Source organism: Thermus caliditerrae (genome assembly GCF_021462525.1).
Lineage (GTDB): Bacteria > Deinococcota > Deinococci > Deinococcales > Thermaceae > Thermus > Thermus caliditerrae.
Map to the genome: position 1 here is coordinate 1 of NZ_JAKEDT010000013.1, position 55,315 is coordinate 55,315.

The following is a 55,315-nucleotide window of genomic DNA, read 5'->3' on the forward strand; positions in this document are numbered from 1 at the left end:
TCCTTCCATCCCCTCTCCGCCCTCAGGTTCCTGGGGCTCTATGCGGTATAACGGTCAAGTCTGGCCCTGGTCTACACGAGCCTCTTCCTCTCCCCAGAGAGCCTCTGGGTCGTTTCTCCCGCAGGCGCTTTTGTTTACGCCCTGCGCCTGCCCGATCTGCCGCTAATGGCTTCCAGCGAACAAGTCCCGGCGGTGGAGCGGGTGGAGAACCCCCGTTTTGCGCAAAAGTTCGGCGCCTATGCCTCCGTGGTCTCGGGAAAGATCAGCTACTTGGCCACCCGGGACGGGCTGAAGGTCATGGACCTTACCGATCCCAAGAATCCCAAGCTGGTGGCTCACGTCAAGGGCTTTGTGGCCTATGCCCTCCAGCTGGTGGGGGATTTGCTCTACGTGGGCTGTGCCGATGGGGTAAGGGTATTCCGGGTGAAGGGGCCAGGGAGCCTGGAGCAGAGGGTTTATTTGCGGGATAAGGCGGTTTACAGCCTTTTGTTTGTACGAGACGTTCTTTACTTGGGTACCGCAGAGGGTGTGGTCGCGGTGGTGTGGAAGGGGCCGGCTTTGTCTGTCCTCTGGCGCCGGGAAGCGGGTCCCATCTACTCCATAGGGGAGCGGCAGGGGTACCTGTACTTTGGAGGCGCTTCTGGGCTTTGGGCTCTGGCGATCGGGCAGGGCGCCCAGGGGATCCGCTTGGTCCTCAAAGAGCCTGTCTTCTCCCTGGTTTGGCACCAGGACTTCCTCTACCTCGGGGGTGGGAGCGGCCTGCGGGTGTACCGCTACAAGGCGCCCGCCGAGCTCGTCTACGTGACAGGGCTTCCGGGCTTTTCCGCCTGGTACCTGAACCGGGTGGGCAACCGCTTGTACGTCCTTGCCGAGGCGGGGCTTTACCTCCTGGATATAGCGGAACCCGCCTCGCCGGTGGTGATCGTCCACCGCCCAGGCGTGCTTTGGACGGACTTTTTCCTATTGGGGACCTACCTTTATGGCCTGGGGCCTGACGGCGTGTATCTCGTTCAGGTGGAGGATGAGGCCAGCTGGGTGGTGACGGGTCTGGTGCTTAACTACTTGGCCCAGGTTACGGCTCCTGCCACACCGCCCCCTCCGCCCCCGCCACCTCCGTCCCCGGCCAAGGGCTGGTATGGGACGTACTGGGTCAAGACCTGGGGAGCCACGCCCGTTTTCTTCTTCGTCCCAGAAACCAATGCGACATCGGTAGCCGTGGACCCCAAGGGCTACGTGTACGTGGGGGGGGTACACCTCCGGAACTCTGCCCGGTCAGGTGCACCAGGGCGGGGAGGACGCCTTCTTGGCTCGTTTCGATCCTTCGGGGAAACTCCTCTGGCTTAAGCAATTCGGCACTTCTCAGGCGGACGGTATATTCGCCGTAACGGTGGATAAGGTTGGGAACGTCTACGCCGCGGGGCACACCTTGGGCTCCTTGGGCGGAGCCAGCCGAGGGGACTGGGACTTCTTCGTGGTCAAGTTCACGCCCGAGGGTAAGCGCATCTTTGCGAAGCAGTACGGCACCCCCTTTTGGGACAAGGTGACGGGACTGGGTGTGGACAGGCAGGGCAACTTGTACGTGGGGGGCTTCACCTATGGTGCCTTCCCCGGCCAGAGAAACGCCGGGGACCGGGACTACTTCTTGGCCAAGCTGGATGGCGATGGCAACCTCCTCTGGACCCGCCAGGGAGGTTCCCCGGGTGGGGATGTGACCCTCGGGTTGGCGGTGGGGAGCGACGGCTTTGTCTACCTGGTGGGCACCACCGACTCGGTCTTTCCTGGCCAGCGCGGTTACGGGGGCGAAGACGTTTTCTTGGTGAAGTTTGACCTTCGGGGGAATAGGGTTTGGGCGCGGCAGTACGGAACGGAGAGGGACGACCGCGGTCAGTCCGTGGCGGTGGATGCCACGGGGATTTACGTGGGCGGCACCACCAAAGGGAGCTTTTTGAATAAGGGTCTAGGCACCAAAGCCTTCCTCCTGAAGCTGGATGGCAGAGGGGAGAGACTCTGGGTGCAAGAGTTTGGTGTAGGTGTCGTGGAGGGCGAAGGGGTTATCACGGGCTCGGCCTATGTGGCTGTAGCCCCAGGGGGCCAGGTGTACCTGGCGGATTCGGCGACGGGGAACCTTCCGGGCTACATAGGCGCGGGCGGGGCGGATGTGTTTGTTCTGGAATATTCCTCCAAGGGCGAGCTTCGTTCCGTGCTCCAGTCCGGTACGGACGACGACAACCTGACGTACGCCTTGGCTCTGGGTCCTAAAGGTGAGGTCTACGTGGTGGGATCTACGGGGAGTGAGGCTTTTCTCATGAAGGCCAAGAACCCCTTGCCTCCTTACGTCCCTCGCTAGAGCTAGCTGGCTTCCTCCGGGGGTAGCGACCCGCCGCCCCCGGAGGCTCCCTTTAGAGCCGGAGCCGGGCCTCGAGCCACCCTCCGATGGCCAGGACCCGCCCGTCCTCGGCGTAGGGCCCCACCACCTGGAGCCCCACGGGCATCCCCTCCACCCGGGCGAAGGGCAGGGTTAGGGTGGGCACCCCCAGGAGGCTAAAGGGCAGGGTGAGGGTGATGAAGGCCTCCCGGTGGCTCTTCTTCCCCGATTCCAGCTCCACCTCCTCCGTGCCCAAGGGGGGCGCGGGGAGGGGCTGGGCGGGGAGGAGGAGGGCATCCACGCCCCTTAGGGCCTTCACCAGCTGAAGGCGCAGGGCCTCCCGTTCCGCCACCGCATCCCGGTAGTCCTTCTCCGTGAGGGCAAGCCCCGCCAAGAGGGCCTCCCGCACCTGAGGCGAGAAACCCTCGGGGTGCTCCCTTAGGGCCTTTTCGTGGATGCGGGCCGCCTCGTAGCGCACCAGGCGGGTGTAGACCTCGTAGACCCCGGGGAGGGGGAGGGAAACCTCCCTCACCTCGGCCCGAAGGCCGGGCAGGTCTTCCAGGAGGCGGGAAAAGGCCTTCCGCACCCCTACCCCAAGCCTCCCCTCCAGGAAGTCCAGGGGCACGCCGAAGGTGGGGTTTTGCGGGCCCTCGAGGGGGATGCTTTCCCCGGCCAGGATCTCCGTGAGGAAGTGGGCATCCCGCACCGTCTTGGCGATGGGCCCCGCATGGTCGGTGGAGCGGGAAAGGGGCAGGGCCCCCTCCAGGCTCACCCGGCCGAAGGAGGGCTTGAAGCCCACCACCCCGTTGAAGGCGGCAGGGATGCGGATGGACCCCCCGGTGTCCGTGCCCAAGGAGGCGAGGCCGATCCCCAAGGCCACAGCCACGGCGCTTCCGCCGCTAGAGCCCCCCGCCTGACGGGTGGGGTCGATGGCGTTTTTCACCGGGCCTGTCCAGGGGTTTTCCCCGGTGATGCCCAGGGCCACCTCGTGCATGTTGGTTTTGGCGAAGAGGAGGGCGCCCGCCTCCCTCAGGCGGTGCACCGCCGCCGCCTCCTCGGGCAAGGGGGGGAGGGGGGCTTGGGTGCCCGCGCGGGTGGGCATGCCCTTCACGGGAAAGAGGTCCTTCACCGTGAGGGGCAGGCCGTGGAGGGGTCCCCGCACCGCTCCCCGCCTAAGCTCCTCCGTAAGCCTTTGGGCTTCCCGCCTTGCCCCCTCCTCGTCCAGGTAAGCCAAGGCGTTGCGGTCCTGGAAGGCCCGGGCCCTTTCCAAGGCTTCCTCCAAAAGGGCCAAGGGAGTGGTTTCGCCCCTCTCCAGGAGGGCTTTAGCCGTGAAGAGGTCCATGCTCCATTATAGGGGCCTTCTCCTGAGCCTCTGGTAGGGGTTTTTGCCCCGGCCAGGCGTAGCGCACCACCTCCCGGTCCTTAAGGGCCAGGGCGATGAGCTCGTCGGTGGAGAGGCGGCTTTCCACCTCCAGCACCACGGGGAGCTGGGCTTGGGTCACGGGGTGCTTGGGGGCGAAAAGGGTGCAGCATTCCTCGTCGGGAAGGATGGAAAGGGGGTAGGTGCCGATGCGCAAGGCCTCGGCTTTGATCTCCTCCTTGTGGAAGCCGATGAGGGGGCGGAAGACGGGGAGGGTGGCGGCCTGGTTAACCACATGAAGATTTTCCAGGGTCTGCGAGGCCACCTGGCCCAGGCTGTCCCCGGTGACCAAGGCCAGGGCCCCCTCCTCCTTGGCAATGGCCTCGGCGATGCGGAGCATGTAGCGGCGGTAGAGGACCACCCGGTAGGCCTTGGGGGCCTCGAGGATGATCTGCCGCTGCACCTCACTGAAGGGAACCAGGTGGAGGGTGATGCGGTGCTGGAAGCGCACCAGGCGCTCGGCGATAGCCTTGGCCTTCTCCCGGCTCTGCCCGGAGAGGAGGGGGAAGGGGTGGAAGTGCACCAGGGCCACTTCCGCTCCCCGGCGCATAAGGCGGTAGGCGGCCACGGGGGAGTCGACCCCGCCGGAAAGCAAGGCCACCACCTTCCCGGAAACCCCTGGGGGAAGCCCCCCGGGTCCCGGGTGGCGCTCCAGCTCCAAGAGGGCGGCCTGGGGCAGGATGCGCACCCGGAACTCTCTCTCCGCTCCCTTGAGCCGCACCTGGGCGCCAGTCCTTTCCTTCACGAAGGCTCCTAAGACTTGCTCTACCTCCGGGGAGGGGAAGGGGAAGCCCTTGTCGGAGCGCTGGGCGGTGATGCGGAAGCTCTGGAAGCGCTCCTCGGGGAGGATCTGCGCCAGGGCGGACTTCAGGGCCTCGAGGTCCGCCGCCGTGCGCAGCACCCGGGCGAAGCTCTCCACGCCCAACGTGTCCTTAAGGCGCGCCCTGGCCTCGGGCCAGGCGGGCGCGGGCAGGCGGAAGAGGAGGGCCATGGGCCACTTGGCCTCCAACCTGGCCCCCGTGCCCTTGAGGGCCCGCTGCACGTGGTCCTTGGCTCTTTTAAAGAAGAGAGGGCGGTTTTGGCCCTTCAGGGCCAGCTCGTGGAAGAGGTTTACCAGCACCAGGGTTTCCATGATCAGGCCAGGCGGAGGGGCTCCACCTCCACCGGGGTGGAGTGGAAGGTGCTCCCGCCCCCCAGGTCGGTGAGCCTTTCCGAGGTGAGGTGGTTCACCCCCTTGCCGTCCGGGGCCCACTTCTCCCACCAGGTGCCCTCGAGGACCACCGTCCCCGGGATGGGGGCCTCCGTCACCCTGGCCTTGCGCACCACCTGGCCCTGGGGGGAGCGGAGGTAGACCAGGCTGCCGTCCGTCACCCCCCGGGCCTCCGCGTCCAGGGGGTGGATGAGGAGGACGGGCTCCCCCCCTTCCGCTTCCACCAGTTCCCGCACGTTCCCGTAGGTGGTGTTGAGGAAGCGGTGGGCGGGGGGGGTGAGGAGGATCAGGGGGTAGTCCGGCAGGGGCTCGGTGGGGATGACCTCCGGCGGGGGGCTGAAGCGCACGGGGCCTTGGGCGAAGGGCAGGAAGGGCTTGGGGAGGTGGAGCTTCACGAAGCCCTCCCGCTTGAGCCGCTCCAGGGTGATCCCCTCTAGGTAGGGGTGGTCGGTGTCCAGGAGGCTCCTGGCCACGTCTTCCGCCTCCCAGTAGAGGGTGGGCTCCTTTAGGCCAAGCCGCCGCGCCAGCTCCCGGAAGACCCAGGTGTTGGGCTTGGCTTCCCCTTCTGGGGGGACCAGGGGCTCGTTCCAGGAGAGGTAGTAGTGGCCGTAGCTGGTGTAGAGGTCCGGGTGCTCGTAGAAGAGGGTGGCGGGGAGGAGGTAGTCCGCGTAGCGGGCGGTTTCCGTCATCACCTGCTCCAGGACCACGGTGAAGAGGTCCTCCCGCAATAAGCCCTCCTTCACCCTCCCCGTGTCCGGGGCCACCACCAGAGGGTTGGAGTTGAAGACGAAGAGGGCCCTTATGGGGGGATCCAGGCGGGTGAGGGCGCTGGCCAGCTGGTTCATGTTCACCCGGCGCGCCTGGGGGTTGGGCCGGAAATAGCCCTCGTGGGGGCGCATTCCTTCCAGGAGGTGCCTTCCCCCCAGGAAACGCTTGTTTAGGGGAAAGGCCCCGCTGGTGGAGAGCATGGCCCCGCACCCCGGGTAGCGCCAGGCCCCTAGGAGGGCGGGAAGGAGGATCACCGCCCTTAGGGCGTTGCCCCCGCCGGGGTGGCGGGTCATGCCGTAGCCCACCCTTACGAAGACCCGCTTCGCCTCTCCCAGCTCCCGGGCCAGCCGTTCTATGGCCTCCTCCGGCACCCCGGTGAGGGCGCTGGCCCTCTTGGGCGTCCACCTCGCCGCCTCCTCCTGGAAGGCCTCCACCCCTGTGGCCGCTTCCTCCAGGTAGGCCCGGTCCACCCAGCCTTCCCGGAAGAGCACGTGGGCGAGGGCGTAGGCCAAGGCGGCGTCGGTGCCGGGGCGGAGCTTGAGGTGCTCATGGGCGAAGCGGCTCGTGGGGTTTTCGTAGGGGTCCACGTGGACCACCTTGGCCCCCCGGCGCCTGGCCTCCTTGAGGAAGGGGGTGAGGTGGCTGTTGGTGGAGAGGCTGTTGATGCCCCAGAGGAGGATGTGGCGGGCCTGGGGGATGTCCTCGAGGTCTGGGGCCAGGCGGGGCCCGTAGGTCATCTCCCAGGCGGCGCTCCCCGCGGTGGAGCAGATGGTTTCCTCTAGCTCGCTGGCCCCGATGGCCCGGAAGAAGGCCAAGGGGTGCTGGTTCTCCACCAGGCCCATGGTGCCCGCGTAGTGGTAGGGCAGCACCGCCTCGCCCCCGTGGGCGTCCAGGATGGCCTTGAGCTGTTCGGCGATTGCCCCTAAGGCCTCCTCCCAGGAAATCCTTTCAAAACGGCCCTCCCCCTTCCGCCCCACCCGGCGCATGGGGTAGAGGAGGCGCGCCTTCGCCCTTTCCGGGTAGCGGTAGGTCTTGGCGCAGGCGAAGCCCCGGGTGACCGGGTGGCGGGGGTCGCCCTCCACCCGGGCCAGCCTCCCCTCTTCCAGGGTGAGGAGGAGGCTGCAGGCGTCGGGGCAGTCCAGGGGGCAGGTGACGCGGGCCTTCATGGCCTTTAGCATAGGGGAGGAGGCTAGGGGTGGAGCCTTTGGAAACTCCCTTTTGGCGGAAGGGCCTCCTTGTGGCCGGGATAGACGAGGCTGGCCGGGGGGCCTGGGCGGGCCCCATCGTGGTGGGGGCGGTGATCCTGCCTCCCGGGCGCTACCCTTTTCGGGATTCCAAGCTCCTAAGCCCCAGGGAACGGGAGCGCTTGGCGGAGGAGGTGCGCCGGGTGGCCCTGGCCTCGGCCCTGGGGGTGGCGGAGGTGGCGGAGGTGGACCGCCTGGGGCCCCTGAGGGCCACCCTTTTGGCGGCCCAAAGGGCCTTGGCCCTCTTGCACCCTCCTCCTGAGGCCCTGGTCACCGACTACCTCCAGGTGGCCACCGCCTCGCCCCTTCTGGCTCCTCCCAAGGCGGACCAACATAGCCCCAGCGTGGCCGCGGCCAGCATCCTGGCCAAGGTGCACCGGGACGGGCTCATGGTGGAGCTGGATGCCCTTTACCCAGGCTACGGCTTTGCCCGGCACAAGGGCTATGGCACCCCGGAGCATCAGGAGGCCCTGGCCCGCCTGGGGCCTTCTTCCGTCCATCGCAGGCGCTACGCCCCTGTGGCCCAGGCGGCCTTAAGGTTTCCTGAAGGGCCTTAGGTAGCTTTCGGGCTAAGCTGGAAAGCGGAGGTGTCCATGCGGCTTCTTGTCGTGCTCCTGGCGGGCCTGTTTTCCGCCTGCACCGTGACCCTCGAGGGGGTTTCCCTCACCTACCGCCTGGACCTCACCCCGGCCATCCTGCGCTTTGAGCCCGACCGGGGAGTGGGGGCCACCTACTTCGTGGGGGAGGATATCCGCTTCTTCCTCACCCTGGAGAGCCCAGGCTGGGTCAGCCTGGTGGTGGTGGATCCGGACAGGCGCACCTACGAGCTGGACCGCTTCTACCTGGTCCGGGGCACGCACGTGCTTCCTCCAGGAGCTTACCGCTACACCCTTACCCCGCCCCGGGGCCTTCACCGGGTGCGGGCCATCTACACCGACACCGAGCCCGGTGCTTTGCGGTTGGAGGGTTTCTTCACCGACTGGGACGCCCGGCTCCGGGTGTACCTGGAGGCCTCGAGGGCCCTCCATCCTCATGTCGCGGAAACGTACTTTTACGTGCGCTAGGGCCTGCGGGAAGGGGGAAGGGGGCTTGCGCCCCCCATCCGGACCCGGGGTATAATCCCCCCGGACCACGAAGGAGGTCAACAATGAAGCGGAGAGACTTCTTAAGGAAGGCGGGTATTGGCGTAGCGGCCAGCGCAGCGTTCGGCCCGGTCTTTGCCCAGGCCCAGCCCACGGTGAGGTGGCGCCTTACCAGTAGCTTTCCCAAAAGCCTAGACACGCTTTTCGGCGGGGCCGAGGAGTTTGCTCAAAGGGTGGCGGAGCTCACGGGAGGCAAGTTGCAGATCCGCGTCTACCAGGCGGGGGAGATCGTGCCCGGGTTACAGGTGCTGGACGCGGTACAACAAGGTACCGTGGAGATGGGCCAGACCGCCAGCTACTACTACGTGGGCAAGAGCCAAGCCCTGGCCTTTGACGCGGGGGTGCCTTTCGGCCTCACCTACCGCCAGCAGAACGCCTGGATGTACCATGGGGGCGGCATTGGCCTCTTCCGGCCCATCTTCGCCGATTTCGGCATCATCCAGTTCCCCGCGGGCAATACGGGGGTGCAGATGGGCGGCTGGTTCCGCAAGGAGATCAAGGGCCTGGCGGACCTGAAGGGCCTCAAGATGCGCATCCCTGGCCCCGGCGGCCAGGTGATGAGCCGCCTCGGGGTGGTGCCCCAGGTGCTGGCGGGCGGCGACATCTACCCTGCCCTGGAGCGCGGCGCCATTGACGCCACCGAGTGGGTGGGCCCCTACGACGACGAGAAGCTGGGCTTCTACAAGGTGGCCAAGTACTATTACTACCCCGGCTGGCATGAGCCTGGAACCCAGCTCACCCTCTACGTGAACCTGAAGGAGTGGCAGAAGCTTCCCAAGGAGTATCAGCAGGCCATTGAGGTGGCGGCTTCGGAGGTGAACCTCACCATGCAGGCCAAGTACGACCAGCTGAACGCTGCAGCTCTCCAGCGCCTCATCAAGAACGGGGTTCGCCTCAGGAAGTGGCCCGCCGAGGTCCTTAAGGCGGCGCAGAAGGCGGCCTTCGAGTGGTTTGAGGAAGAATCCGCCAAGGACGCCACCTACAGGAAGGTCTACACCGCCTGGAAGAAGTTCCGCGAAGAGCAGTACCGCTGGTTCGGGGTGGCGGAGCTGGGCTACGAGCAGTTCGCCTTCCCTGCCCTCTAGACGTCGCTTCTTGCCCCGGGGGTGCGGTGGCCCCCGGGGTATGGCTTGCATACTTTATCTGTCTATCGGTATACTCCCTCTGAGCCTACCCTGGACGCGGGTGGTCAGGAGGTTGTTCATGAAAAGACGGGACTTTTTGAAGAAGGCGGGTATCGGCGTGGCGGCCAGCGCGGCCTTCGGCCCGGTCTTTGCCCAGGCCCAGCCCAGCGTGAGGTGGCGGCTGGCCTCTAGCTTCCCCAAGAGCCTGGACACTATCTATGGGGCGGCGGAGGTGCTGGCGGAGCGGGTTTCCGCCCTCACCGGCGGCCGCTTCCAGATCCGCCCTTACCAGGCGGGGGAGATCGTGCCCGGCTTGCAAGTGCTGGACGCGGTGCAGCAGGGCACGGTGGAGGTGGGTCATACCGCCAGCTACTACTACGTGGGCAAGAACCCCGCCTTTGCCTTCGACACCGCTCTGCCCTTTGGCCTCACTGCCCGCCAGCAAAACGCATGGTTTTACCACGGCGGGGGCCTCGAGGCCACCCGGCCCCTCTATGCGGATTACGGCTTGATCCAGTTCCCTGGGGGGAACACGGGTGCCCAGATGGGCGGCTGGTTCCGCAAGGAGATCAAGAGCGTGGAGGACCTCAAGGGCCTCAAGATGCGCATTCCCGGCCTGGGCGGCGTGGTGATGAGCCGGCTCGGGGTGGTGCCGCAAACCCTGGCGGGGGGCGATATCTACCCTGCCCTGGAGCGCGGCACCGTGGACGCTGCCGAATGGGTGGGTCCCTACGATGACCTGAAGCTGGGCTTTTACAAGGTGGCCAAGTACTACTACTACCCCGGCTGGTGGGAGCCCGGCCCTGCCCTGGTCTTCATCGTGAACCTCAAGGAGTGGCAGAAACTCCCCAAGGAGTACCAGCAGGCCTTTGAGGTGGCTGCTGCTGAGGCCAACCTCAGCATGGTAGCCCGCTACGACGCGCAAAACCCCAAGGCCCTGCAGACCTTGTTGCAGAGCGGGGTCCGCCTCAGGAAGTTCCCCGCCGACGTTCTGAAGGCAGCGCAGAAGGCGGCTTTTGAACTCTACGAGGAAGAAGCGGCCAAGAACGCCCTCTACAAGAAGGTTTACACCGCCTGGAAGAAGTTCCGCGAGGAGCAGTACCGCTGGTTCGGGGTGGCGGAGCTGGGCTACGAGCAGTTCGCCTTCCCCGCGGTGTAGGGGAAATCCAAGGGGCCCGGGGCGCAAAGCCCCGGGCCCTTAAGCTTGCCCCTTCAGCCCCCTAGGCCATTTACAAAGCGCAGGATGGGATCCCGCAGGAAGTAGACCAGGACCAGGACCAGGAGCTGGAGGCCGATGAAGGGGATGCCTCCTAGATAGATGTCCCCGGTCTTCACCTCCCGGGGGGCCACGTTCCGCAGATAGAAGAGGGCGAAGCCGAAGGGCGGGGTGAGGAAGGAGGTCTGCAGGTTCACCCCCACCAGGAGGCCGAACCACAGCTTGTCGATGTTGAGCGCCTCGGCGCCGATGGCCAGGAGGGGCAGGGCGATGAAGGCGATCTCAAAGAAGTCGATGAAAAAGCCCAGGAGGAAGACCAGAACCATCACGAAGAGGATGAAACCCACCTCACCCCCTGGAAGGCCCGTGAGGAAGCCTTCCACCCAAAGGTCCCCGTCCACGCCACGGAAGACCAGGCTGAAAAGGGTAGAGCCGATGAGAATGAAGATGACGAAGGCGGTGAGTTTGGCCGTGCCCTCCATGGCCCCGTAGAGCACGGGGAAGGAGAGCCTGCGGTTCAGGGCTGCCAGGATCAGGGCCCCCACCACCCCCATAGCCCCGGCCTCCGTGGGGGTGGCCAGGCCGATGAGCACCGTGCCCAGCACCAGGAAGATGAGGACCAGGGGAGGCACCATGGAGAGGAGCGCCCGTTGCAGGAGGCGGTTTCTGCGGATCCAGGGCAGAAGGACCAGGGTCCAAAGGGCTAGAGCCACCAGCACTTCCAGCCACTCCGCCCAGGAGGGGAGGAAGCGGCCCACGGCATAGGCCCCGGTTCCCACCAAGAGGTACGAGAGGAGGGCAAAGGCCGTCTGGGCCTCCTTGCCCGCATCGGGGCGGGCTTCCAGGGGTAGGGCTGGGGCCCACCTGGGGCGGAAGAGGGCCACGTAGATCACGTAAAGGAAGTAGAAGCCCACGGTGAGCCCGGCGGGGATCAGGGCCGCTTTATACATGTCCCCCACGCTCACCCCCAGCTGATCCGCCAAGACGATGAGCACCACGCTGGGGGGGATGATCTGGGCCAAGGTGGCGGAGCCCAGGATCACCCCGCTGGCGAAGCGGGGGTTGTAGCCGTACTTGAGCATGATGGGCAAGGAGATGAGCCCCATGGCCATGACGCTGGCGGCCACCACCCCCGTGGTGGCCGCCAGGATGGCCCCCACGAAGACCACGCTCAGGCCAAGCCCTCCCCTTAAGGGGCCGAAGAGCTTGCCCATGGTGTCCAGGAGGTCCTCAGCCAGCCCGCTTTTCTCCAGGATGATGCCCATGAAGGTGAAGAAGGGGATGGCCAGGAGGAGCTGGTTGGACATGATGCCGAAGATGCGGTCGGGCATGGCCCGTAGGAGAGGGGCGGGGAAGATGTCCAGGGCTATCCCCAAAAAACCGAACACGATGCCCACTGCTCCCAGGGAGAAGGCCACCGGGTACCCGGAGAGCAGGAAGACAATGAGGGCCAGGAACATCAGGGGGGGCATGAGGCTTTCCAGGTTCACTCCCTCACCTCCCCTTCCTCCTCCACCAGTTGCATATGCCCCGTGAGGTAGGCGATGCGCTTAATGAGCTCAGAGAGGCCCTGAAGCGCCAAAAGGGCAAAGCCCAGGGGCAGGGCCAGCTTGATGGGCCAGCGGGGAAGACCGCCTACGTCGGGAGACATCTCCTGCCCGAGGAAGGAGCCTTTCGCCCAGTCCCAGGAGAGGTAGATGACCCCTATGGCCATGGGCAGGAGGAAGAGCACCGTGCCTATGATGTCGATCCAGGCCTGGGTGCGCTTAGAGAAGCGGCCGAAGACGAGGTCGATGCGCACGTGGGCGTTGTGCTTCAGGGCGTAGGCCCCCCCCAGGAGGAAGATGAGGCTGAACATGTACCACTGGGCCTCGAGGTAGGCGTTGGAGCTGTAATTGAAGCCGTAGCGCATAACGGCGTTGCCTGCGGAAAGCAGGGCCACCAGGAGGACCAGCCACACCACCAGCCGTCCCACCCCTTCCGTGAGGGCGTCTATCCACCGGGATAAGGTTATCAGCACTCCCATGCGCGGCCTCCTTTGTCAACGCCTTAGGATGCAGCCCGCCGCATCTTAATGCGGGGTTTTGGGGGGTGTCAATGCGAGAGGCGTTGGGGAGGCCAATCTGGACAAGCATCAGGCAAGGGCCCGGCGCACCAGGGCCATGGCCGCCTCCAGCACCTCCTGCAGGTGGGCTTCTCCCTTGAAGCTTTCCGCGTAGACCTTGGCCACGTCCTCGGTGCCGCTGGGCCGGGCGGCGAACCAGGCGCTTTGGGTGACCACCTTGAGGCCTCCCAGGGGCTCCCCGTTTCCCGGGGCCCGGGTGAGGATGGCCAGGATGGGTTCCTCTGCCAGCTCCTTTGCCTCCACGTCCTCGGGGGAGAGGCGGGCCAGCTTGGCCTTGGCCTCGGGAGAGATGGGGAGGTCCTTGCGGGCGTAGTAGGGGCGGCCCAGGGTCTGGGCCAGCTCCTCGTAGAGCTCGTCCGGGGCTTGCCCCCGCTTGGCCGTCATTTCCGCCGCCAAAAGGCCCAGAAGGAGGCCGTCCTTGTCGGTGGAGAAGGGCCTGCCGTCAAAGCGGAGGAAGCTCGCTCCAGCGCTCTCTTCGCCCCCGAAGCCGAGCCAGCCTTCCAAAAGCCCCTCCACAAAGTACTTGAAGCCCACGGGGGTCTCGTACACCTCCCGGCCCAAGGCCTGGGCCACCCGGTCCAGAAGGGCGCTGGTGACGGCGGTCTTGCCCACCTTAGCCCCCGGCCAGGTGCGGGTGGTGTAGAGATGGTGGACGGCAGCGGCCAGGTAATGGTTGGGGTTCATGAGGCCCCTCTTGGTCACGATGCCGTGGCGGTCGGCATCGGGGTCGTTGCCGATGGCCAGGTCAAAGCCTTCCTTTAGCGCCAGCAGACCCGCCATGGCGTAGGGGCTGGAGCAGTCCATGCGGATCTTGCCGTCGTGGTCAGGGGGCATGAAGCGGAAGGCGGGGTCTAGGGTGGGGTTTACCACCTCCAGGTTTAACCGGTAGGCCTCGGCCAGCCGCTCCCACACCCTTAGGCTCGCTCCTCCTAAAGGGTCCACCCCAAGGCGTAGGCCAGAGGCCCGGATGGCCTCGAGGTCCACCGCCTCCCGGATTTTTCCCACATAAAGCCCCACGTAGTCAAAGGGCTTGGCCCTTTTCAGGGCCTCCCGAAGGGGGAGGTGCTTCACTCCCTTTAGCCCTTCCGCAAGGAGGGCGTTGGCCCTTTCCTCTATGGTCTTGGTGATGCGGGTGTCCGCGGGGCCGCCTGTGGGGGGGTTGTACTTGAAGCCCCCGTCCTCGGGGGGGTTGTGGCTGGGGGTGAGGAGGACCCCGTCGGCCTTGGCCGGGTGCTGGGCATTGTGTTCCAGGATGGCCAGGGAGACCAGGGGGGTGGGTGTGGGGCCCCCGTCCGCGGCGATGCGTACCTCAAGGTCATTGGCGGCGAAGACCGAAAGGGCCGTGGCCCAGGCGGGCTCGGAGAGGGCGTGGGTGTCCTTGGCCAGGAAGAGGGGTCCCGTGGCCCCCCAAGAGCCCCGCAAGTCGGCAATGGCTTGGGCTATGGCCAGGACGTGGGCCTCGGTGAAGGTGCCCTTGAGGCTTGTACCCCGGTGGCCGCTGGTGCCGAAGGCCACCCGCTGGAGGGGGTCTTCCGGGTTCGGGCGTTCCTCGTAGTAGAGGGTAAGGAGCTTGAGGAGGTCCATGGTCCCATCTTAAAAACCCCAAGGGGCCCCGGCCACCTTGGACCAGGGCCCCCGGGGTTTCCCTTGGGCTAGGGCTTGGCAGGCGCCTGCTCTTGGGGCTTGGTTTCCTGGGGCTTCTCCTCGGTCTTGGGGGTGAGCTCCGCCAGCACCTGGCTCAGGCGGTTTTCCACCTTGGCCGCCTTGCGGAGCTCCTGGATAAGGGTCTGCGCCTTGGCCTGGCGCTTCTTGTTGATGACCCCCTGCTTGGCCTCCTCCACCACCTGGGCGAAGGGCTTCAGCACCTCCGGTTGCCGGTTCTTGACGAGGAGCACGGCAAAGGTGCCGTCCTCCAGCTTTACCACCTCGCTTACCTCGCCCAAGGGGCCCTTGGGGAAGGTTTCCTTGACCTTGAAGACCAGGCGGTCCAAGACGGCGGGGAGCTGGTTGGGGTTCACGGTGCCGTACTCGGTGACCGTGCCCTCCTGGGCCTTGGCCAGGGCCTGGAGGTCCCCGCCCTTGAGGGCGGCTTCCCGGAAGGCCTTGGCCTTGGCCTCCGCCTTGAAGACCACCCCCACCACCTCGGCGCTGGCGGGCACGGTGAAGAGGGCAGGGTTTTCCGCGTAGAACTTCCGCGCCTCCTCCTCGGTGGCGCTGATGTCCCGGGTCTCGTACAGGAGGTAAGCCTGGGCCACCTCGTCCTTGCTGCCGATGAAGGGCTTGCCGCTCTTCTTGGCGGCCTCCACCAGGAGCTCGCGGTCGACTAGGCTTTCCAGGGTCTGGGGCAGGAAGAACTGCACCGCTAGCTCGCCCAGTCCCTGCTGGATGAGGGCGGCGGTCTGCTGGTTGGCAAACACCGGCTGCAGGACTTGGGCGAGAAGGATCTCCTTTTCGTTCACCTTAGCGACAGGGGGGTTCTTGTAGGTGTACGAGACGCCCTCGGCGAAGCGCACCTGGGCCTTCTTGCGGAGGTCCTCGAGGTAGGTTTCCAGGGCCCCGTTGCCCTTGGCCTCTTGGGCGTCCTTCTCCACCTGGTCCTTCACCTCCTCAAAGGAGGGGGTTTTGGCAGGCAAGTGTTCCTCCACCTGCACCAGGTAGTAGCGCCCGCCTGCTTCCACCGGCCCCACCAGGCCCGGCCCCTTCAGGGCGAAGACCGCCTCCGCCACTTTCTCGGGGAAGACCACCCTGGTGACGGGCTTGGGCGTGCTCTCGCCCGGTGCCGCCCCCAGGGCCCCTCCCTGCTCGGCGCCCACCTTGGAGTGCTGCTTGGCCAAGGCGGCGAAGTCCTCCCCGGCCCTGGCCTTGGCCAGGATCTCCTCGGCCAGCTTTTTGTCGTCCAACACGATCTGTCGGGCCTTTACCCGGGCTTCGCCCTTATAGCTGTCCTGGTGGACCTCAAAGTAAAACCGCACCTCCTCCGGGGTCGGCTTGGCCGCGGAGCGGACTTGCTCCAGGCGCTTTTGGATCTGGAGTTGGGTTTTAATCTCTGCGCGGAGCTGGGCGTCGGTGTAGCCCACCTGGTTGAGAAACTGCTCGTAGGCCTTCTTCTCCTTAAGCCCGAACTGATCCTTGATGCGGTCCAGCTCCTTGCGCACCTCGGCGCTGCCCACCCGGACCCGGGCAGCGTCCTGCTTGAGGGCCTCGGTGAGGATCACCTGCTCCAGGAAGTGGGTATCCACCAATACCTTCAGGAGCCCCTGAGGGTTGGCCGCGTATAGGGGGTCGTTCCCCTGAAGCCGGAGCAGGTCCAGCTCGTAGACCGCTTTCCCGTTCACCCACAGCACGGGTTTTCCCCGGGCTTGCTGTCCCGCCTGGGGGGTGAAGAGGAGGATGGCCCCCACGGCGAAGGCCAAGGCCAATAGACCGAAGAGGATGGTGATGGCTTTTTTGTTGATACCGAACACTTGACCGCCTCCTCCTGTGCGTGCTACCATGCTTTCCGCTGAGTGCGCCCGTAGCTCAGCTGGATAGAGCGTCGGCCTCCGGAGCCGAAGGTCAGAGGTTCGAGTCCTCTCGGGCGCGCCATTTTTCTTTTGGCCTTCCGGAAAGCCCTAAGCACGAAGGGATTTTAGCACACACCCGGTGAGAGCAGGGTTTACGATGGGAGGGTGTTGCCCCTTCTCCTGGCCTGGCTCCACGCGGTAAACGACCTCTTCTCCAACTTCCTCACCCCCCTTCTTCCCAAACTCATGGCCCACTTCGGGGTGGGCTTGGGCACGGTGGGTCTTCTGGTGTCTGTGTACTCCCTCACGGGAAGCCTCCTGCAGCCTCTGGCCGGCTTGGTGGCGGACCGAATGGACCGGAGGGTCCTCGCCGCCTTAGGACCGGTGTTGGTGGCCCTGGGGATGGGTTCTTTGGGCCTCTGGCCCCGCTTTGAGGGGCTGCTCTTGGTCCTGGGGCTCGCCGGTCTGGGATCAGCCCTTTTCCACGCTTCCGGGGCCAGCCTGGTGGGGGAGCTGGCCCCGGGGAACCGTAGAGGGTTCTGGCTCTCCTTCTTCGGCTCTGCAGGCTACTTAGGCCTTTCCCTGGGGCCGGTGGTGGCTCTCTTCACGGTAGGGGCTTGGGGCCTGAAGGGCCTCTTTTGGCTCACCCCCCTGGCGTTGCTTCCGGCTTTGGTCCTCCTGCGCCTTCCCCCCGTGCGCCGGCAGGGGCGGCCTGCCGGGTGGCGGGACTTCCTCCGGGTCTTTCGGGGAGATGTGGCCCGGCTCTGGGGCATGGCCACCCTGCGGAGCTTAGTCTTCATGAGCTTCTCCACCACCTTGCCCTACTGGTTTGCCCAGAGGGGGATCACCGATGCCTACACGGCCGTGAGCCTGTCCACCTACAGCTTTTCCGCCACCCTGGGGGCTTTCTTGGGGGGCACCCTCTCCGACCGCTGGGGACGGAAAGCGGTTTTGGTGGGCACCCTTACCTTTGGGCTTCCCCTTTACCTGGCCCTCCTCTTCTTCCCTGCGGAGAATCCCTTGTACCTCGTGTTCCTGGCCCTTACCGGGGCGCTGATGAACGCGGGCATTCCCGTGGCCGTGGCAATGGCCCAGGAACTGGAACCTGGCCAGACGGCTACGGTGTCGGGCCTGCTCATGGGCTTTACCTGGGGGTTTGCGGGGCTCTTTTATGCGCCCATTGGCCACCTGATCGAGGTCTTTGGGGTGATGCCCGTTCTGCTGGTCCTGGGAGTGTTGCTTTTTCCCGCCTGGATCTTGGCGCGTTCGGTCCGAGGAGCCGTGCCCTCCCGGGCGTAAGATAAACCCATGAGGATCCTTTTGGCCACGGATGGCTCGCCGCAGGCACGGGGGGCAGAGGTATTGGCCGAATGGTTGGCCTACAAGCTTTCCGCCAAGCTGCTGGCGCTTTACGTTCGAGATGCGCGCCTGATGCGGGTGCCGGAGCTTTTGGACCTGGGTGCCCTCACCATTCCCTTGCCCGTCTACCGTGAGGAGCTGGAGAAGGCCCTGACCGCCAAAGGGGAGGCCATCCTGGAGCGCATCGGTAAGAGCGCAGAGGAGGCAGGAATAGCCGTGGAGCTCCACATGGAAACCGGCTTGCCCCACGAGGTCATCCTGCGCCATGCCCGGTCCGCAGACCTCTTGGTCATGGGAAGAAGCGGGGAGGCCCATGGGGGGAGTTTTGCCGGGTTGGGTAGCACCGTGGACCGGGTGCTTCGCGCGTCTCCCACGCCGGTGCTGGTGGCGCCTACCGACTACGTGGAGCTCGAGGGTGCCATTCTGGGGTACAACGCTTCCGAGAGCGCGGTGCGGGCCCTGCACGCCCTGGCCTCCTTGGCGGGACCCCTTTCCCTTCCTGTGCGGGTGGTGAGCGTGCATGAGGACCCGGTGCAGGCGGGGGCGTGGGCCCTCGAGGCGGAAACCTACCTTCAGGACCAGGGGATCAGGGTGGAGGCTCTGGCCTTCACCGGGGATGCGGCGGAGCACCTGTTGGCCCTGCAAAGCCCCTCGGACCTTCTGGTCTTGGGTGCGCCTGTCCGGAGGTTGGTCCTGGGAAGCACCACGGAGTACGTGGTGCGCCATGCGGTGGGACCAGTGCTCACCGTTCGCTGAGGCCCTGGGCCTCCCCGCTCCGTTGGGGAAGGGCTTCAGTCGCGCAAAAGCCAATTGAGGACGAGGCTCACCAGGGAGAGAATCAGGGCTCCCCAAAAGGCCCCCGCGAACCCCTGGACCTGCAGGGCGGTGGCTTGCGCCACCAGGTACAGCACCACCCCGTTCACCACCAGGGTGAAAAGCCCTAGGGTCAGGAGGTTCAAGGGAAGGGTGAGAAAGAGGAATAAAGGCCGCAGGAACGCATTGGCCACTCCCCAAATGGCACCAGCCACCAGGTAGTCGGCCAGCCCTGCGCCGGGGGCGAAGGAAACCCCCCGATACAGGAGGCTTACCAACCAAAGGGCGAGGGTGTTCAGTAAAAGCCGCGCCAAGAGCTTCCTCATGCCCTCAAGTCTACCCTCAGTTCCGAGGCGGAGGCCCACCCCCTCTTGACATGGTGCGGGGTGTCTGGTAGTTTTTTCTTTGCGCTGCCTGGATGGTGGCGGGGGATCTTGAAAGCTGGGGTGGAGAAATAGGAGCCGAGGGTTGCGTGATGAGCGCGACCTTGAAGGGTCAAGATGCTAAGGGCCCACGGTGGATGCCTTGGCACCCGAGCCGATGAAGGACGTGGCTACCTGCGATAAGCCAGGGGGAGCCGGTAGCGGGCGTTGATCCCTGGATGTCCGAATGGGGGAACCCGGCCCGTGGGAACACGGGTCACCGCTCTTTGAGCGGGGGGAACCTGGGGAACTGAAACATCTCAGTACCCAGAGGAGAGGAAAGCGAAAGCGACTCCCTGAGTAGCGGCGAGCGAAAGGGGAAGAGCCCAAACCGTTCGGCTTGTCCGGGCGGGGTTGTGGGGCCCTCGGATACCGAATCCCTAGCCTAGCCGAAGCCTCTGGGAAGGGGCGCCAGAGAAGGTGAAAGCCCTGTAGGCGAAAGGTGAGGGGATAGGTGAGGGTACCCGAGTACCCTGTGGTTCGTGGAGCCATGGGGGAATCTGGGCGGACCACCGCCTAAGGCTAAGTACTCCGGGTGACCGATAGTGAACCAGTACCGTGAGGGAAAGGTGAAAAGAACCCCGGGAGGGGAGTGAAATAGAGCCTGAAACCGTGGGCTTACAAGCAGTCGCGGCCCCTTTGGGGGTTGCGGCGTGCCTATTGAAGCATGAGCCGGCGACTCACGGTCGTGGGCGAGCTTAAGCCGTTGAGGCGGAGGCGTAGGGAAACCGAGTCCGAAGAGGGCGAAGGCGGGCCGCGTGCGGCCCGCGCAGTCCGCGGCCGTGGACCCGAAACCGGGTGAGCTAGCCCTGGCCAGGGTGAAGCTGGGGTGAAACCCAGTGGAGGCCCGAACCGGTGGGGGATGCAAACCCCTCGGATGAGCTGGGGTTAGGAGTGAAAAGCTAACCGAACCCGGAGATAGCTGGTTCTCCCCGAAATGACTTTAGGGTCAGCCTCAGGTGCTGACTGGGGCCTGTAGAGCACTGATAGGGCTAGGGGGCCCACCAGCCTACCAAACCCTGTCAAACTCCGAAGGGTCCCAGGTGGAGCCTGGGAGTGAGGGCGCGAGCGATAACGTCCGTGTCCAAGCGCGGGAACAACCGAGACCGCCAGCTAAGGTCCCGAAGTCTGGGCTAAGTGGGAAAGGATGTGGCGTTGCTGAGACAGCCAGGAGGTTGGCTTAGAAGCAGCCATCCTTTAAAGAGTGCGTAATAGCTCACTGGTCGAGTGACGCTGCGCCGAAAATGATCGGGGCTTAAGCCCAGCGCCGAAGCTGCGGGTCTGGGGGTTTAACCCTCAGGCGGTAGGGGAGCGTTCCCGATGCCGACGAAGGTCGTCCGCGAGGGCGGCTGGAGGTAAGGGAAGTGCGAATGCCGGCATGAGTAACGATAAACAGGGTGAGAATCCCTGTCGCCGTAAGCCCAAGGGTTCCTACGCAATGGTCGTCAGCGTAGGGTTAGGCGGGGCCTAAGGTGAGGCCGAGAGGCGTAGCCGAAGGGCAGCCGGTTAATATTCCGGCCCTTCCCATGGGTGCGATGGGGGGACGCTCTAGGCTAGGGGGACCGGAGCCATGGCTGAGCCCGGCCAGAAGCGCAGGGTGGGAGGTAGGCAAATCCGCCTCCCGCGAGCTCTGCGTGGTGGGGAAGCCCGTGAGGGTGACAACCCTCCGAAGCCAGGGAGCCAAGAAAAGCCTCTAAGCACAACCCATGGGAACCCGTACCGCAAACCGACACAGGTGGGCGGGTGCGAGAGCACTCAGGCGCGCGGGATAACCCTCGCCAAGGAACTTTGCAAGTTAGCCCCGTAACTTCGGGAGAAGGGGTGCTCGCCTTTGGCGAGCCGCAGTGAATAGGCTCTGGCGACTGTTTACCAAAAACACAGCTCTCTGCGAACTCGTAAGAGGAGGTATAGGGAGCGACGCTTGCCCGGTGCCGGAAGGTCAAGGGGAGGGGTGCAAGCCCTGAACCGAAGCCCCGGTGAACGGCGGCCGTAACTATAACGGTCCTAAGGTAGCGAAATTCCTTGTCGGGTAAGTTCCGACCTGCACGAAAAGCGTAACGACCGGAGCGCTGTCTCGGCGAGGGACCCGGTGAAATTGAACTGGCCGTGAAGATGCGGCCTACCCGTGGCAGGACGAAAAGACCCCGTGGAGCTTTACTGCAGCCTGGTGTTGGCTCTTGGTCGCGTCTGCGTAGGATAGGTGGGAGCCTGTGAAGCCGCCCTTTCGGGGGCGGTGGAGGCGCCGGTGAAATACCACCCTGATGCGGCTGGGGGCCTAACCCAAGGGATTGGGGACAGCGCTTGGCGGGCAGTTTGACTGGGGTGGTCGCCTCCTAAAAGGTAACGGAGGCGCCCAAAGGTTCCCTCAGGCGGGACGGAAATCCGCCGGAGAGCGCAAGGGTAGAAGGGAGCCTGACTGTGAGGCCTGCAAGCCGAGCAGGGGCGAAAGCCGGGCCTAGTGAACCGGTGGTCCCGTGTGGAAGGGCCATCGATCAACGGATAAAAGTTACCCCGGGGATAACAGGCTGATCTCCCCCGAGCGTCCACAGCGGCGGGGAGGTTTGGCACCTCGATGTCGGCTCGTCGCATCCTGGGGCTGAAGAAGGTCCCAAGGGTTGGGCTGTTCGCCCATTAAAGCGGCACGCGAGCTGGGTTCAGAACGTCGTGAGACAGTTCGGTCTCTATCCGCCACGGGCGCAGGAGGCTTGAGGGGGGCTCTTCCTAGTACGAGAGGACCGGAAGGGACGCACCTCTGGTTTCCCAGCTGTCCCTCCAGGGGCATAAGCTGGGTAGCCATGTGCGGGAGGGATAACCGCTGAAAGCATCTAAGCGGGAAACCTGCCCCAAGATGAGGCCTCCCACGGCTTTAGCCGGTAAGGACCCGGGAAGACGACCCGGTGGATGGGCCGGGGGTGTAAGCGCCGTGAGGCGTTGAGCTGACCGGTCCCAATCGTCCGAGGTCTTGACCCTTTTTGCACTGATGTCCACCCCAGCTGGGATCCCCTGCCGCTTTTGGGCGGCGTGGGATTTTGAAAGGCAAAACATGAGAATCCCCCGTGCCCATAGCGGCGTGGAACCACCCGTTCCCATTCCGAACACGGAAGTGAAACGCGCCAGCGCCGATGGTACTGGGACCGCAGGGTCCTGGGAGAGTAGGTCGGTGCGGGGGATTTTTTCTACGCGCCGCGTGTGGCGCGTGCGGGAGTAGCTCAGTTGGTAGAGCACGACCTTGCCAAGGTCGGGGTCGCGGGTTCAAGTCCCGTCTCCCGCTCCACCTCCAGCCCCCAGGCATTAGCCTGGGGGCTTTGTTTTTTCCTCCCTTGCCCTTTAGCTTAGGCCGTAGTAGGGTGGCCCAAAGGGGGAAAGGGCATGAAGCTACTGGACAACTACGGGCGTATTATCAAAGACCTTCGCATCTCCGTTACCCCCCGGTGCAACCTGCACTGCCTTTACTGCCACCCCCTGGGCCTGGAGATGGCCGAGCCCCCAGGCACGCTAACGGTGCAGGAAGTGGATCACTTCCTCGAGGCCGCCTCTCTTCTGGGCCTTTCCGCGGTGCGCTTCACCGGCGGGGAACCCTTGGTGCGCAAGGAGCTACCCCAGATGATTGAACGGGCGCGGAGCAAGGAGGGCATTGAGGACGTGGCCATCACCACCAATGGCCTGCTCTTTGCCAAGCGGGCCAAGGAGCTGGTCCAGGCGGGCCTCAACCGGGTGAACATCTCCTTGGACGCCATCACCCCCGAGGTCTTCACCCGCATCACCCGGGGCGGGAAGGTGGAGCGGGTGCTGGAGGCCATAGAAACCGCCTTGGAGCTGGGCCTCCACCCGGTAAAGCTCAACGCCGTGATCATCCGGGGGATGAACGAGGAGGAGGTGGTGCCCCTGGCCCGCCTCTCCCTGGAGCGCCCTTTGCACGTGCGCTACATCGAGTACATGCACCTGGACAACTCCGACCCCGAGGAGTACCGCCGCCGTTTCGTGTCCGGGAAGGAGATCCGGGCCCGCATCGAGGCGGTCTTCGGCACCCTGGAGCCCGTCCCCCACGACCCTACCTCCCCAGCCCGGGTCTTCCGAATCCCGGGGGCGGTGGGCACCCTGGGGTTCATCAACCCCGTCACCGAGCCCTTTTGCAGCAACTGCTCCCGGCTTCGCCTCACTTCCGACAAAAAGCTCCGGCCTTGCCTGCTCACCGACCTGGAGATGGACATCTCCTGGGCCTTCGCCGCCGAAGAGCCGGTGGAGGCCCTGGTGGACGCCATCCTCATCGCCACCAACCGCAAGCCCGCCTTCGGCAACACCCTGCCCACCCTAAGGAAACGGGTCATGTTGGGGATCGGCGGATAGCCTGCAAAGTGGCCAAGACCACCAGGACGGCTCCCAAGAACCCCGTTATTCCGAGCCTTTCCCCCAGGACAAGAAAGGCAAAGAGGGTGGCCCACACAGGCTCCAGGGTGTAGAGGATGGCGGCCTGGGGGGCGGGAACGTACTTCTGCCCCCAGGTCTGGAGCCAAGTGGTGAGGGCGGTGGCCGCCACCCCCAGGTAAAGCACCGCCCCCCAGGGCACCCCTTCCAGGAAAACTCCCTCCCAAAGGGCCCAGGGAAGGGCCAGCAAAGCAGTGCCGAAGACCTGCACCGCAGTAAGGGGCAAGGAGGGAAAGACCTTGGCGTGGACCTCGAGGCGCACGATGTAGAGGGCGTAGGTGAGGGCGGTGAGCAGGGTCCAGAGGTCCCCCACGTTGAGGGGGGGCTGGCGGGAATCGTAGGAGAGGAGCCCCACCCCCAGGAAGGCCAAAAAAGCGGCCAGCCACACCGGACCCAGCCGCCGGCCCGCCACGCTCAGGAGAAGGGGCACGAAGACCACGTTTAGAGCAGTGATGAAAGCGCTTCGGCTCGCCGAGGTGTACATGAGGCCCACGGCCTGAGAGGCGTAGCCCAAAAGGAGCCAGAAGGCCAGCTCCAGCCCCGGGCCCCACACCCCCTTGGGCAGGCGAAAAGTCCAGGGCAGGAAGAAGAGGCTGGCCAAGAAAAAGCGGAGGAGGACCAGAAGGCTTGGGGCCATCTCCGCCACCGCCCCCTTCACCACCACGAAGGTGGTGCCCCAAAGGAGGGTGAGCAGGTTGAGGGCCAGGAGGCCCAAGGCGTAGCCGCGCATGGCCTAAAGTGTATAGCATGACGCCGCCGCCCGAAGAAGTGAAAAGTGCCCTTCACGCTCGCCTTCTCGCCCACCTCTCCCACCCGGACCCCCAGTACCAGGCCCTCCTGCGGGACTACCCCGCCCGCGGGGGCAAGATGCTCCGGGGCCTGCTTGCGGTCTACGCCGGCCTGGCCCACGGAGCCCCTTGGGAAGCCGCTTTGCTGGCGGGGACTGCCCTGGAGCTTTTCCAAAACTGGGTCCTGGTACACGACGACATAGAGGACGGCTCCGAGGAGCGCCGAAACCGCCCGGCCTTGCACCGCCTCTACCCTATGCCCCTGGCCCTGAACGCGGGGGACGCCCTCCACGGGGAGATGTGGGGCCTCCTGTGGCGGGGCGTGCAGGAGGGGCTTCTGGAGCCCGCCGTTCTGGGGGAGTTCTACGAGGTGGTGCGCCGCACCGCCTACGGGCAGCACCTGGACCTCCTTTGGACCCTTTCGGGTCGCCTGGACCTCACCCCCGAGGACTACTTCCGCATGGTGGAGCACAAGGCCGCTTACTACACCGCCGTGGCCCCCCTGAGGCTTGGGGCCTTGCTGGCGGGTAAAACACCTCCGGCCCTCTACGAGGAGGCGGGGCTCAAGCTGGGGGTCGCCTTCCAGATCGTGGACGACGTCCTCAACCTGGAAGGCAGCGAGGCCTACGGCAAAGAGCGGGCAGGGGACCTCTACGAGGGCAAGCGCACCCTCATCCTGCTCCGCTTTTTGCGGGAAGCCCCCGCGGAGGACCGGGTGAGGGCGGAAGCCCTCCTCCGCTTGCCCCGGGAGGCCAAACCCGAGGCCGAGGTGCGCTGGCTTTGGGAGAGGCTCTTGGACTCCGGGGCCGTGGCCTGGGCCAAGGAGGTGGCCCACCGCCTGCTGGCCGAGGGCCAAAAGGCCCTGCTTCCCGCCTTGGAAAGCTTGCCCAACGGGGAAGCCGCGAGCCTCCTCCAAGGCCTCCTCGCCGCCTTGGTGGAACGCCAGGCATAATGGGACCATGCAGGGCGTGCGCTTCAAGGTCATCACCGGGAACGATCCCGACATATTTCAAGAAAGGCTCAACCGCTTCGTCCAAGACCTCCCCGAGAACGTGGTTCTGGTGGACGTGAAGTTCGCCGTAACCGAAGGGCCCTCTCCCCTCTTCGCCGCCTTGGTGCAGTACAAGGAAGTGGAGGCCTGGAGGGATTGACCTCCAGTCGGCTGAGAGGAACCCTCATGGATGAAGCCCTGGCTTTTCTCTTCTTCCTTGCCCTGCGGGGAGAAGCCAAGCGGGAGGAGGTGCGGGCCCGCTTTCCCCGTCTGGTGTCCATCCTGCGTCGCCTGAAGGACGAGGTGGAGGCCCGGGGGGAAACCTTTCGGCTAGGAAAGCCCTTGCGCCTCTCCTGGTTCGGCCCCTTGTTCCAGGAGGCGTATTCCCCCCTTCTTTCGGAACCGGAGCGGAGCCTGGCCCTGGAGAGGCTCCTCGAGGCCGCCCACCTTTCCGCGGAAGCAGGGGAACCCCTAGTGGAGGGGGAAGGGCTGATCCAAGCCGCCCGCGCCTTCCAGGAAGGAAGCCAAGCCCTCTTAGGAGGCGCCTACCGGGAGGCCCTCCACCGCTACGGGGAGGGCCTAGGGCTTTTGGAAAAGGAAGGCCTCCCCTTCCCCGCCACCGCCTTAGCCCTCCTGGCCCTGGCCCAGGAGGGCTTCCGCCCCAGGGGCAAGGGGCGGGAAACCGCCAAGAAGGCCTTGGAGCGGGCCAGAACCCCCTTCGCCCGTCGGCTGGCCGAGGAACTCCTAGCCCAGGCCACCAAGGAAAGGAAGCCCGGGGCCTAGAATGGAGGGCATGGACATGGGGCTTGAACGCCTCTATCTGGCCCGGCCCCGGGGGTTCTGCGCCGGGGTGGTGATGGCCATCGAGGCGGTGGAGCGCTGGGCGGAGGCGCTGAAGGAGGAAGGGGAGCTTGTGGTCTACCACGAGATCGTTCACAACCGCTCCGTGGTGGAGCGCCTCCGGGCCAAGGGGGTGCACTTTGTGGAGGACCTCAAGGAAGTGGAAGCGCTCCGCCGGGAGCGGCCCCTGGCGGGCACCCTGGTCTTTTCCGCCCACGGCCACCCCCCGGCGGTGCGCCGCCAGGCGGCGGAGATGGGCCTGAGGGTCCTGGACGCCACCTGCCCCCTGGTGACCAAGGTGCACAGCGAAGCAAGGCGCTATGCCCAGGAGGGGTACTGGATCCTTCTGGTGGGGGACTCTGCCGATCACCAGGAGGTGAAGGGCACCTACGGGGAAGCCCCGGACCGGACCCTCCTGGTGGCGGTGCACACCCATGTGGGCAAGGATCCCCGCCTGGCCGATCCCAACACCGTGGAGGTGCCGGACCCGGAGAGGGTGGTAGTCCTCACCCAGACCACCTTGAGCGTGGACGACACCCTGGCCACCATCGAGATCCTGAAAAGGCGCTTTCCCAAGCTGGTGGTTCCCTCCCGAAAGGACCTCTGCTACGCCACCCAAAACCGCCAGGAAGCGGTGAAGCGCATCGCCCCCAAGGTGGACCTCTTTCTGGTTCTCACCAGCCCCCACTCCTCCAACGGCATGCGCCTTTTGGAACTGGCCCAAAGCCTCACGGGAAGGGCCTACCGGCTGGAGACCGCCAAGGACCTAAAGGAGGAGTGGCTCCTGGGGGCCAGGAGCGCGGGCGTCACCTCCGCCGCCAGCACCCCCGAGGACCTGGTGGAGGAGCTGGTGGCCCTCCTGAAGGCCAAGAACCCGGGGCTTGAGGTGGTGGAGGAGGGGGAGTGGGAGGATATCAGCTTCCGAATGCCCAGGCTAAAAGAGCCAGAGGAAGTTCTTCAAGAGGAAGTAAAATGAGTGTGGGGATGGAGCTGGTCGTCAAGGATACATTTGACCCTGATGCGCACGCTGTTATTTACTCGGGAGATTGCCTGGAGTTATTGGCGCAAGTACCTGACGCCTCCATAGCCCTCGTAATCACCTCGCCTCCTTACAACATCGGCAAGCCTTATGAGGATCGCACCGACCTTGAAGCCTACCTCTCGTGGCAGGAGCGGGTAATCCAGGAAGCCGTGCGTATCATCAAGCCCACCGGAAGCTTGGTGTGGCAGGTGGGTAACTACGTGGAGAACGGCGAGATACTGCCTCTGGATATTCTCCTCTATCCCATCTTCAAGCGACAGGGTTTACAGCTTCGCAACCGCATTGTCTGGGCCTTCGAACACGGCCTTCACGCAAAGCGTCGTTTCTCCGGACGTTACGAGGTAGCGCTGTGGCTCACCAAAAGCGAAACATACACTTTCCACTTGGACAGAGTGCGGGTTCCACAGAAGTATCCCAACAAGCGCCACTTTAAAGGACCCAAAAAAGGGCAAATCTCAAGCAATCCGCTTGGGAAGAACCCTGGCGACGTGTGGATTTTCCCAAATGTGAAAGCCAACCACGTAGAAAAGACAGCCCACCCAGCGCAGTTCCCGGTCGAGCTTGTAGAACGCTTCGTGCTAGCTCTCACGGAAGAAGAGGACTGGGTTTTGGATCCTTTTGGGGGCTCTGGAACTACATTAATTGCTGCTTTAATGCATAGAAGAAAGGGGGCTATGGCTGAGATCCTACCCGACTATGTAACTATCGCCAAGCAGCGCCTCCGCGACGCTTGGGATGGTCGCTTACGAGTCCGACCCATGGAAAGAGAAGTATACGATCCGTCGGGAAAGGCAGTCTATATACCCCCCAAGGTTGTCGATCTAAGGGCTGTTTGGGTTCCTCCTCTCTTCTCGGAGGCGCAATGAAAATCGCCTACGAATATTCCCACTTAGGGGGCAAAGAAATTCTTCAAATTCGCTTTCCAGGGATACTGGGGGAAATTTATGAGGTCATTGCGAGTGTTAAAGCTACGCGTGCGAAAGTCAGCAAAGAAAAATCTAAAAAGGGTAGGCTTCTTTATGCTCCCAAGGAAATGAATCGGGCCTTTAAAAACGCCTTTCATGAAAAGGGGTTTCGAGAACTCAAGGATTTTTACGATATTGTCTTACCAGGAAATTCGCACCCAGTCATCAAGGGCGCATACAAACAGATTGATTTTGTTAAGGACAAAGTCTTAGTAGAGGTGCAGTTCGGCAAATACGCTTTTATGTTTTACGACATGGCCAAGTTCCAGTATTTTTTCAACGAAAGTAAGGCAGAGGTGGGCGTGGAAATCGTCCCCGCCCACGCACTCCATAAAAAATGTCATCCGGTGTCGCTTATGGTGAGCAACTTGTTTACGACATCGAGCGACTGAAGCGACATTTTCCAGCAGTGCCCGTGCACATCATCCTTATAGACGCTGATGAATGACTTCCGCCTTTCCGTGGCCCCCATGGTGGACCGCACGGACCGCCATTTCCGCTTCCTGGTCCGCCAGGTGAGCCGAGGGGTGCGGCTCTACACCGAGATGGTGGTGGACCAAGGGGTGCTGCGGGGCAACCGAAAGCGGCTCCTCGCCTTCCGCCCGGAGGAGCACCCCATCGCCCTGCAGCTGGCGGGCTCGGACCCCAAGGACCTGGCGGAGGCCGCCCGCATTGGGGAAGCCTTGGGCTACGACGAGGTGAACCTGAACCTGGGCTGCCCCTCGGAGAAGGCCCAGGAAGGCGGCTTCGGCGCCTGCCTCCTCCAAGACCCCAACCGGGTAGCGGAGATCCTAAAGGCCATGGTGGGGGCGGTGCGGGTGCCGGTTTCCGCCAAGATGCGCCTGGGCCTCGAGGGCCAGGAAACCTATCCCCAGCTGGCCCGCATGGTGGAGCGCTTCGCCGAAGCCGGGGTGAGGGTGTTCATCGTCCACGCCCGGAGCGCCCTCCTGGCCTTCTCCACGAAGGCCAACCGGGAGGTGCCCCCCCTGCGGCACGGCTGGGTGCACCAGCTCAAGCGGGACTTCCCCCACCTGACCCTGGTGCTGAACGGGGGAGTGCGCACCCTGGAGGAAGCCCTGGCCCACCTGGCGCGGGTGGACGGGGTGATGATGGGCCGGGCAGTCTACGAGGACCCCTTTGTCCTGGCGGAAGCCGACCGCCGGGTGTTCGGCCTGGAGCGGCGGCCAAGCCGCCTCGAGGTGGCCCGGCGCATGCGGGCCTACCTGGAGGAGGAGATGGAGCAGGGGACGCCCCCCTGGGCCGTGCTCCGGCACATGCTGAACCTCTTCCGGGGACAGCCCGGGGGACGGCTTTGGCGGCGCCTCCTCTCGGAGGGGCGCTCCCTGGAAGCCCTGGACCAGGCCCTAGGGCTTCTTGAGAAGCAGGTAAGCCAGGAGGGTGAGGAGGAAAACCCAGGCCCAAAGGGGCACCCGCAGGCGGCGCTGGGCCTTGCCCGTGAGGGGGTCTAGGGGAGCGGAAGGGCGCATCTTGAGCCGGGTGGCCCGCTTCATGTGGGCCACCATCTTGTCCAGGTCCCCCTTCCGCTTGTACAAGGCGGCCAGGTTCTCGTGGACCAGGGGGTCCTCTGGGGCCAGCTTCAGGGCCCTCTGGTAGAGGTCCAACGCCGCCTCCAACTCCCCCCGCTCCTGGTAGAGGTTGGCCAGGTTGGTGAGGGCCCGGTGGTGCTCGGGGTCCAGGGAAAGCGCTTTCTGGAAGCGGGCCTCGGCCTCCTCCCGCCTCCCCTCCCCCACCGCCTTCACCCCGAGGACCACTTCCCTCTCCGCAGCAAAGAGGGGGTCTTCCAGGCGCCCGGGGTCCTCCGCCAAAAAGGCAAGCCCCTCCAAAAGCCTTTCCCGGAGCTCCCCGGAAAACCCCTCCGCATAAGCCTGGGCCCCCGCGTAGTCCTTTCGCCGCAGGAGGCCGAGGAAGTGAAGGAGGGCCTGGGCCTCGAGGTCCCCGGCCAGGGCCTTGGCCTTCAGCTCCGGCACCATCCCCCCCATCCTAGCCCAGGGCCCGGCGGTAGACCTCCAGGTACCGGGGGGCGCTCCTGCCCCAGGAGAAGTCCTTCTCCATGCCCCTAAGGCCCAGCTCCTCCGCCCCCAGGCGGAAGAGGCGCAGGACGCCGTAAAGGAGACCCTCCGGGTGGTAGCTCTGGAAAAGCACCCCTGTTCTTCCGTCCTCCACCGTGTCCTTCAAGCCCCCCACCGCCCGGGCCACGGGAGGGGTGCCGTAGCGCTGGGCGATCATCTGCACCAGGCCACAGGGCTCAAAGCGGCTGGGGACCAAGAGGGCGTCTGCCCCCGCATAGGCCAAGCGGGCCAAGGCCTCGTCGTAGGCTTCCACAAAGCGCACGAAGCCGGGATTTTCCTCCTCCACCTGCCTGAGGGCCTGCGCTATGCCCTCGTCCCCCACCCCCTGGACCAACAGGTAAAAGCCCAGCTCCTTCAAGCGGGGAACCGCCTTCAGGATGAGGTCCAGGCCCTTTTGCCCGTCCAACCGGCCCACGTAGGCGAGGAGGGGTTCCCTAAGCCCGGTGCGCTCCTGTAGGGCTTCCTTGGCCTGGGCCTTGCCGGAGGGGTCCTCCCGGGAGTAGGGGGTGGGGAGGTAAGGGTCCCGGGCCGGGTCAAAGACCTCGGTATCCAGGCCGTTGAGGATGCCGAAAAGCTTGCCCTTATGGCGCCTCAGGACCCCATCCAGCCCCATGCCGAACCCCGGGGTCTGGATCTCCTCGGCATACGAGGGGCTCACCGTGGTAACGGCCCTGGCGAAGACGATGCCCCCCTTCATCAGGTTCACCTGGCCGTAGAACTCCAGGGCCTCCATGTGAAAAAGGCTCCAAGGAAGCCCCGTCCAGTGGAAGAAGAGTGGGGGGTCCACCAGACCCTGGTGGGCCAGGTTGTGGATGGTGTAGACGGTGGGCACCAAAAGGGGCAGGAGGGCCGCGGTCCAGTCGTGGGCGTGGACCAGGTCAAACCCCCGCGCCACCTCCGCTGCCCCCAGGGCGAAGCGCAGGTAGCGCTCGGCGTCGTCGGGGTAGCCGTAGACCCGCTCCCGGTCAAACCCCTCCACCCCCAGGAGGAGGAAGCGCACCCCCCCCTCCACCCGCTCCCCCAGGGGGGCCCGGGCCTCCTTGCCGGCGAAGCGGTAGACCACCTCCCCCACCCCTTGGGCCTCGAGGCCCCGGTGCCAGGGCAGGAGAACCGCTGCCTCCACCCCCAGGGGCCTGAGGGCCTTGGGCAAGGCCCCCACCACGTCGGCCAGCCCCCCCACCTTCACCAGGGGGTAGGCCTCGGGGGCCACCATGAGAACCCGCATGGGGGCATCATACCCCCGGGGCCGCCTCGCTCCACACCCCCCCGGGGACGGGCAGCGCCCCCTCCAGCGTTCCCAGGTACAGGTAAGCCCAGACGGCAAGGGGCCCTTCCTCGGTGGCCACCTGGACCCGCACCCGGCGGTACTCCACCCCTTCCTCCTCCAGCTCGTCCAGAAGGGAAAGGGCCTCCGCGGGCAGGAAGAGCACCTCCCCGTACACCCTCCCCTCCCCAGGAACCATTCCCGGGTAAGGGTAGGGGCGGCTAGGCCCCTCCTTCAGGTGGTACAGGCGAAACCCCTCCACGTGCCCGGGCAAGGCCTTCACCACCCGCCCCTCCACCAAGGGGTGGTTCCGCTCCCCCCGCTTCAGGGTGCCGTAGGCGAAGACCGCCTCCATCACTCCCCGAGGAAGCGGTAGCCCAAGCCCACCACGGTCTCGATGAACCGGGGGGCATGGGGGTCGTCCTTGAGCTTCTTGCGCAGGAGGCGGACGTAGGCGTCCACCACCCTTTCCGAGCCCTCGAACTCTGGCCCCCAGACCCGATCCAGAAGCTCCTCCCGGGTGAAGACCCGGCCCGGGGTCTGGGCCAGGGCCAGGAGAAGGTTCATCTCGGTGGCGGAAAGCTTAAGGGGCTCCCCCTCCAGGTAGGCCTTGCGCCCCTCGAGGTCCAGCTCCAAAGGACCAAAGCGCCGCCTACCCTCCTTGCCCGCCCGGCGGAGCAGGGCCCGGATGCGGGCCAGGAGTTCCTTCAGGGAGAAGGGCTTGCCCAAATAGTCGTCCGCCCCCTCCAAAAGGCCCTCCACCCGGCTGTCCTCGTCGGCCTTGCCGGTGAGGAGCAAAACCGGGAGCACCGGGTCCAGGGCCCGCAAGGACTTGAGGACCTCCAGGCCCTCGAGGTCCGGCAGGCCCCGGTCCAGGACCACCAGGTCCGGTTTCTCCCGCCAGGCCTCCTCCAGGGCCTCCCGCCCGGTGCGCACCCACACCACCCGCAACCCCTCTTTTTCCAGGTAGCGCCTAACCAAATCCCCCACCTGAGCGTCGTCCTCCACCAAGAGAATGTGCGCCATAAATGCTTCCCCGAATACCTCCAGCGCTTAACGCCCTAGGATGACCACCACCGCGGGATACTCGCCCTCGGGCAACCGCAACAGCCGGGCCACCGCCTCGTCGTAAAAGGTTTCCGCGGGATAAGCCCCAAGCCCTTGGCCCGTGGCCGCAAGGAGGACCAGGCCCGCAGCATAGCCCGCCTCCAAAAGAGCATACCGGTATCCCCTAAGGCCAAACAAGGCCTCGCTCCGCTCCGGCACCAGGGTCAGCACCAGCAAGGCCGCCGCCCGCTCCAGGGAAAGCCCCATGAGGGCTTCGTTCCAGGCTTCGTCCTCCACCTTCCCCCCAAGCTGGAAAAGCTGGTGCTCCTTGGGAAAGTAGTGGTAAAGGCCGGGGAAGACCCCCTCCACCCGGCGCACCACCAGGTAGGCCTCGAGGGGGTAGGCCTCCCCCGCGGAGGGAAAGCCCCGCGCCCCGCCCCGCTCCGCCAAGGGTAAGAGCACCTGGGAGAGGTCGTTGAGGGTCAGGGCGGAACCCACCTCGGGCAGGGCCGGCCAAAGGCGGGCCAGGGCCCGGAAAAGGGGCGGCCCCCCTTCCCCCCGCAAGGGGGGCAGGGCCTGGGTCTCCAAGGGGTTGGCGTAGACCTTGGCCCGGGGCTTGCGCTTTAGGGGGAGCTGATCCTCGGGGGTAAGGCGGGAAAGCCGGTAGAAGAGCTTCCCGGGGTGTTTGTCCATGGCTAGAAGCGGTAGCTCTTGGGCACCACCACCACGCCCTCCGGGGTCACGGTGAAGCCCCGGGCGCGGTCGGCCTCGAGGTCGTAGCCGATCTCGGTGTGAGGGGGGATCTTCACGTTCTTGTCGATGATGGCGTTCCTTATGCGGCAGTAGCGGCCCACCTCCACGTCGTCAAAGAGGACGGAGCGCTCCACCAGGCTGTAGGAGTTCACCCGTACCCGCCGGAAGAGGACGGACTCCCGCACCGTCCCCCCGCTCACGATAACCCCCCCGGCCAGGAGGCTGTTGAGGGCCCGGCCCACCCTTTCCCCCGTTTCGTGCACGAACTTGGCCGGGGGGCTGAAGAGGTTGGCGGTCCTGAGGGGCCACTCGGGGTTGAAAAGGTCGAACTCGGGAATGACCTTGACCAGGTCCATACTGGCCTCAAAGTAGGCGTCCAAGGTGCCCACGTCCCGCCAGTAGAGGTTGGGGCCCTCCTGGCCGGGAATGGGGTTGCGGTGGAAGTCGTAGGCAAAGACCCGGTAACCCTCCTTGAGGGCCTTGGGGATCACGTCCTTGCCGAAATCGTGGCTGGAAGCCTCGTCCCTGGCGTCGGCCTCCAGGAGCTCAAAGAGGGCCTCGGTGCAGAAGATGTAATTGCCCATGGAGGCCAGGGCCAGGTGGGGCTTGTTGGGCAGGGGCTTGGGGCTTTTGGGCTTTTCCTGGAACTCGGTGATGCGCCACTCCTCGTCCACCTGGAGGACGCCGAAGCGGGAGGCCTCGGCCACGGACACGGGGTAGGCGGCGATGGTGATGTCCGCCCGCTTCTCGTAGTGGTACTCCACCATGTGGCGCACGTTCATCTTGAAGATGTGGTCCCCCCCAAAGATGGCTACCGCAGTGGGGGCGTGGTTTTGCACCAGGTGCAGGTTCTGGTAGATGGCGTCGGCGGTGCCGCGGTACCAAACGGGACCCAGCTCCTCGTAGCGGTACATCTGGGCGGGTACCAGGAGGATGAAGTGGTCCTCCAGAAAAGCGCCGAAGCGCCAGTAGCGCTGGATGTGCTCGGTGAGGGACTGCGCCTTGAACTGGGTGAGGACGTAGATGGAGTAGATGCCGGAGTTCACGAAATTGTTGAGCACGAAGTCAATGATGCGGTACTTGGCCCCAAAGGGCACCGCGGGCTTGGCCCGCTTGGCGGTGAGGGGGTAGAGGCGGCTCCCCTGCCCTCCCGCCAGGATCATGCCCAGAACCTCCACCTTGACCATGAAATCCCTCCTTTGTGGGGTAGTTTACCCCAAGCCCTTGGGGGCATACGTCCGGGTATAGTGAACCCGATGCGGGTTCCCGATCTGCGTTGGTTCACCCCGCCCACGACGCCCAAGCCCGCGCCTCCCTTTTTCGGCCAGGAGCGGGCCCTTAGGGCCCTCGAGGCCGCCTTCCGTCAGGGAGGCCACGGCTACCTGGTAGGCCCAAGCGGGCTGGGAAAGCGAAAGCGGCTCCTGGCCTATCTGGAAGGGCGCCCCTTTCCCAAGGAGGAGCTGGTCTACCTGCCCCTGGGAGAGGAAGCCTTTCCCCTCCTCCTCCCCCAGGGGGAGGGGCGGGCCCTCCTGGAGGGGGTGGAGGCCCTCTTGGCCGAGTTCACCCCGGCCCTCTTCCGGGAGCGAGGCTTCCTCTACGCCAAAAACCTGGTGGAGGCGCGCTACGAGAAGGAGGCGGAGGCCCTGCTCAAGGGCTTGGCCGAGGAAGCCGAAGGCTACGGCTTCACCCTCTTGGAGGAAGAGGAGGGGATCAAGCTCTCCGGCAAGGGCCCCCTGCCCCCGGAGCTTTCCGCCAAGCTGGAGGAGACCGTCTTGGCCTATGTGGACGCCGGGCAGAAGGCCCAAGCTGAGGTGGCCGCCCTCAGGCGGGGCTTCGCCGAGCGCTTCCTCCTGCCCAAGGCCCAGGAGCTCAAGGGCCGCTTCCCCCAGGCCGGGCGCTACCTGGACTGGCTTTTGGAAACTCTCCTGCGGGCCGCGGCGCTGGAGGAGGAGTTAGAGCTGGGAAAGCTTCTGCCCCGCCTCCTGGTGGAGGGAGGCCCCCGGCTGGTCTACGAGCCCAACCCCAGCCCGGAGAGGCTTTTGGGCCACCTGGAGTACGAGGTGCGGGAGGGCGCCCTCTCCACCCACCTGGGCCTCTTACGCCCTGGGGCGCTGCACCGCGCCCTGGGGGGGGTGCTGGTCCTGGAAGCCCACCGGGTGTGGGAGCTGGGGAGCTATGCCCTCCTGAAGCGGGCCTTGGCCACAAAAGAGGTGGAGCCCCTCTCCCCCAGGCCCGAGGTCAAAGGCCCCAGGCTCAAGCCCGCCCCCCTCAAGGCCCAGGTCTTCCTGGTGGGGCCGCCGGAGGTCATCGCCTTTTTGGAGGAGGACGAGGAGTTTTTGGAGCTCTTTCCCTTCCGCGTGGAGTTCAGCCCGGAACTTCCCTACACCGAGGAGAACGTGGCCTACCTGGGGGGATTTTTGCAAGCCGAGGGGGTGGCGCTAACCCCTGAGGGCCTGGCAGCCCTGGCGGACGAGGCCCGGCGGTGGGTAGGGCACCGGGAGCGGCTGGACGCCAGGCTTTACCGCCTTTTGGACCTGGCCGGGGAAGCCTCGGCCCTGAAGCGCCCCCTGGACCGGAAGGCGGTGGAGGAGGCCCTCCGGGCCCGGGAGGAGCGGTTTGGCCTGGAGGAGGAGCTCTATCTCCAGGACCTGAAGGAAGGGGTGGTGGCCCTCGAGGTCCAAGGGGAGCGGGTGGGGGAGGTGAACGGCCTGGTGGTGGTGGAAGGGCCCGTGCCCGCAGGCCGTCCCGTGCGCATCACCGCCCAGGCGGGCCCTGGAAGGGAGGGCATCCTCTCCATCGACCGGGAGGTGGGCCTGGGGGGCCAGGTCTTCCACAAGGCCGTCCTCACCCTGGCCGGGTACCTCCGGGGCACCTACGCCAGCGTGGGAGCCCTCTCTGCCACGGTGAGCCTGGTCTTTGAGCAGAGCTACGGGGGGATCGAGGGGGACTCCGCGGGGCTTGCCGAGCTTTTGGCGGTGCTTTCCGCCATCTCCGGCCTCCCCCTGAGGCAGGACCTGGCGGTCACCGGGAGCCTGGACCAGACCGGCCGGGTCTTGGCCGTGGGCCGGGTGGCGGAGAAGGTGGAGGGGTTTTACCGGGTGTGCCAAGCCCTGGGCCTTACCGGCACCCAAGGGGTAGTCCTCCCCAGGGCCAACCTGCCCCACCTCACCCTGCGCCAGGAGGTGGTGGAGGCGGTGGAAAGGGGCCACTTCCACCTCTATGCGGTGGAGGAGGTGGACGAGGCCATCGAGCTCCTCTTCGGCCGCAAGGCCTACTGGGTGCACGAGAAGGTGCGAGAGGTGCTGGCCCACTTCCAAAGCCTGGAAAACGGCGAGGGCGAAAAGGGCTAAGTATCCACAAGCTGAAGCGGCGCGCCCATGCTTTTTGGGGTCCCCGCCGTGGCCTAGGGCCACGACGGGGCCTTTAGCGGCCGGGCTCCAGGAGGAGGGTTTTGCCCCCTTCCGCAAAGCGCATGGGCAGGTACGCCCCTCGCTGCCATAGGGGCAGGAGGTCGGCGTAGTGGGGGGAGAGGAAGTGCCCCGACTGGCCCATGGGGTGGATGAAGAGGGAGGCCTCCGGGTCCGAAAGGTCCACGATCTGGCGGTAGCTGGGCCCGTGGGTCATCTGGAGGCTTTGGGGGACGAAGGGCCCCACGTTCACCGTGTACCGGTCCCCGCCGAAGGGCACCCTCCGGTCGGTGAGGCGCTTCAAGGGGGTGTGGGTGAGGACCGCGTGGGGGAAGGTGGCCTGGTGTACCTCTCCCCAGGAGCGGGCCCTTAGGGCCTCCTTCCGGTCCAGGGCCCTTTCCAGGGCCAAAGCGGCAAAGTCCAGGCAGGTCTCCCGGAACTCGGTCCCGGGCTGGTCGCAATTTGGGTCGCCTTCCCGCAGGGCCTTCAGGAGGTAGCGGGGCTCGTCCCAGTAGGCCTCGCCCACCTCCTTTTCCGGAAGCCGGGTGAGCTCGGTGTACCAAAGGGCGAAGACCAAGGCCTCCTCCGAGGCCCGATCCGCCATCCCGTCCCAGGCAAGAAGCCGCTCCCGCCAGGTCCGGCTCCGCTCGGAAAGGGGATTAAGAAGCTCCAGGACCGGGCGGAAATCCCGTAAGAGGAGGCTCTTCTGATCCATCTGGATGGCCTTCATGTCCTCCAAGGAGAGCTTCTCCTTGGCCAAGAGCATTTCCCGGATGCGCTCCGCCCGGTAGGGCTCGGCCCAGTCGTAGGTGAGGGCGTAGGGGAAGCCCTGAGGGGTCACCTTGTGGTTGGCAGTGACCACCAAGCCCTCCTTGGGGTTCAGGACCTGGGGCCAGTCCTCCGGCTTGCGGTAGCCCTGCCAGTCCCATTCCCCGTTCCCGGGCACGGGCACCATGCCCGTGTGTCCTTCCCTGCGGATGGGAAACTTTCCGGGGGCGATGTAGCCGATGTTGCCGTCCACGTCCGCGTAGACGAAGTTCTGGCTGGGGGCGGAGTAGTGCCGGAGGGCTTCGGTGAACTCCAGCCAGTTGCGCGCCCGGTTCACCCCCAAAAAGGCCATGAGGATATGGTCCTCCTCGTCCAGGCTCACCCAGCGGAGGGCCATGGGGATCTTGGGGGGGTCTTGCAGGGCGTCGGTGATGACGGGCCCGTAGTGGGTTTCCCGCACCCGGAGGACCACCTCCTTCCCCCCCCGCACCTGGATCCTCTCCTCCCGCACCCGGTAGGGCACCACCTGGCCCTTGTAGCGGTACCCCTTACCCTCCACGTCCTCGAGGAGGTAGAGGTCCTGCACGTCCGCCCCCACGTTGGTCACCCCCCAGGCGATGCGCTCGTTCCGGCCGATGACGATGCCAGGCACCCCAGGCAGGGTGGCCCCGATGACCCGGTACCCGGGGGCCTCGAGGGCCATCAGGAACCAGAGGCTTGGGGCCTGCAAGCCCAGGTGGGGGTCGTTCGCCAGGAAGGGCTTGCCGGTAGCAGTGCGGCTTCCCGAAACCACCCAGTTGTTGCTGGCCTCCAGGAAGCGGGGCGGGGCCAGTCGGAGGAGGGCCGCCGGGGCTTCCTCCCGCTTTAGGGGAAGCCCCAAGTCCTCCGCCTGCAGGATGGTGGGGGCGTCCTCCGGGTAAGGCGGCAGGAGCTCCAGAAGCCTTTCTGGGCTCACCCCCCGGGCCAGGAGGCGGTGGCGCAGAAGCTCCTCCTCCCAGTTCATGGAGAGGTCAAAGCTCATCATCTTGGCCCAGACCAGGACGTCCGGACCCGTCCAGGGCTCGGGGCGGAAGGAAAGGAGGCGAAACTCGGGGGGTAAGGGGGCCCCGCTTTCCAAGAAGGCGTTCACCCCGGCCACGTAGGCGTCCACCACCCGCTTCTCCTCGGGGTAGAGGCGCTCGTAGGCGCTTTCCGCCGCCCGGTAGAAGCCCCAGGTGCGCAGGAAACGGTCTTGCGGCAGCGCCGCCTCCCCCAACACCTCGGCAAGCCTCCCCTGCCCCACCCGGCGCTGGAACTCCATCTGCCAGAGCCTTTCCTGGGCGTGGACGAAGCCCTGGGCGAAGAAGAGGTCCTCGAGGCTCGCCGCCCGCACCCGTACCACCCCCCACCTGTCCCGCACCACCTCCACCGGGGTGGAAAGGCCCTTCAGGGCAATACGCCCCTCCACCTGGGGCAAGGAGGCCCGCAGGGTGAGGTAGACCCCCAACGCCGCCAGCAAGACCACCCCGAGCACCAGGCCAAGAAGCCAAGCCAGAAGCCGCAGAAGGCGTTTCATGGTTGGACGGAGTATACCATGGGGCCATGGAACTGCTGCGCGCCGCCCTAAGCGGCCTTCTGCTGGGCCTTTTCTTCCAGCGCCTGGGCCTGCCCGGGGGAGCGGTGGTGGGGGCCATGCTGGGCACGGGCCTCCACCAGCTCCTCCTGCCCCCCGCCCCCACCCCCCGGGGCCTGGACCTCCTGGTCCAGCTCCTGGCCGGGGTACTGGTGGGGCTTTCCTTCCGGCGGGAGCTTCTCTCCCCCCGCCTCCTGCCCTACGCCGTCCTGGCCGCCTTAGCCTTCTTGCTTTTGGCGGTGGCCTTAGCCCTCCTCTTCGCCCGGGCCCTGGGGCAGGAACCCAAGGCCCTCCTCTTTGCCCTCGCCCCAGGGGGGATTACCGGCATGGGCCCCCTGAGCCAGGCGGAGGGGGGAAGCGCAGCCCTGGTGGGGGTGTTCCACACGCTGCGGGTTTTCCTCCTCTTCCTGCTGGTGCCCCTTTTGGCCCGGCTTCTTCGGTAGTATGGGGGCATGCGGCTGGAGTTCTTGGAAAACGGACCCATTCGGGTGGAGGGGGAGCGCTTCACGTTGCGGGTGGGGGACAAGGAGGAAGTCTTGGAGAAACCCCGGGTCTTCCTCTGCCGTTGCGGGGCCTCGGGCAACAAGCCCTTCTGCGACGGCACCCACAAGCGCATCGGCTTCCAGGCTCCGGGAGGGGTCTTGGAAGTGGAAGGAGACTGACCCGCTGGTCAACTTGAGGCCAAGGGGGTAAACTCCGGTAGCCATGGGCGAGATGCGCTACCGGAAACTGGGCAAATGGGGGCTTAAGGTCTCGGAGATCTCCTTGGGGGCCTGGGTCACCTTCGGGGATGTGGTGAAGGACAAGGAAACCGTCCGGGAGATCGTAAAGATCGCCTACGAGGGCGGGGTCAACTTCTTCGACAACGCCGACGTCTACGCCAAGGGCCTGGCGGAGGAGATCATGGGCGAGGTGCTCAGGGAGTTTCCCCGGCACACCCTGGTCCTCTCCACCAAGGCCTACTGGCCCATGTCGGAGGACCCCAACGACCGGGGCCTAAGCCGGAAACACCTCCTGGAGAGCATCACCCAAAGCCTGAAGCGGCTAAAGACCGACTACGTGGACCTCTTCTTCGCCCACCGCTTTGACCCCGAGGTGCCCATGGAGGAGATCGTCTACGCCATGCACACCATCGTGGAAAGGGGCTACGCCCTCTACTGGGGCACCTCGGAGTGGCCCGCCGCCCGCATCGCCGAGGCGGTGGCCTTCGCCAGGGAAAACGGCCTCCACCCGCCCGTGGTGGAGCAGCCCCAGTACTCCATGCTCTACCGGGAGCGGGTGGAGGGGGAGATCCTCCCCGAGGCGGAGCGCTTCGGCCTGGGCCTGGTGGTCTGGAGCCCCTTGGCCATGGGGATGCTCACCGGGCGGTACGACCAGGAAATCCCCGAGGACAGCCGCTTCGCCCGCTACCCCCAGTTCGCCGAGCGCTTCCTCACGGAGGAAAACCGGAAGAAGGTGCTGAAGCTCAAGGAGGTGGCGGACGAGCTGGGCCTAACCCGCACCCAGCTGGCCTTGGCCTGGGTGCTTAGGCTTCCCGGCATCTCCAGCGCCATCACCGGGGCCACCCGCCCCGAGCAGATCCGGGAGAGCCTGGGGGCCGCGGGGGTGGACCTGCCCCAGGAGGCCCGGGAAAAGATTGAGGCCATCCTAAAAGGCGAAGCCTGAGCTAGGGGGCCCCCAACCCCTTGGCCATGCTCCTTGCGGGGCCGCTGGCCGACCGGGTCTTCGGCCCCCGGTACGGGCAGGGGGAAGGCATCACCTTCATGCTCCTCCTCTTCGGGAGCCTGGGGGTGCTTTGGGGGCTTTCCGGCTACCTCTTTCCCGGGGCGCGGGAGGTGGAGCGCCTCCTTCCCGACGCTAAGGAAAGCCAGGCAGCCGCGCCGTGATCGGACGCGGACGCAAGGCCAAGGAGCGCCCTTCCAATGTGGCTTCCTTCCCTCCCAAGGAAAGAGGGGGCCTGTAGGCTTCCCCTATGGGCGAGCCCCTCCCCGCCACGGCCCTCCGCCTCCTGGAGAAGGGACGGGACCGGGAAGCCCAGGCCTTTCTCCTTCCTCCCCAGGAGGGCCCTTTGGAGGCGGAGCGCCTCGCCCTTCTCGGCTTCGTGGAGGCGAGGCGGGGAAACCTTCAGGCCTACCGCGCCCTGGCCCTGGAGGCCGCCCAAAGGGCCCAGACCCCCCTCACCCTCTACCACCTGGGCCTGGCCCTCCCCCCAAAGGCGGGGGCCTTGGCCCTGGAGGAGGCCCTCCACCGCTTCGGGGGGGACGCCAAGGGGGAGGCCCGGCTCCACCTGGCCTTGGCCATCGCCCTGGAGCGCCTGGGCCGGCCCGAGGCCCTGGCCCACGCCGCCCTCGCCCGCCTCAAGGACCCCTCCCCCTGGACCATCCTGCACCACCTGCGCCTGGAGCTCCTCTTCGGCACGAAGCCCCTCCCGGAGGTCCTGGAGGAGGCGGAGCCCTTCCTGCCCCACCCCTTCCCCGGGGTGCGCCTCCTCGTGGGGCACACCCTGGCCCTGACTCACCTCCTCCGGGGAAGCCCAAGGCGGGCCAAAAACCTCCTCCGGGGCCTCCTCCCTCTCCTGGAGCCGCAAAGCCTCGCGAGCTTCCTCGTCCTTGGGGCCTTGGCCCTAGACCCCCCCGAGGTCCGGCTCCTCCTGGAAGGGGCTAAGGCCTTCCTCCCCCGGGAGGGCTGGCCCTGGGGGTTTTACCTCCTGGCCCGGGGGCTTGGGGAGGGGGATGAGGCCCACCTCCTCGCCGCCCACGGCCTCCTGCGGGAGGAGGGGGCGCTCTACGCCCTCCTGGCTGAAGCCCGCCTGAAGGCCCTCGGGGTGGAGGTGGAAGCCCCTCTGGCCCCGGGGCTCGCCCCCGCTCTCCGCCCGGAGGCCCGGGCCCTCCTTTTGGGAGAGGCCGGAACCCCTCTCCTTCGCTTCCTCGGGGGAGGCCCCCTCCCCTCCCTGGGCCCCAGGGGAACCGAGGCCCTGGCCCTCCTCCTCGCCCACGAGGCAGGCCTTTCGGGAGAGGCCCTGGGGGAGGCGCTTTACGGGGAGCCCAACCCGGGGGCCCTAAAGGCCCTCCTCCACCGCCTGCGGGAGAAGGGCTTCCGCATCGCCTGTTCCCCTTACCGCTTGGAAAACCCTCCCCCCTCGGACCTCGGAGCCTTCCTTAAGGCCCTCTCCCGGGGGGACCTGGAGGGGGCCCTGGCCCTCTACCAAGGCCCCCTCCTCCCCTGGAGCCAGGCCCCGGGGGTGGAGGAACTCCGCCTGGAGCTGGAGGAGACCCTGAAGCAGGCGGTGCTGGCCCAAGGGGACACGGAAAGCCTCTTCCTCCTGGCCGAGCGCCTGAAAGAAGACCTGGAGGTCTGGGAAGCCCTCCTGGAGAGGCTACCCCAGGAAGACCCCCGCCTCCCCATCGCCCGGGCCCAGGTGGCGAGGCTCTGCCGGGAGTACGGGGTGTGAGGCCGGGGGGACGCAGTTGGGGTCCCAGCAGGCCAAAGCGGGCCCGGAAGGCCGGGCCAGGAGGAGGAGCCAGGCCAAGAGCCAAAGCCAAAAGACTTTGCCCCTCATGCCCCCAGGGTGCCACGGGGAGGGTTACGCGGCGGGCCAGAGGTTACGCGAGGTTACGCGGGAGGCCAGCTATGGAACCCCTTCCACGTAACCTCGCGTAACCTCCCCCCTGCTACCCTGGGGCTAACCCGTAAGGGGGTGAAGCAAATGACGGTTTACACGGTTACTCGGGTCCTTCGGCAAGCTGGACAAGGAGGCGAACAACCCACGCTTTTCCGCGGTAGAAAGGACTTACCAATCGTAGAGGGCATGACGCTGGAGGTTGGTGATATCCTTAAAACGCGGGACGGCCTCGTGGAGGTTAGGGATAACTACGGCCTGGTCCTTCGCTTGGGCCCATCTTCGGAGCTTGAGTACGTTTACCATCCTCAAGGAGGCATCATCGCTCAGCCCGCTGAGCGGCCTACTTTGGTCTTCTTCGGGGAGATCTTCAAGTTCCGGCACTACGTGCGACCACTGGAAGTGGTGGCTTGCGGGAAATACCGCACCTCCTGCTGGTACTGCCCAGCGAATGTGTACGCCCGCAACCTGGACGCCCATAGGGATGCTTTCTATGCGCTACTGGGGGAAGTCTTCATCTGGGAGTGGGATGAAAGAGGTCAATCCTTTGACCTCGTAAGTATCCCCGAGGGGTACAAAGCGGTGCTCCGCCACGACCCTACCCAGCCTATGCGAAACCGCTATGCGGTGGAAGACATGATGCCAATTTCGGAAAAGGAGTGGGAATACATAGCTTCTAACTACATCAACCCCACGCGTTGGATTTCTCGTCCGCAGGAGGTGGTTGGGGCTGGGTAAAAGATCCCTTTGGCGCCTGCTGCTCCCTGCGCTGCGGCACATCTTCCGCGCAAGCCCCAGGGAGAGCGCCCTTTTGCTTGGGCTCCTGGTCCTGGGAGGGCTCGTGCCAGTGGCGGTGCTGGGCCTCACCCGTGCCTTGGTGGACCAGCTGGCGACCACACTGGGGGGTAGTCCCTTTACCCCAACCCTGCTTTGGCCGCTGGTGGGGTTAGCGCTGGCTTTTGGCCTGGACTTCCTCCTCACCCCTTGGGTGGTCTACCTGCAAGGTTCGGTGAACGAAAAGCTCACCGCTCGGGTTCACCTGCTCCTCATGGAGAAGGTGGCCGGCACGCCGGACCTGACCCCCTTTGAGGATCCCCGCTTTCACGATGAGCTTCAGGTGCTACGCGACCAGGCCCCTTACCAGCCCCTCAACCTGCTGGTTTTCCTGGGCAACGCTTTCCGGGAGGTCCTCGCCGCTCTCGGGGTTCTTCTCCTGCTATTTGGGCTGGCGCCTTTCTTCCCCTTACTCCTGCTCTTGGCCACCCTGCCCCAAGCCTGGCTCACCTTTCGGCTCCAGAAGGGGGTGTGGGAGGCCCTACTCTTCGGGGCCCCCGAGGCCCGGCGAATGCGCTATTTCGCCGAGGTGCTCTTGAGCCCCGAGACTGCCAAAGAGGTGCGGTTATTCGGTCTTTTGCCCTTCTTCCGCAGACGTTACCTCGAGGTTTTCCATAGCCTTTACCAAAGCCTGCGCCGTGCTCGAGGCCGCCAGGCCCTAGGGACCAGCCTGCTGGTGCTACTGAGCGCCCTTTTCACGGCTCTTGCCCTCTTCTTGGGGCTGCGCCAGACCCTCTTGGGAGGGAGCCTGGGCAGTCTGGTGCTCCTCTTGCAGTCGGTGGGAAGCCTCCAGCAAAACCTCTACGCCCTAGTCCAGGACGGGGGCATGCTGTACGAAAGCCTGTTGTACTTTGAAAAGCTGGAAAGCTTCCTAGCCAGGCCCGCTTCCATGGCGGAGACTGGCCCGGGCAGGAAGGTCCAGGGTTTTGAGGAGATCCGGTTTGAAGGGGTAGGGTTCTGCTACCCCAACGGAAAGCGGGCGCTTGCGGGAGTCTCCTTTGCCCTCCGACGGGGGGAGCGCCTGGCTTTGGTGGGGGAAAACGGGGCGGGCAAGACCACCCTGGTAAAGCTCCTCCTCCGCTTCTACGACCCCACGGAGGGCCGCATCCTGGTGGACGGGATTGACCTCCGGGAAATAGACCTGAAGGCCTGGCGCGCCCTCATCACCGCAGTCTTCCAGGACTTTGGCCGCTACGCCCTAACCCTCGAGGAAAACGTCGCCCTTTCCGACCCGGACGTGAAGCCCGACCCTAACCGTGTCGCAGAGGCCTTACGCTTAGGCGGGGCCTGGGAGCTCCTCCAGCGGCTTGGCCCCCAGGCCCTCCTGTCCAAGGCCTTTGGCGGCACAGAGCTTTCCCTGGGGGAGTGGCAACGAGTCGCCCTCTCGCGGGCCTTCTTCCGCAAGGCCAAGCTTTTGGTCTTGGACGAGCCTACGGCCTCGCTGGATCCCAAAGAGGAGGCCCACCTCTACAGGCGCTTCGCCGAGATGGCCGGGGGTAAGACGGTCATCCTCATCACCCACCGCCTGGGTTCGGTACGCATGGCGGACCGGATCCTCGTCCTCCAGGAAGGCCGGTTGGTGGAGGAAGGGACCCATGAGGAGTTGTTGCGGAGGAAGGGCGCCTACGCCGAGCTTTGGCGGCTCCAGGCCCAACTTTACGAAACCTGAGGGGATCTTGACCGGGGTGAGGCTTCCCCTTCCCCCTGGGCGCGGTCCCCTTCCTGGGCAAGGCGTAAACTCAAAGGCATGGACAAGCTGGAAGCCCTAAAGCGCCTCTTCCCGGGGAAGGTGGACCTCTCGGAAAGCGAGCGCCTGCGCCACGGGAAGGACGAGGGCTACCCCGAGGCGAGGCCCGTTCTGGCCGTGGTCTACCCCGAGGGGGTAGAGGACGTGCAGAAGGCCCTCCAGTGGGCCCGGGCGTGGGGCGTGGCCGTGATCCCCTTCGGGGCGGGGACCAGCCTGGAGGGCCACCTCCTGCCCTTGGGGGAGGCCATCAGCCTGGACTTCGCCCGCATGAACCGCCTCCTCGAGGTCCGGCCCGAGGACTTCCTTTGCGTGGTGGAGCCCGGCCTCACCCGCAAGGCCCTCAATGAGGCCCTCAAGGGCACGGGCCTCTTCTTCCCCGTGGACCCCGGGGCCGACGCCACCTTGGGGGGTATGGCCGCCACCAACGCCAGCGGCACCACCACGGTGCGCTACGGAGGGATGCGGCCAAACGTCCTCGCCCTCCAGGTGGTCCTGGCCAGCGGGGAGGTGCTGGAGCTCGGGCGAGGGGTGCGCAAGACCAGCGCCGGCTACGACCTCAAAGACCTCTTCATCGGCTCGGAGGGGACCTTGGGGGTCATCACCCGCCTCACCCTGCGCCTCCACCCCTTGCCGGAGCACGTGCACACCCTCAGGGTCTTCTTCCCCGGGGTGGAGGAGGCGGCTTTGGCCAGCTACCAGGTGATGGCCAGCGGGCTTCCCGTGGCCCGGCTGGAGCTTTTGGACGAGCTTGCCCTGAGGGCCCTGAACCGCTACCTAGGGGCGGGCTTCCCCGAGCGCCCTGCCCTTTTCCTGGAGTTCCACTCCTCCACAAAGGAGGCCCTCGAGGCGGAAAGCGCCTTGGCCCTCACCCTCATGGAGGAGGCAGGGGCTTTGGCGGTGGAGGCCGCGAAGACCGAGGAGGAGCGCAAAAGGCAGTGGGAGGCCCGCCACCAGGCCTACTGGGCCCTGGTCCACCTCTATCCCGGCCACCGCTTCGTGATCACCGACGTGGCCGTGCCCCTTTCCCGCCTGCCGGAGATGGTCCGCTACGCCCAAGGGCTTCTTCGGGAAATGGGCCTCACCGGCAACATCCTGGGCCACGTGGGGGACGGGAACTTCCACACCCTGGTCCCCGTTTTGCCCGAGGACTACCCCAAGGCGGAGGCCTACGCCGAGGCCCTGGTGCGCCGCGCCCTAGAGCTTGGCGGCACCTGCACCGCCGAACACGGGGTGGGCCTCAGGAAGAAGAAGTACCTCCCCCTGGAGCACGGGCCTGCTTTGGATTGGATGCGAAAACTAAAGGCCCTCCTGGACCCCGAGGGCCTCCTGAACCCGGGCAAGGTGCTTGACACACCTTAGGCCCTTCGCTATAGTTAAGGATGGCGACGCGGGGTGGAGCAGCCTGGTAGCTCGTCGGGCTCATAACCCGAAGGTCGCGGGTTCAAATCCCGCCCCCGCAACCAAAAGGAAGCCCGGACCCTAAAGGGTCCGGGCCTTTGCCTTACCCTTGGGGCATGGACTGGGAGGTGCACCAGAACCCCGAGCGCTTGGTCAAGACCTTCCGCTTCAAGAACTTCCTGGAGGCCCTGGCCTTCGCCCAAAAGGTGGGGGAGCTGGCCGAAAGGGAAAACCACCACCCCCGCCTCACCGTGGAGTGGGGGCGGGTCACGGTGGAGTGGTGGACCCACAGCCAGGGGGGCATCACCGAGAAGGACCGGGAGATGGCCCGCCTCACCGACCTGCTCCTGGGGTAGCCTGGGAGAGGTATGGAGGCACGCACCTTAGAGCTCGTCTTCCCCGAGCACACCAACCCCCTGGGCGCCGCCTTCGGCGGCTTCGTGCTGGGCCTCATGGACAAGGTGGGCTCCTACGCCGCCGCCCGCAGGGCCAAGAAGCCCGTGGTCACCGTGGCCGTGGGGGGGGTGGAGTTCAAGGTGCCCATCCGCACCGGGGACCTCCTGGAGGTGGTGGCCAAGGTGGTGCGGGTGGGGCGCACCTCCTTGACCGTGGAGGTGGAGGTCTACAAGGAGCGCTTCGGCCAGGAAAACGGCCGGGTCCTGGCCACCAAGGGGGAGCTCACCTACGTGGCGGTGAACGAGCGGGGCCAGCCCGTGCCGGTGGACGAGCATGCGGGTGCTGATTGACGCTTCCTGCCCCTACTGCCGGGCCTTGGGCCGGGCCCTGAAGGGCTTGGACCTGCGGGGGACCCTCCAGGTAGAGCCCCTGCAGGAGGCCCAGGGTCTGGACCGGGAAGCCCTCCTTAAGGAGCTCCACGTCCTGGAAGGAAAGAGGGTCCACCGGGGCTACCGGGCCCTCCTGGCCCTGGCCCGGAGGCTACCCCTCCTTTGGCCCCTCTACCCCCTCCTCCTCCTGGGCCTAGCCTTCGGCCTGGGGCCAAAGCTCTACCAGGCCCTGGCGGCGAGGAGGCCCCGTGCCTGAACTGCCCGAGGTGGAGACCACAAGGCGGCGCCTCGAGGCCCTCCTCCTCGGGCGGCGCTTCCTGGAGATCCGCCACGGGGACCCAGGGCGCTACCGCCACACGGAAAAGGCCCTGGGCAGGAGGGTGGAAGGCCTCCTGCGCCGGGGCAAGTTCCTCCTCTTCCCCCTCTCCGGAGGCCTGGAGATGGTGGTCCACCTGGGCATGACCGGGGGGTTTCGCCTGGAGCCAACCCCCCACACCCGGGTGGCCTTCCGCCTGGACCAAGGAGCGGTCTTCTTCCACGACCCCCGGCGCTTTGGGCGCATCTGGGTGGTGGAGAGGGGGGACTACCGGGAAATCCCCCTCCTCTCCCGCCTGGGCCCCGAGCCCCTCTCCGAGGCCTTCCGCTTCCCGGAGTTCTGGGAGGGCCTAAGAAGAAGCGCCAAGCCCCTCAAGGGCCTCCTCCTGGACCAGCGCCTGGCCGCCGGGGTGGGAAACATCTACGCCGACGAGGCCCTCTTTAGGGCCCGCCTCTCCCCCTTCCGCCGGGGGAGGGAGGTGAACCCAGAGGAGGCCCAAAGGCTCTTTCAGGCCCTGAGGGAGGTCTTGGGCGAGGCCGTGGCCTTAGGGGGAAGCACGCTTTCCGACCGCACCTACCAGCAGCCCGACGGCCTCCCAGGGAGCTTCCAAGAGCGCCATGCGGTCTACGGGCGCCAGGGCCTCCCCTGCCCCCGGTGCGGCACCCCCGTGGCCCGGGCGGTGGTGGCGGGAAGGGGCACCCACTTCTGCCCCCGGTGCCAGACCTGAGCCCTCCCCCCGCGGGGGGCGCATTAGCCCCACCGGCCCCGGCCCCGGTCCAGGAGGTAGAAGAGGAGGCCAGAAAGAAGAGCCAGCAGGGCGGCCAGGGCCAAGGCCTCCTTAAAGGGGGCCTCCCCCGGCCTCCCCAGGCGCTCGTAGATGGCCAGGGTCAGGGTGGTCCACTCCGGGCGCCAGAGCACCAGGGTGGCCCCAAACTCCCCCAGAATGGCGGCCAGGGCCAGGGCAAGCCCGGATTGCAGGGCGGGAAAGACCAAGGGGATCTCCACCCGCAAGAAGGCCCTAAGGGGGGTGGCCCCCAGGACCCGGGCGGCCTGAAGGAGGTTTGGGGAAAGGCTCCTTAGGGCCGGAAGCAGGGCCCGGGCCAAAAGCGGGTAGGCTAGGAGGGCGTAGGCGGCGAGGAGCAGGGGCAAGGAGCCCCGCCAGGCGGGGTAGGCCAGCAAGTAGCCCAGGCCCACCGCCACCGGGCTCACCATGAGGGGGAAAAGGCCCAGAAGGTCCAGAAGGCGGCTCCCCCGGGCGGCCACCGCGTAGGCCACCCCCAGGGGCAGGGCCAGGAGGAGGGCCAGGAGGGTAAAGCGGAGGCTGTTCCCCAGGGCCAGGGAAAGGGGGGTGAAGTCCTCCGAGGCCCAGGCGGAGGCCAAGGCCCTGGGGTCGGCCTGGAGGAAGAGGGCCCCTAGGGGGGCGAAGAGAAGGAGGAAAAAGGCGGCAAGCCCCGCGGTCCAGGCCCAGGAGGCGGGCAAGAGCTCCCCCGGAGGCAGAGGGTAAGGGCGGAACCGCAGGTACAGGAGGACGGCCAGGCCCAGGGTGAGGATCTCCAGGAGCATGAGGGCGCTGGCCTCGGGGAAGGCCAGGCGGTAGGCCAGGAGGGTGTAGACCTCCACCTCGAGGGTGGCGTACCTGGGCCCTCCCAGGAGGAGGGGCACCCCGAAGGCAGAGAAAGCGTAAAGGAAGACCAGAAGCCCCGCCGAGGCCAAGGCCGGTAGGAGGAGGGGAAGCCCCACCCGGAGGAAGGCGCGAAAGGGGGTAGCCCCCAAGACCCGCGCGGCCCGCATGGGGCCCTCCAGGCGCATGGCCACGGGCAGGAGGATGCGAAGGGCAAGCCCCAGGTTATAGAAGACCGCGGCCAGGAAAAGGAGCGTCCGGGTGCCGTAAAGGTCCACCCCCAAAACCCCCCTGGGTCCGAGAAGGGCCATGAACCCCAGGGCCACCACGGGGGTAGGGAGGACAAAGGGCAAGGTGGAAAGGGCCAAAAAGGCCTCCCGCAGGGGAAAGCGCCTGCGGAAGAGAAAGGCCAGGGGAAGGGCTAAGGAGAGGGTGAAGAAGGCAGAAAGGAGGCCGTACTCCAGGCTCCAGAGGTAGCGTTCCCAGTAATAGGGGTTTGCCAGGGCCTTGGCAAACCCCTCCCCCACCCCCAGGACCAAGATCCGGGAGAGGGGATAGAAGAGGGCCAGGCCTAAGAAGGAGAGAACGAGGAGCCCCGCAAGCCTGGCCACGCCCTCCTACACCCCTTCCCCACGCCCCTTCGCCGGGGCCCCCACCCTGGCTTGGTCAAGGTGGGGCGGTATCACCGCCGCCCCCGGCGCACCGCCTCGGGGCTTCGCCCCTGGAGCACCACCTGGGTCCACTCCGCGATCCAGCGCTCCCGGTTCTGGGCCATGACCTTGGGGTCCAAACGCACGCTCCCCACGGGCTCGGGGGCGAAGCGGAAGACCTCAGGGAGCCTAGCATCCCGGCGGGCCGGGTACATCCACATCTCCGTGGGGATGTTCTCCTGCACGGGCTTGGAGAGGAGCCAGTCCACCACCTTCTTGGCTCCTTCCAGGTTGTTGGTCCCCTTCAGGATCCCCACGAACTCCACCTGGAAGAAGGCCAGCTCGGGGAAGAGGTTCCCCGTGGGGGGTTCCTGGTACTTGCCCTCGGAATAGTAGACCTCGGCGGCGGGGCTCGTGGTGTAGGAGACCACCAGGGGCCGATCCCCCTTGTAGAGGGTGAAGTGGGTGTAGTAGGCCTCGCTCCAGCCCTTGGCCACCCGCACGCCCCCATCCCGGAGCTTGGCCCAGAAGTCCAGGTACCCGTCCTCGCCGAAGCGGGCCACCGTGGCCATGAGGAAGGCCAGGCCCGGGGAGCTGGTGGCGGGGTTTTGCACCACCAGGAGCCGGGCGTACTCGGGCCGGGCCAGGTCGGCGGGCGCCTTGGGCAAAGAGCGGTCCTTGAAGTGGGCCCGGTCGTAGTTCAGGCTCACCCAACCGTAGTCCACGGGAAGGGCGCGAAAGCTGGGGTCCAGGAGCAAGGTGGCCTTCAGGTTCTGGATCTCAGGGCTACGGTAGGGGAGGAGGATGTCCGCCTCGAGGGCCCGGGAGAGGAAGGTGTTGTCAAAGCCGTAGATCACGTCGGCAATAGGAGCCCCCTTGGTGAGGATGGCCCGGTTCAGGGTCTCCCCCGCGTCCCCTCCCTTGAGGAAGCGGAGCTTCAGGCCGGTTTCCCGCTCAAACCGGGCGATGAGCCCCTTATCCAGGGAGAAGCTGGAGTGGGTGAGGACCGTGATCTCCTGGGCCCAACCAAGGGCCAAGAACACCAAAACCGCCAGCAGTCGCAACATAAAAACCCCCTGCCACCGGGGTTTCGGAAAGTCTTCGGCTTTCCGTCACCTTCCCTACGCCGGCATTACCCGGATCAGGTTCCAAGGGTATCTCTCAGCCCCTGACGGGGCACCCCCGGTGACGCCCTGAGTTTACCCCACCCTTCCCGGCCCTGGAAGGGCATCTCTCACACCCTCCAAGGAGAGGGAGCCAGCAGGCCCTCGAGGCTCTCGCGGAAGGCCTCGCCAAAAGCCTCCGGTTGGTCGATCCAGGGGTAGTGCCCAGCCCCAGGGATCACCCGGATGGGGGCTTTGAGGCGCCCCGCCACCTCCTCCGCGTAGGGGTAGCTGGTGCCGTCCTGCTCCCCCACCACCACCGCCACCTGCTTGGAGCTGGGGGAAAGGTAGGGGGTGTAGTCCAGCCGCCAAAGGCCGTTGCGCAGGAAGCCCCAGGCAGGGGTATCCGGCCCCAGGATGCCGGAGCCCTCCGCCACCCACTCGTACTCCAGGCGGCCATGGGGGGTGGGAAACATGAGGCGGTCGAAGAGGAGCTTGGGCTCCGCCTTCTCCAAGGCCGCCCTCAGGTTCGCCTCGGGGTCGGCCAAGGGCTCCAGCCCCGCCGCCTCCGCAAGCCTTGCGGAAAGCCAAGGGAAGCTCACCCAGGGGGAAAGGAGGACCGCCCCCAGGGCCTCCGGGTAGCGGCGGAGGAGCTCCAGGGCCACCAGGGCCCCAAAGCCGTGGGCCAGAAGATGAAACTGATCCAGTCCCAAGGCCTCGGCCAGGGCCACGGTATCCCCCACCAGGGCATCTATGGTAAAAAGCCTGGGGTCCTGGGGAAGCTCCAGGCTCCGCCCCGAACCCCGCTGGTCGAAGTAGATGACCCGAAAGCCCTCCAGGTAGTCCTGAAGCCCCTCCCTGAGGGCGTAGGCGTTGCCCCCAGGCCCCCCGTGGAGGACCAGGAGGGCCGGGGCATGCTCGTCCCCCACGTCCTCCACGTAGAGCTCCGCTTCCCCTACGGGGATGTAGCCGATTTCTTCCCGCATCCCCTATAGACTACCCCATCCTGAAGGGTAAAGGCCCAAACCTTAACCCCGGGCAGGGCCTGGGCCTTGGCGATGGCCTCCTCCCCGGCGCCGAACACCTCCAGGAGCCACACCCCTTCCCCCTCAAGAAGCCAAAAGGGATGAGGAAGTTCCCAGGCCAAGCGCAAAAGGACCTCCTTTTCCTTGCCCTCCACAAAGAGTACCCTCATCCCTTCCCCCAAAGGCGGTGGTAAAAGAGGATCTCCGCACTCTCCTCCAAGGTGGTGAGGAGGCTGTAGGCCTCGAGGAGGGCCTCCTCCGGGCGCTCCTTGAGGCCGATGGCGAAGGCCCCGTGGCCCCTCAGGAGGCAAACCCGGTGCTCCCTCAGGGCCTCAGCCACAGCCAAGGCCGCCTCCTCCGTGGCGGAAACGGTCCTTGGGGAGAGCACCGGCACCTCCTTCAGGTAGTACTGGCCCTCGAGGTCCAGGGGTACGATCCGGTCCAGGTGCAGGGAAAGGGCCACCGCCACCCGGGGATGGGCGTGGACGATGGCCCGGGCCGGGGTCTTCCGGTAGACCTCCCGGTGGATCACGCTCTCCACGCTGGCCCCTTCAGGGAAGGGGCCCTCCAGGGGCACCTCCGCCAGGTCCTCGGGGGTCAGGCGGGCCTTCTGCACCCCGCTTCGCGTGATGAGAAAGCCCTCCTTGGTGCGCACGGAAAAGTTACCCGCGGTGGCGGAGATGAGGCGCTGGTGGAAGAGGTCCTCCCCCACCTGGCGGAAGGCGGTGTACAGGCGAGCCAGCATAGGCCCATTATGGCCGAAAGAGGAAGGCCCTCGAGGCAAGCACCCCGTGGTGGCCTACGCCACCACGGGGTTGCCTCAAAGGGCGGATCTAGGCTTGCTTCCCCGGCTGCTCCCGGCGCGCGGGACGGCGGACGGCGGGTTCCTTCTCCTTGGCCTCCACCGCCTCCTTCCTGGCCTCCTCGATGGCCTTCAGGGTCTTCTTGTCCACCACCTGGGTAAAGCGCACGAAGTCCGAGCCCGTGCCCGCTGGAACCAGGCGACCCAGGATGACGTTCTCCTTGAGGCCGATGAGCTCGTCCTTCTTCCCGGCGATGGCCGCCTCGGTGAGCACATGGGTGGTGTTCTGGAAGCTGGCGGCGGAGAGCCAGCTCTTGGTGGAGAGGGCGCTCTTGGTGACCCCCATGAGGAGGGGCTTCCAAGCCACCGGGGTCTTGCCCTCGGCGATCAGCTTCTCGTTCAGGGCCTCCACGTCCCACTTCTCCAGGACCTGCCCCTCCAGGAGGCGGCTGTCCCCGGGGTCGGTGACCTCCACGTACTTCAGCATCTGCCGCACCACGATCTCGATGTGCTTGTCGTGGAGCTTCACCCCCTGGGCCCGGTAGACCTTCTGGATCTCGTCCACCAGGTAGCGCTCCACCGCCTCAGGACCGCGGGCCTCGAGGAGCTGGTGGGGGTCCACGGCGCCGCGGGTAAGGGGCTGGCCCGCCTCCACGTAGTCCCCGTCCTTCACCACCAGGCGGGCGTCCTTGGACAGCTTGTACTCCTTGGAAAAGCCCTCGGACTCCACGAAGACAGAAAGCTTCTCCTCGGTTTCCTCGATGCGCACCACCCCGTCGATCTCGGAGATGACCGCCTTGGCCTTGGGACGCCGGGCCTCAAAGAGCTCGATCACGCGGGGCAGACCCTGGGTGATGTCCGTGCCCGTGGCCACGCCGCCCGTGTGGAAGGTGCGCATGGTGAGCTGGGTGCCGGGCTCGCCGATGGACTCCGCCGCCACCACCCCCACCGCCTCGCCGATGGACACGGGCCGGGCCATGGAGAGGTCGTAGCCGTAGCACTTCTGGCACACCCCGTAGCGGGTCTGGCAAGTGAGGGGGCTGCGCACCGGTACCTCCCGGATCTCCCCAGCCTCCGCCGCCTTCACCAGGAGGTGGACGTCCTCCAAGGTGAGGTAGCGGCCCTCCTCCAACTTCTGCCCCAGCACCTCCACCTCCCGGGCCAGAACGCGGCCGTAGAGGCCGGACTCGATGTCGGAGCGTTTCCTGAGGCGCAAGGAGCGGGTCACCTCGTCGGGCTGGAAGAGGGGCACGGAGATGAAGTTGGTGGTGCCGCAGTCCGCCTCCCGCACCACGATCTCGTGGGCCACGTCCACCAGCTTCCGGGTGAGGTAGCCGGAGTCGGCGGTGCGGAGGGCGGTGTCCGCCCCACCCTTCCGGGCCCCGTGGCTAGAGATGAAGTACTCCAGTACGGTGAGGCCCTCGCGGAAGGAGGAGCGCACCGGCACCTCGAAGGTCTCCCCCGAAGGCTTCTGCATGAGGCCGCGCATGCCGCAGAGCTGGCGGATCTGCTGGGGGTTACCCCGGGCCCCGGACTGGGCCATCACGTAAAGGGGGTTGAAGGGGTAGTTCTCCTCGAAGTTCTTAAAGACCGCCTGGGTGACCTTCTCCGTGGTCTCGGTCCAGAGCTGGATCACCTGGTCGTAGCGCTCCCGGTCGGTGAGGAAGCCCATCTCGTAGGCCTGCTCGATCTGCAGGAGCTTGCGGTCGGCCTCCTCCAGGAACTTCTTCTTCTCGGGAGGAATAACGGCGTCGTCGATGCCGATGGTGATCCCGCTGGTGGTGGAGAGGGTGAAGCCGTAGTACTTGAGGGCGTCCAGGAGCCTTGCGGTCTTCTCAATCCCCAGGCGCAGGAAGGACTGGTAGACCAGGTCCTTCAGGGAGTTCTTCTCCTGGGGGACGTCCATCTGCAGAAGCTCCTGGGCCACCCGCTCATCCCCCACCGCTTCGCCCACGATGCGGGCGAAGAGGACCCGGCCTGGGCTGGTCTCCAAGCGCCGGCCCAGGTAGCGCACCGTGACCACGTCCTGGAGGTCCAGGTACCCATGGGCCACCGCCAAAAGGGCCTCGTCGGGGTTGGCGAAGACGAACTTGAGCCGGCCCACGCTGGTCTCCTTCCCCGCCACCCGGATGGGGGCGTTCAGGGCCACCTCGCCCCGCTCGTGGGCGGCCAGGGCCTCTTCGGGCGTGGCGAACTCCCGGCCTGCCCCCTTCTTCTCCCGGCGCACCTGGGTGATGTAGTAAAGCCCCAGGATGATGTCCCGGCTGGGCTTGGCTAGGGGCTCCCCGGAGGCCGGGGAGAGGAGGTTGTGGGCGGAGAGCATCTGGATGCGGGCCTCCGCCTGGGCGAAGGAGGAGAGGGGCACGTGCACCGCCATCTGGTCCCCGTCGAAGTCGGCGTTGAAGGCCTCGCAGACCAGGGGGTGGAGCTGGATGGACTGCCCCTCCACCAACACCGGCTGGAAGGCCTGGATGCCCAGGCGGTGCAGGGTGGGGGCCCGGTTCAGGAGGACCACCTTGCCGTGGATGACCTCCTCCAAAGCGTCCCACACCTCGTCCTTGATGTCCCGCTGGCGCTCCAGCATGCGCCGGGCGGCCTTCACGTTGGGGGCGATGCCCTTTTCCTCCATCTTCTTAAGGAGGAAGGGCTTGAAGAGCTCCAGAGCCATGCGCTTGGGCAGGCCGCACTGGTGGAGCTTGAGCTGGGGCCCCA

At 66.1% G+C, this 55,315-nt stretch carries 51 protein-coding genes, 3 tRNA genes, 2 rRNA genes and 1 riboswitch (1 of these 57 cut by a window edge); of the genes, 34 read left to right on the forward strand and 22 right to left on the reverse strand.

Features of this window, described 5'->3' with window-relative positions:
- Positions 1-165 precede the first annotated feature (165 nt).
- On the forward strand, positions 166-1,344 hold the full coding sequence (locus tag L1088_RS07870; protein WP_234554443.1) for an LVIVD repeat-containing protein: 1,179 nt from the start codon (positions 166-168) through the stop codon (positions 1,342-1,344).
- Complete coding sequence (locus tag L1088_RS07875) at positions 1,277-2,347, forward strand: SBBP repeat-containing protein (RefSeq protein ID WP_369123617.1); 1,071 nt, start codon at positions 1,277-1,279, stop codon at positions 2,345-2,347. Before L1088_RS07870 ends, L1088_RS07875 begins: the two co-directional genes overlap by 68 nt.
- A gap of 52 nt (positions 2,348-2,399) precedes the next feature.
- Here L1088_RS07875 and L1088_RS07880 read toward each other — a convergent pair whose 3' ends face one another.
- From L1088_RS07880 to L1088_RS07890, 3 genes are read right to left on the reverse strand one after another with little or no spacing between them, the layout of a single operon-like run.
- The gene (locus tag L1088_RS07880) at positions 2,400-3,707 is read right to left on the reverse strand and encodes an amidase (protein WP_234554445.1); all 1,308 of its coding nucleotides are present in this window, start codon (positions 3,705-3,707) and stop codon (positions 2,400-2,402) included.
- Positions 3,688-4,917 (reverse strand): tRNA uracil 4-sulfurtransferase ThiI, encoded by a 1,230-nt coding sequence (thiI, locus tag L1088_RS07885; RefSeq protein ID WP_234554446.1) that lies wholly within the window; start codon positions 4,915-4,917, stop codon positions 3,688-3,690. The genes L1088_RS07880 and thiI overlap by 20 nt, the downstream gene beginning before the upstream one ends.
- A gap of 2 nt (positions 4,918-4,919) precedes the next feature.
- The gene (locus L1088_RS07890; protein ID WP_234554447.1) at positions 4,920-6,929 is read right to left on the reverse strand and encodes a molybdopterin oxidoreductase family protein; all 2,010 of its coding nucleotides are present in this window, start codon (positions 6,927-6,929) and stop codon (positions 4,920-4,922) included.
- Between the two features lie 29 nt (positions 6,930-6,958).
- Between L1088_RS07890 and rnhB the strand changes: the two genes are divergently transcribed.
- The 4 genes from rnhB to L1088_RS07910 all read left to right on the forward strand — a co-directional run bounded on the left by rnhB (position 6,959) and on the right by L1088_RS07910 (position 10,432).
- Positions 6,959-7,564 carry a ribonuclease HII gene (gene rnhB, locus L1088_RS07895; protein ID WP_234554448.1) on the forward strand — a complete coding sequence of 202 codons (606 nt, stop codon included), beginning with the start codon at positions 6,959-6,961 and terminating at the stop codon, positions 7,562-7,564.
- A gap of 36 nt (positions 7,565-7,600) precedes the next feature.
- Positions 7,601-8,071: a DUF4384 domain-containing protein gene (locus L1088_RS07900; RefSeq protein WP_234554449.1), complete on the forward strand. Its 471-nt coding sequence runs from the start codon at positions 7,601-7,603 to the stop codon at positions 8,069-8,071.
- An 83-nt stretch (positions 8,072-8,154) separates the two neighbouring features.
- A complete protein-coding gene (locus L1088_RS07905; RefSeq protein ID WP_234554450.1) occupies positions 8,155-9,234 on the forward strand; it encodes a TRAP transporter substrate-binding protein in 1,080 nt (359 codons plus the stop codon).
- Positions 9,235-9,352: 118 nt separating this feature from the next.
- Positions 9,353-10,432 carry a TRAP transporter substrate-binding protein gene (locus L1088_RS07910; protein ID WP_234554451.1) on the forward strand — a complete coding sequence of 360 codons (1,080 nt, stop codon included), beginning with the start codon at positions 9,353-9,355 and terminating at the stop codon, positions 10,430-10,432.
- Between the two features lie 53 nt (positions 10,433-10,485).
- On the opposite strand, the gene L1088_RS07915 is transcribed toward L1088_RS07910, so the two are convergent.
- The 4 genes from L1088_RS07915 to L1088_RS07930 form a co-directional block, all read right to left on the reverse strand.
- Positions 10,486-11,979 (reverse strand): TRAP transporter large permease, encoded by a 1,494-nt coding sequence (locus tag L1088_RS07915; protein WP_234554452.1) that lies wholly within the window; start codon positions 11,977-11,979, stop codon positions 10,486-10,488.
- A complete protein-coding gene (locus tag L1088_RS07920; protein WP_234554453.1) occupies positions 11,976-12,515 on the reverse strand; it encodes a TRAP transporter small permease subunit in 540 nt (179 codons plus the stop codon). The genes L1088_RS07915 and L1088_RS07920 overlap by 4 nt, the downstream gene beginning before the upstream one ends.
- 108 nt (positions 12,516-12,623) lie before the next feature.
- The gene (locus L1088_RS07925; protein ID WP_234554454.1) at positions 12,624-14,198 is read right to left on the reverse strand and encodes a phosphoglucomutase; all 1,575 of its coding nucleotides are present in this window, start codon (positions 14,196-14,198) and stop codon (positions 12,624-12,626) included.
- 68 nt (positions 14,199-14,266) lie between these two features.
- The gene (locus tag L1088_RS07930) at positions 14,267-16,078 is read right to left on the reverse strand and encodes a peptidylprolyl isomerase (protein WP_234554455.1); all 1,812 of its coding nucleotides are present in this window, start codon (positions 16,076-16,078) and stop codon (positions 14,267-14,269) included.
- Between the two features lie 44 nt (positions 16,079-16,122).
- Between L1088_RS07930 and L1088_RS07935 the strand changes: the two genes are divergently transcribed.
- The 3 genes from L1088_RS07935 to L1088_RS07945 all read left to right on the forward strand — a co-directional run bounded on the left by L1088_RS07935 (position 16,123) and on the right by L1088_RS07945 (position 18,232).
- Positions 16,123-16,199: transfer RNA gene (locus L1088_RS07935), tRNA-Arg, on the forward strand.
- 83 nt (positions 16,200-16,282) lie between these two features.
- Positions 16,283-17,416 (forward strand): MFS transporter, encoded by a 1,134-nt coding sequence (locus tag L1088_RS07940; protein WP_234554456.1) that lies wholly within the window; start codon positions 16,283-16,285, stop codon positions 17,414-17,416.
- 9 nt (positions 17,417-17,425) lie between these two features.
- Complete coding sequence (locus tag L1088_RS07945) at positions 17,426-18,232, forward strand: universal stress protein (RefSeq protein WP_234554457.1); 807 nt, start codon at positions 17,426-17,428, stop codon at positions 18,230-18,232.
- Between the two features lie 35 nt (positions 18,233-18,267).
- On the opposite strand, the gene L1088_RS07950 is transcribed toward L1088_RS07945, so the two are convergent.
- Entirely contained in the window at positions 18,268-18,615 is a 348-nt protein-coding gene (locus L1088_RS07950) for a phage holin family protein (RefSeq protein ID WP_234554458.1), read from the reverse strand.
- 167 nt (positions 18,616-18,782) lie between these two features.
- Here L1088_RS07950 and L1088_RS07955 point away from each other — a divergent pair.
- The 4 genes from L1088_RS07955 (at position 18,783) to moaA (ending at position 23,058) form a co-directional block, all read left to right on the forward strand.
- Positions 18,783-21,681 (forward strand): 23S ribosomal RNA (locus L1088_RS07955).
- Between the two features lie 82 nt (positions 21,682-21,763).
- Positions 21,764-21,880: ribosomal RNA gene (gene rrf, locus L1088_RS07960) — 5S ribosomal RNA — on the forward strand.
- 29 nt (positions 21,881-21,909) lie between these two features.
- Positions 21,910-21,985: transfer RNA gene (locus L1088_RS07965), tRNA-Gly, on the forward strand.
- Between the two features lie 95 nt (positions 21,986-22,080).
- Positions 22,081-23,058 (forward strand): GTP 3',8-cyclase MoaA, encoded by a 978-nt coding sequence (gene moaA / locus L1088_RS07970; RefSeq protein WP_234554459.1) that lies wholly within the window; start codon positions 22,081-22,083, stop codon positions 23,056-23,058.
- Here moaA and L1088_RS07975 read toward each other — a convergent pair.
- A complete protein-coding gene (locus L1088_RS07975) occupies positions 23,036-23,866 on the reverse strand; it encodes a DMT family transporter (protein WP_234554460.1) in 831 nt (276 codons plus the stop codon). The genes moaA and L1088_RS07975 overlap by 23 nt on opposite strands.
- A 17-nt stretch (positions 23,867-23,883) precedes the next feature.
- Between L1088_RS07975 and L1088_RS07980 the strand changes: the two genes are divergently transcribed.
- The 7 genes from L1088_RS07980 to dusA are packed head-to-tail and all read left to right on the forward strand — an operon-like array spanning position 23,884 to position 29,231.
- Entirely contained in the window at positions 23,884-24,876 is a 993-nt protein-coding gene (locus L1088_RS07980) for a polyprenyl synthetase family protein (protein WP_234554461.1), read from the forward strand.
- Between the two features lie 7 nt (positions 24,877-24,883).
- Positions 24,884-25,075 carry a hypothetical protein gene (locus L1088_RS07985; RefSeq protein WP_038045369.1) on the forward strand — a complete coding sequence of 64 codons (192 nt, stop codon included), beginning with the start codon at positions 24,884-24,886 and terminating at the stop codon, positions 25,073-25,075.
- A gap of 26 nt (positions 25,076-25,101) precedes the next feature.
- Entirely contained in the window at positions 25,102-25,698 is a 597-nt protein-coding gene (locus L1088_RS07990) for a hypothetical protein (RefSeq protein ID WP_234554462.1), read from the forward strand.
- Between the two features lies 1 nt (position 25,699).
- Positions 25,700-26,731 (forward strand): 4-hydroxy-3-methylbut-2-enyl diphosphate reductase, encoded by a 1,032-nt coding sequence (ispH, locus tag L1088_RS07995; protein ID WP_234554463.1) that lies wholly within the window; start codon positions 25,700-25,702, stop codon positions 26,729-26,731.
- An 8-nt stretch (positions 26,732-26,739) separates the two neighbouring features.
- Entirely contained in the window at positions 26,740-27,663 is a 924-nt protein-coding gene (locus tag L1088_RS08000) for a DNA-methyltransferase (protein WP_234554464.1), read from the forward strand.
- Positions 27,660-28,154 carry a BglII/BstYI family type II restriction endonuclease gene (locus L1088_RS08005; protein ID WP_234554465.1) on the forward strand — a complete coding sequence of 165 codons (495 nt, stop codon included), beginning with the start codon at positions 27,660-27,662 and terminating at the stop codon, positions 28,152-28,154. Before L1088_RS08000 ends, L1088_RS08005 begins: the two co-directional genes overlap by 4 nt.
- Before the next feature lie 48 nt (positions 28,155-28,202).
- Positions 28,203-29,231 (forward strand): tRNA dihydrouridine(20/20a) synthase DusA, encoded by a 1,029-nt coding sequence (gene dusA / locus L1088_RS08010; RefSeq protein WP_234554466.1) that lies wholly within the window; start codon positions 28,203-28,205, stop codon positions 29,229-29,231.
- On the opposite strand, the gene L1088_RS08015 is transcribed toward dusA, so the two are convergent.
- The 6 genes from L1088_RS08015 to glgC are packed head-to-tail and all read right to left on the reverse strand — an operon-like array spanning position 29,127 to position 34,103.
- Positions 29,127-29,753 (reverse strand): tetratricopeptide repeat protein, encoded by a 627-nt coding sequence (locus tag L1088_RS08015; protein ID WP_234554467.1) that lies wholly within the window; start codon positions 29,751-29,753, stop codon positions 29,127-29,129. The two genes, dusA and L1088_RS08015, sit on opposite strands and share 105 nt — an antisense overlap.
- Positions 29,754-29,763: 10 nt before the next feature.
- Positions 29,764-31,077 (reverse strand): glycogen synthase, encoded by a 1,314-nt coding sequence (locus L1088_RS08020; protein WP_234554468.1) that lies wholly within the window; start codon positions 31,075-31,077, stop codon positions 29,764-29,766.
- Positions 31,078-31,084: 7 nt separating this feature from the next.
- Positions 31,085-31,471 carry a gamma-glutamylcyclotransferase family protein gene (locus L1088_RS08025; RefSeq protein WP_234554469.1) on the reverse strand — a complete coding sequence of 129 codons (387 nt, stop codon included), beginning with the start codon at positions 31,469-31,471 and terminating at the stop codon, positions 31,085-31,087.
- Positions 31,471-32,142: a response regulator transcription factor gene (locus tag L1088_RS08030; protein ID WP_038049294.1), complete on the reverse strand. Its 672-nt coding sequence runs from the start codon at positions 32,140-32,142 to the stop codon at positions 31,471-31,473. Before L1088_RS08030 ends, L1088_RS08025 begins: the two co-directional genes overlap by 1 nt.
- 27 nt (positions 32,143-32,169) lie before the next feature.
- Positions 32,170-32,856 (reverse strand): SagB/ThcOx family dehydrogenase, encoded by a 687-nt coding sequence (locus tag L1088_RS08035; RefSeq protein WP_234554470.1) that lies wholly within the window; start codon positions 32,854-32,856, stop codon positions 32,170-32,172.
- Positions 32,857-32,858: 2 nt separating this feature from the next.
- Positions 32,859-34,103, reverse strand: a complete 1,245-nt coding sequence (gene glgC, locus L1088_RS08040; RefSeq protein ID WP_234554471.1) for a glucose-1-phosphate adenylyltransferase — start codon at positions 34,101-34,103, stop codon at positions 32,859-32,861.
- Between the two features lie 69 nt (positions 34,104-34,172).
- Between glgC and L1088_RS08045 the strand changes: the two genes are divergently transcribed.
- The gene (locus L1088_RS08045) at positions 34,173-36,266 is read left to right on the forward strand and encodes an AAA family ATPase (RefSeq protein WP_234554472.1); all 2,094 of its coding nucleotides are present in this window, start codon (positions 34,173-34,175) and stop codon (positions 36,264-36,266) included.
- Positions 36,267-36,339: 73 nt separating this feature from the next.
- On the opposite strand, the gene L1088_RS08050 is transcribed toward L1088_RS08045, so the two are convergent.
- The gene (locus L1088_RS08050) at positions 36,340-38,646 is read right to left on the reverse strand and encodes a penicillin acylase family protein (RefSeq protein WP_234554473.1); all 2,307 of its coding nucleotides are present in this window, start codon (positions 38,644-38,646) and stop codon (positions 36,340-36,342) included.
- A 26-nt stretch (positions 38,647-38,672) separates the two neighbouring features.
- Between L1088_RS08050 and L1088_RS08055 the strand changes: the two genes are divergently transcribed.
- The 13 genes from L1088_RS08055 to L1088_RS08115 all read left to right on the forward strand — a co-directional run bounded on the left by L1088_RS08055 (position 38,673) and on the right by L1088_RS08115 (position 48,129).
- Positions 38,673-39,146, forward strand: coding sequence for an AbrB family transcriptional regulator (locus L1088_RS08055; protein WP_038049280.1), 474 nt, complete (start codon positions 38,673-38,675; stop codon positions 39,144-39,146).
- 9 nt (positions 39,147-39,155) lie between these two features.
- Positions 39,156-39,365 carry a CDGSH iron-sulfur domain-containing protein gene (locus tag L1088_RS08060; protein WP_234554474.1) on the forward strand — a complete coding sequence of 70 codons (210 nt, stop codon included), beginning with the start codon at positions 39,156-39,158 and terminating at the stop codon, positions 39,363-39,365.
- A gap of 43 nt (positions 39,366-39,408) precedes the next feature.
- Entirely contained in the window at positions 39,409-40,368 is a 960-nt protein-coding gene (locus L1088_RS08065; protein ID WP_234554475.1) for an aldo/keto reductase family protein, read from the forward strand.
- 26 nt (positions 40,369-40,394) lie between these two features.
- Positions 40,395-40,589 (forward strand): hypothetical protein, encoded by a 195-nt coding sequence (locus tag L1088_RS08070; RefSeq protein WP_038040238.1) that lies wholly within the window; start codon positions 40,395-40,397, stop codon positions 40,587-40,589.
- A gap of 86 nt (positions 40,590-40,675) precedes the next feature.
- The gene (locus tag L1088_RS08075) at positions 40,676-42,154 is read left to right on the forward strand and encodes a hypothetical protein (RefSeq protein WP_234554476.1); all 1,479 of its coding nucleotides are present in this window, start codon (positions 40,676-40,678) and stop codon (positions 42,152-42,154) included.
- Positions 42,155-42,511: 357 nt separating this feature from the next.
- The gene (locus tag L1088_RS08080) at positions 42,512-43,060 is read left to right on the forward strand and encodes a hypothetical protein (RefSeq protein WP_051906147.1); all 549 of its coding nucleotides are present in this window, start codon (positions 42,512-42,514) and stop codon (positions 43,058-43,060) included.
- Positions 43,047-44,825 carry an ABC transporter ATP-binding protein gene (locus L1088_RS08085; RefSeq protein WP_038040241.1) on the forward strand — a complete coding sequence of 593 codons (1,779 nt, stop codon included), beginning with the start codon at positions 43,047-43,049 and terminating at the stop codon, positions 44,823-44,825. Before L1088_RS08080 ends, L1088_RS08085 begins: the two co-directional genes overlap by 14 nt.
- A gap of 78 nt (positions 44,826-44,903) precedes the next feature.
- Positions 44,904-46,262, forward strand: a complete 1,359-nt coding sequence (locus tag L1088_RS08090) for an FAD-binding oxidoreductase (protein WP_234554478.1) — start codon at positions 44,904-44,906, stop codon at positions 46,260-46,262.
- 27 nt (positions 46,263-46,289) lie between these two features.
- Positions 46,290-46,366, forward strand: a tRNA-Met gene (locus L1088_RS08095).
- Between the two features lie 51 nt (positions 46,367-46,417).
- Positions 46,418-46,657, forward strand: a complete 240-nt coding sequence (locus L1088_RS08100) for a 4a-hydroxytetrahydrobiopterin dehydratase (protein WP_135260393.1) — start codon at positions 46,418-46,420, stop codon at positions 46,655-46,657.
- Positions 46,658-46,669: 12 nt separating this feature from the next.
- A complete protein-coding gene (locus L1088_RS08105) occupies positions 46,670-47,047 on the forward strand; it encodes an acyl-CoA thioesterase (protein ID WP_234554479.1) in 378 nt (125 codons plus the stop codon).
- Entirely contained in the window at positions 47,031-47,342 is a 312-nt protein-coding gene (locus L1088_RS08110; protein ID WP_234554480.1) for a DCC1-like thiol-disulfide oxidoreductase family protein, read from the forward strand. The genes L1088_RS08105 and L1088_RS08110 overlap by 17 nt, the downstream gene beginning before the upstream one ends.
- The gene (locus L1088_RS08115) at positions 47,335-48,129 is read left to right on the forward strand and encodes a DNA-formamidopyrimidine glycosylase (protein ID WP_234554481.1); all 795 of its coding nucleotides are present in this window, start codon (positions 47,335-47,337) and stop codon (positions 48,127-48,129) included. The genes L1088_RS08110 and L1088_RS08115 overlap by 8 nt, the downstream gene beginning before the upstream one ends.
- Positions 48,130-48,152: 23 nt before the next feature.
- Here L1088_RS08115 and L1088_RS08120 read toward each other — a convergent pair whose 3' ends face one another.
- From L1088_RS08120 to rpoC, 6 genes are all read right to left on the reverse strand, one after another.
- Entirely contained in the window at positions 48,153-49,634 is a 1,482-nt protein-coding gene (locus tag L1088_RS08120) for an ABC transporter permease (RefSeq protein WP_234554482.1), read from the reverse strand.
- Positions 49,635-49,705: 71 nt separating this feature from the next.
- Entirely contained in the window at positions 49,706-50,740 is a 1,035-nt protein-coding gene (locus L1088_RS08125; RefSeq protein ID WP_234554483.1) for a thiamine ABC transporter substrate-binding protein, read from the reverse strand.
- A 33-nt stretch (positions 50,741-50,773) separates the two neighbouring features.
- Positions 50,774-50,867: riboswitch (TPP riboswitch) on the reverse strand.
- 40 nt (positions 50,868-50,907) lie between these two features.
- Positions 50,908-51,762 (reverse strand): alpha/beta fold hydrolase, encoded by an 855-nt coding sequence (locus L1088_RS08130; RefSeq protein ID WP_135260387.1) that lies wholly within the window; start codon positions 51,760-51,762, stop codon positions 50,908-50,910.
- Positions 51,732-51,971, reverse strand: coding sequence for a hypothetical protein (locus tag L1088_RS08135; protein ID WP_234554484.1), 240 nt, complete (start codon positions 51,969-51,971; stop codon positions 51,732-51,734). Before L1088_RS08135 ends, L1088_RS08130 begins: the two co-directional genes overlap by 31 nt.
- Positions 51,968-52,546, reverse strand: coding sequence for a fuculose-1-phosphate aldolase (locus L1088_RS08140; RefSeq protein WP_234554485.1), 579 nt, complete (start codon positions 52,544-52,546; stop codon positions 51,968-51,970). Before L1088_RS08140 ends, L1088_RS08135 begins: the two co-directional genes overlap by 4 nt.
- A gap of 88 nt (positions 52,547-52,634) precedes the next feature.
- On the reverse strand, positions 52,635-55,315 hold the 3' portion of the coding sequence (gene rpoC / locus L1088_RS08145) for a DNA-directed RNA polymerase subunit beta' (RefSeq protein ID WP_234554486.1). Its footprint extends 1,897 nt past the window's final position; 2,681 of the gene's 4,578 nt are visible here — the last part of the coding sequence; its start codon lies beyond the right edge, outside the window; the stop codon is at positions 52,635-52,637.

Coding starts and splice junctions, on each gene's coding strand:
- L1088_RS08005 (WP_234554465.1), top strand. CDS start 27,660: ATGAAAATCGCCTACGAATATTCCCACTTAGGGGGCAAAGAAATTCTT.
- L1088_RS08075 (WP_234554476.1), top strand. CDS start 40,676: ATGGGCGAGCCCCTCCCCGCCACGGCCCTCCGCCTCCTGGAGAAGGGA.
- L1088_RS08125 (WP_234554483.1), bottom strand. CDS start 50,740: ATGTTGCGACTGCTGGCGGTTTTGGTGTTCTTGGCCCTTGGTTGGGCC.
- L1088_RS08050 (WP_234554473.1), bottom strand. CDS start 38,646: ATGAAACGCCTTCTGCGGCTTCTGGCTTGGCTTCTTGGCCTGGTGCTC.
- L1088_RS08130 (WP_135260387.1), bottom strand. CDS start 51,762: ATGCGGGAAGAAATCGGCTACATCCCCGTAGGGGAAGCGGAGCTCTAC.
- L1088_RS08015 (WP_234554467.1), bottom strand. CDS start 29,753: ATGGTGCCGGAGCTGAAGGCCAAGGCCCTGGCCGGGGACCTCGAGGCC.
- L1088_RS08100 (WP_135260393.1), top strand. CDS start 46,418: ATGGACTGGGAGGTGCACCAGAACCCCGAGCGCTTGGTCAAGACCTTC.
- L1088_RS08090 (WP_234554478.1), top strand. CDS start 44,904: ATGGACAAGCTGGAAGCCCTAAAGCGCCTCTTCCCGGGGAAGGTGGAC.
- L1088_RS07980 (WP_234554461.1), top strand. CDS start 23,884: ATGACGCCGCCGCCCGAAGAAGTGAAAAGTGCCCTTCACGCTCGCCTT.
- L1088_RS07910 (WP_234554451.1), top strand. CDS start 9,353: ATGAAAAGACGGGACTTTTTGAAGAAGGCGGGTATCGGCGTGGCGGCC.
- L1088_RS08025 (WP_234554469.1), bottom strand. CDS start 31,471: ATGGAGGCGGTCTTCGCCTACGGCACCCTGAAGCGGGGGGAGCGGAAC.
- L1088_RS08110 (WP_234554480.1), top strand. CDS start 47,031: ATGCGGGTGCTGATTGACGCTTCCTGCCCCTACTGCCGGGCCTTGGGC.
- L1088_RS08035 (WP_234554470.1), bottom strand. CDS start 32,856: ATGGACAAACACCCCGGGAAGCTCTTCTACCGGCTTTCCCGCCTTACC.
- L1088_RS08080 (WP_051906147.1), top strand. CDS start 42,512: ATGACGCTGGAGGTTGGTGATATCCTTAAAACGCGGGACGGCCTCGTG.
- L1088_RS08000 (WP_234554464.1), top strand. CDS start 26,740: ATGGAGCTGGTCGTCAAGGATACATTTGACCCTGATGCGCACGCTGTT.
- L1088_RS08140 (WP_234554485.1), bottom strand. CDS start 52,546: ATGCTGGCTCGCCTGTACACCGCCTTCCGCCAGGTGGGGGAGGACCTC.
- L1088_RS07900 (WP_234554449.1), top strand. CDS start 7,601: ATGCGGCTTCTTGTCGTGCTCCTGGCGGGCCTGTTTTCCGCCTGCACC.
- moaA (WP_234554459.1), top strand. CDS start 22,081: ATGAAGCTACTGGACAACTACGGGCGTATTATCAAAGACCTTCGCATC.
- thiI (WP_234554446.1), bottom strand. CDS start 4,917: ATGGAAACCCTGGTGCTGGTAAACCTCTTCCACGAGCTGGCCCTGAAG.
- L1088_RS07925 (WP_234554454.1), bottom strand. CDS start 14,198: ATGGACCTCCTCAAGCTCCTTACCCTCTACTACGAGGAACGCCCGAAC.
- L1088_RS08135 (WP_234554484.1), bottom strand. CDS start 51,971: ATGAGGGTACTCTTTGTGGAGGGCAAGGAAAAGGAGGTCCTTTTGCGC.
- L1088_RS07990 (WP_234554462.1), top strand. CDS start 25,102: ATGGATGAAGCCCTGGCTTTTCTCTTCTTCCTTGCCCTGCGGGGAGAA.
- L1088_RS08055 (WP_038049280.1), top strand. CDS start 38,673: ATGGAACTGCTGCGCGCCGCCCTAAGCGGCCTTCTGCTGGGCCTTTTC.
- L1088_RS07890 (WP_234554447.1), bottom strand. CDS start 6,929: ATGAAGGCCCGCGTCACCTGCCCCCTGGACTGCCCCGACGCCTGCAGC.
- L1088_RS07975 (WP_234554460.1), bottom strand. CDS start 23,866: ATGCGCGGCTACGCCTTGGGCCTCCTGGCCCTCAACCTGCTCACCCTC.
- L1088_RS08020 (WP_234554468.1), bottom strand. CDS start 31,077: ATGCGGGTTCTCATGGTGGCCCCCGAGGCCTACCCCCTGGTGAAGGTG.
- L1088_RS07950 (WP_234554458.1), bottom strand. CDS start 18,615: ATGAGGAAGCTCTTGGCGCGGCTTTTACTGAACACCCTCGCCCTTTGG.
- L1088_RS07870 (WP_234554443.1), top strand. CDS start 166: ATGGCTTCCAGCGAACAAGTCCCGGCGGTGGAGCGGGTGGAGAACCCC.
- L1088_RS07880 (WP_234554445.1), bottom strand. CDS start 3,707: ATGGACCTCTTCACGGCTAAAGCCCTCCTGGAGAGGGGCGAAACCACT.
- L1088_RS08070 (WP_038040238.1), top strand. CDS start 40,395: ATGCTCCTTGCGGGGCCGCTGGCCGACCGGGTCTTCGGCCCCCGGTAC.
- L1088_RS08030 (WP_038049294.1), bottom strand. CDS start 32,142: ATGGCGCACATTCTCTTGGTGGAGGACGACGCTCAGGTGGGGGATTTG.
- L1088_RS07945 (WP_234554457.1), top strand. CDS start 17,426: ATGAGGATCCTTTTGGCCACGGATGGCTCGCCGCAGGCACGGGGGGCA.
- L1088_RS07920 (WP_234554453.1), bottom strand. CDS start 12,515: ATGGGAGTGCTGATAACCTTATCCCGGTGGATAGACGCCCTCACGGAA.
- L1088_RS08045 (WP_234554472.1), top strand. CDS start 34,173: ATGCGGGTTCCCGATCTGCGTTGGTTCACCCCGCCCACGACGCCCAAG.
- L1088_RS08065 (WP_234554475.1), top strand. CDS start 39,409: ATGGGCGAGATGCGCTACCGGAAACTGGGCAAATGGGGGCTTAAGGTC.
- ispH (WP_234554463.1), top strand. CDS start 25,700: ATGGAGGGCATGGACATGGGGCTTGAACGCCTCTATCTGGCCCGGCCC.
- L1088_RS07905 (WP_234554450.1), top strand. CDS start 8,155: ATGAAGCGGAGAGACTTCTTAAGGAAGGCGGGTATTGGCGTAGCGGCC.
- dusA (WP_234554466.1), top strand. CDS start 28,203: ATGAATGACTTCCGCCTTTCCGTGGCCCCCATGGTGGACCGCACGGAC.
- L1088_RS08105 (WP_234554479.1), top strand. CDS start 46,670: ATGGAGGCACGCACCTTAGAGCTCGTCTTCCCCGAGCACACCAACCCC.
- L1088_RS08060 (WP_234554474.1), top strand. CDS start 39,156: ATGCGGCTGGAGTTCTTGGAAAACGGACCCATTCGGGTGGAGGGGGAG.
- L1088_RS07985 (WP_038045369.1), top strand. CDS start 24,884: ATGCAGGGCGTGCGCTTCAAGGTCATCACCGGGAACGATCCCGACATA.
- glgC (WP_234554471.1), bottom strand. CDS start 34,103: ATGGTCAAGGTGGAGGTTCTGGGCATGATCCTGGCGGGAGGGCAGGGG.